Source organism: Candidatus Chloroploca sp. Khr17 (assembly GCF_004138165.1).
Classification (GTDB): Bacteria; Chloroflexota; Chloroflexia; order Chloroflexales; family Chloroflexaceae; genus Chloroploca.
Window position 1 is genome coordinate 1 of sequence record NZ_RYFF01000019.1, and the last position, 57,229, is coordinate 57,229.

General features: G+C 59.7%; 54 protein-coding genes and 2 riboswitches (1 of these 56 cut by a window edge). Of the genes, 29 read left to right on the plus strand and 25 right to left on the minus strand.

What is annotated here, in order from left to right:
• Positions 1–91 precede the first annotated feature (91 nt).
• On the minus strand, positions 92–718 hold the full coding sequence (locus tag EKD05_RS12665; RefSeq protein WP_240695767.1) for a DUF305 domain-containing protein: 627 nt from the start codon (positions 716–718) through the stop codon (positions 92–94).
• Positions 719–790: 72 nt separating this feature from the next.
• Between EKD05_RS12665 and EKD05_RS12670 the strand changes: the two genes are divergently transcribed.
• Together EKD05_RS12670 and EKD05_RS12675 are read left to right on the plus strand one after the other, a co-directional pair.
• The gene (locus EKD05_RS12670) at positions 791–2,410 is read left to right on the plus strand and encodes an alpha/beta fold hydrolase (protein WP_129673243.1); all 1,620 of its coding nucleotides are present in this window, start codon (positions 791–793) and stop codon (positions 2,408–2,410) included.
• A 236-nt stretch (positions 2,411–2,646) separates the two neighbouring features.
• Positions 2,647–2,961 (plus strand): hypothetical protein, encoded by a 315-nt coding sequence (locus EKD05_RS12675; protein WP_129673245.1) that lies wholly within the window; start codon positions 2,647–2,649, stop codon positions 2,959–2,961.
• Positions 2,962–3,158: 197 nt separating this feature from the next.
• On the opposite strand, the gene EKD05_RS12680 is transcribed toward EKD05_RS12675, so the two are convergent.
• From EKD05_RS12680 to EKD05_RS12690, 3 genes are all read right to left on the minus strand, one after another.
• Positions 3,159–3,386 carry a hypothetical protein gene (locus EKD05_RS12680; protein WP_129673247.1) on the minus strand — a complete coding sequence of 76 codons (228 nt, stop codon included), beginning with the start codon at positions 3,384–3,386 and terminating at the stop codon, positions 3,159–3,161.
• A 58-nt stretch (positions 3,387–3,444) separates the two neighbouring features.
• Positions 3,445–4,869 (minus strand): hypothetical protein, encoded by a 1,425-nt coding sequence (locus EKD05_RS12685; protein WP_129673249.1) that lies wholly within the window; start codon positions 4,867–4,869, stop codon positions 3,445–3,447.
• 102 nt (positions 4,870–4,971) lie between these two features.
• The gene (locus EKD05_RS12690; protein WP_129673251.1) at positions 4,972–5,538 is read right to left on the minus strand and encodes a 2Fe-2S iron-sulfur cluster-binding protein; all 567 of its coding nucleotides are present in this window, start codon (positions 5,536–5,538) and stop codon (positions 4,972–4,974) included.
• A 250-nt stretch (positions 5,539–5,788) separates the two neighbouring features.
• Positions 5,789–5,932, plus strand: a riboswitch (cobalamin riboswitch).
• A gap of 155 nt (positions 5,933–6,087) precedes the next feature.
• Here EKD05_RS12690 and EKD05_RS12695 point away from each other — a divergent pair.
• The 5 genes from EKD05_RS12695 to EKD05_RS12715 all read left to right on the plus strand — a co-directional run bounded on the left by EKD05_RS12695 (position 6,088) and on the right by EKD05_RS12715 (position 13,664).
• Positions 6,088–8,421, plus strand: coding sequence for a prenyltransferase/squalene oxidase repeat-containing protein (locus EKD05_RS12695; protein WP_129673253.1), 2,334 nt, complete (start codon positions 6,088–6,090; stop codon positions 8,419–8,421).
• 395 nt (positions 8,422–8,816) lie between these two features.
• Entirely contained in the window at positions 8,817–10,082 is a 1,266-nt protein-coding gene (locus EKD05_RS25750; RefSeq protein WP_165360720.1) for a hypothetical protein, read from the plus strand.
• 89 nt (positions 10,083–10,171) lie between these two features.
• Positions 10,172–10,996, plus strand: coding sequence for an ECF transporter S component (locus EKD05_RS12705; protein ID WP_129673255.1), 825 nt, complete (start codon positions 10,172–10,174; stop codon positions 10,994–10,996).
• Entirely contained in the window at positions 10,993–12,024 is a 1,032-nt protein-coding gene (locus EKD05_RS12710) for an energy-coupling factor transporter transmembrane component T (protein ID WP_165360721.1), read from the plus strand. Before EKD05_RS12705 ends, EKD05_RS12710 begins: the two co-directional genes overlap by 4 nt.
• Positions 12,021–13,664 carry an ABC transporter ATP-binding protein gene (locus tag EKD05_RS12715; RefSeq protein ID WP_129673259.1) on the plus strand — a complete coding sequence of 548 codons (1,644 nt, stop codon included), beginning with the start codon at positions 12,021–12,023 and terminating at the stop codon, positions 13,662–13,664. Before EKD05_RS12710 ends, EKD05_RS12715 begins: the two co-directional genes overlap by 4 nt.
• 34 nt (positions 13,665–13,698) lie before the next feature.
• On the opposite strand, the gene EKD05_RS12720 is transcribed toward EKD05_RS12715, so the two are convergent.
• The 4 genes from EKD05_RS12720 to EKD05_RS12735 form a co-directional block, all read right to left on the minus strand.
• A complete protein-coding gene (locus EKD05_RS12720; RefSeq protein ID WP_129673261.1) occupies positions 13,699–14,082 on the minus strand; it encodes a DUF6516 family protein in 384 nt (127 codons plus the stop codon).
• The gene (locus tag EKD05_RS12725; RefSeq protein ID WP_129673263.1) at positions 14,063–14,371 is read right to left on the minus strand and encodes a hypothetical protein; all 309 of its coding nucleotides are present in this window, start codon (positions 14,369–14,371) and stop codon (positions 14,063–14,065) included. Before EKD05_RS12725 ends, EKD05_RS12720 begins: the two co-directional genes overlap by 20 nt.
• A gap of 117 nt (positions 14,372–14,488) precedes the next feature.
• Positions 14,489–14,815, minus strand: a complete 327-nt coding sequence (locus EKD05_RS12730) for a hypothetical protein (RefSeq protein ID WP_129673265.1) — start codon at positions 14,813–14,815, stop codon at positions 14,489–14,491.
• A 132-nt stretch (positions 14,816–14,947) separates the two neighbouring features.
• On the minus strand, positions 14,948–15,304 hold the full coding sequence (locus EKD05_RS12735) for a hypothetical protein (RefSeq protein ID WP_129673267.1): 357 nt from the start codon (positions 15,302–15,304) through the stop codon (positions 14,948–14,950).
• A gap of 162 nt (positions 15,305–15,466) precedes the next feature.
• Here EKD05_RS12735 and EKD05_RS12740 point away from each other — a divergent pair, with 162 nt between their 5' ends.
• Complete coding sequence (locus tag EKD05_RS12740) at positions 15,467–16,228, plus strand: glycosyltransferase family 2 protein (RefSeq protein ID WP_129673269.1); 762 nt, start codon at positions 15,467–15,469, stop codon at positions 16,226–16,228.
• Positions 16,229–16,329: 101 nt separating this feature from the next.
• Positions 16,330–16,812 (plus strand): PspC domain-containing protein, encoded by a 483-nt coding sequence (locus EKD05_RS12745; protein WP_129673271.1) that lies wholly within the window; start codon positions 16,330–16,332, stop codon positions 16,810–16,812.
• Between the two features lie 71 nt (positions 16,813–16,883).
• Here EKD05_RS12745 and EKD05_RS12750 read toward each other — a convergent pair whose 3' ends face one another.
• The 4 genes from EKD05_RS12750 to EKD05_RS12765 form a co-directional block, all read right to left on the minus strand.
• Positions 16,884–17,546 carry a Crp/Fnr family transcriptional regulator gene (locus EKD05_RS12750; protein WP_129673273.1) on the minus strand — a complete coding sequence of 221 codons (663 nt, stop codon included), beginning with the start codon at positions 17,544–17,546 and terminating at the stop codon, positions 16,884–16,886.
• A 150-nt stretch (positions 17,547–17,696) separates the two neighbouring features.
• Positions 17,697–18,932 (minus strand): aminopeptidase, encoded by a 1,236-nt coding sequence (locus tag EKD05_RS12755; RefSeq protein ID WP_205703935.1) that lies wholly within the window; start codon positions 18,930–18,932, stop codon positions 17,697–17,699.
• Positions 18,933–18,942: 10 nt separating this feature from the next.
• Positions 18,943–19,659, minus strand: coding sequence for a response regulator transcription factor (locus EKD05_RS12760; RefSeq protein WP_129673278.1), 717 nt, complete (start codon positions 19,657–19,659; stop codon positions 18,943–18,945).
• Positions 19,660–19,661: 2 nt separating this feature from the next.
• A complete protein-coding gene (locus tag EKD05_RS12765; RefSeq protein ID WP_205703936.1) occupies positions 19,662–20,690 on the minus strand; it encodes a sensor histidine kinase in 1,029 nt (342 codons plus the stop codon).
• Positions 20,691–20,850: 160 nt separating this feature from the next.
• On the opposite strand from EKD05_RS12765, the gene bchY reads away from it, so the two are divergent.
• From bchY to EKD05_RS12780, 3 genes are all read left to right on the plus strand, one after another.
• On the plus strand, positions 20,851–22,164 hold the full coding sequence (bchY, locus tag EKD05_RS12770; RefSeq protein ID WP_129673282.1) for a chlorophyllide a reductase subunit Y: 1,314 nt from the start codon (positions 20,851–20,853) through the stop codon (positions 22,162–22,164).
• Between the two features lie 3 nt (positions 22,165–22,167).
• On the plus strand, positions 22,168–23,688 hold the full coding sequence (locus EKD05_RS12775; RefSeq protein ID WP_129673284.1) for a nitrogenase component 1: 1,521 nt from the start codon (positions 22,168–22,170) through the stop codon (positions 23,686–23,688).
• Positions 23,689–23,982: 294 nt separating this feature from the next.
• Positions 23,983–25,836, plus strand: coding sequence for an APC family permease (locus tag EKD05_RS12780; RefSeq protein ID WP_129673286.1), 1,854 nt, complete (start codon positions 23,983–23,985; stop codon positions 25,834–25,836).
• A 9-nt stretch (positions 25,837–25,845) separates the two neighbouring features.
• On the opposite strand, the gene EKD05_RS12785 is transcribed toward EKD05_RS12780, so the two are convergent.
• Positions 25,846–26,259, minus strand: a complete 414-nt coding sequence (locus EKD05_RS12785; protein ID WP_129673288.1) for an NUDIX hydrolase — start codon at positions 26,257–26,259, stop codon at positions 25,846–25,848.
• A gap of 204 nt (positions 26,260–26,463) precedes the next feature.
• On the opposite strand from EKD05_RS12785, the gene EKD05_RS12790 reads away from it, so the two are divergent.
• Together EKD05_RS12790 and EKD05_RS12795 are read left to right on the plus strand one after the other, a co-directional pair.
• Positions 26,464–27,375: a DUF4129 domain-containing protein gene (locus EKD05_RS12790; protein ID WP_165360722.1), complete on the plus strand. Its 912-nt coding sequence runs from the start codon at positions 26,464–26,466 to the stop codon at positions 27,373–27,375.
• A gap of 7 nt (positions 27,376–27,382) precedes the next feature.
• The gene (locus EKD05_RS12795; protein WP_129673292.1) at positions 27,383–28,528 is read left to right on the plus strand and encodes a DUF4350 domain-containing protein; all 1,146 of its coding nucleotides are present in this window, start codon (positions 27,383–27,385) and stop codon (positions 28,526–28,528) included.
• A 103-nt stretch (positions 28,529–28,631) separates the two neighbouring features.
• Here the strand turns inward: EKD05_RS12795 and EKD05_RS12800 are convergent, their stop codons facing one another.
• From EKD05_RS12800 to EKD05_RS12810, 3 genes are read right to left on the minus strand one after another with little or no spacing between them, the layout of a single operon-like run.
• Positions 28,632–29,630: an ABC transporter substrate-binding protein gene (locus tag EKD05_RS12800; protein WP_205703937.1), complete on the minus strand. Its 999-nt coding sequence runs from the start codon at positions 29,628–29,630 to the stop codon at positions 28,632–28,634.
• Positions 29,630–30,412, minus strand: coding sequence for an ABC transporter permease (locus EKD05_RS12805; RefSeq protein ID WP_129673296.1), 783 nt, complete (start codon positions 30,410–30,412; stop codon positions 29,630–29,632). The genes EKD05_RS12800 and EKD05_RS12805 overlap by 1 nt, the downstream gene beginning before the upstream one ends.
• The gene (locus tag EKD05_RS12810; protein WP_129673299.1) at positions 30,402–30,698 is read right to left on the minus strand and encodes a thiamine-binding protein; all 297 of its coding nucleotides are present in this window, start codon (positions 30,696–30,698) and stop codon (positions 30,402–30,404) included. The genes EKD05_RS12805 and EKD05_RS12810 overlap by 11 nt, the downstream gene beginning before the upstream one ends.
• A gap of 59 nt (positions 30,699–30,757) precedes the next feature.
• Positions 30,758–30,870: riboswitch (TPP riboswitch) on the minus strand.
• 182 nt (positions 30,871–31,052) lie between these two features.
• Here EKD05_RS12810 and EKD05_RS12815 point away from each other — a divergent pair.
• The 3 genes from EKD05_RS12815 to EKD05_RS12825 all read left to right on the plus strand — a co-directional run bounded on the left by EKD05_RS12815 (position 31,053) and on the right by EKD05_RS12825 (position 32,893).
• Positions 31,053–31,451, plus strand: a complete 399-nt coding sequence (locus EKD05_RS12815) for an STAS/SEC14 domain-containing protein (protein ID WP_129673301.1) — start codon at positions 31,053–31,055, stop codon at positions 31,449–31,451.
• A complete protein-coding gene (locus tag EKD05_RS12820; RefSeq protein WP_129673303.1) occupies positions 31,444–31,884 on the plus strand; it encodes an HNH endonuclease in 441 nt (146 codons plus the stop codon). The genes EKD05_RS12815 and EKD05_RS12820 overlap by 8 nt, the downstream gene beginning before the upstream one ends.
• Positions 31,885–32,092: 208 nt before the next feature.
• Positions 32,093–32,893, plus strand: coding sequence for a TylF/MycF family methyltransferase (locus tag EKD05_RS12825; protein WP_205703938.1), 801 nt, complete (start codon positions 32,093–32,095; stop codon positions 32,891–32,893).
• 25 nt (positions 32,894–32,918) lie between these two features.
• On the opposite strand, the gene EKD05_RS12830 is transcribed toward EKD05_RS12825, so the two are convergent.
• The 4 genes from EKD05_RS12830 to EKD05_RS12845 all read right to left on the minus strand — a co-directional run bounded on the left by EKD05_RS12830 (position 32,919) and on the right by EKD05_RS12845 (position 35,625).
• Positions 32,919–33,968 (minus strand): glycosyltransferase, encoded by a 1,050-nt coding sequence (locus tag EKD05_RS12830; protein ID WP_129673305.1) that lies wholly within the window; start codon positions 33,966–33,968, stop codon positions 32,919–32,921.
• A 78-nt stretch (positions 33,969–34,046) separates the two neighbouring features.
• The gene (locus EKD05_RS12835; protein ID WP_129673307.1) at positions 34,047–35,051 is read right to left on the minus strand and encodes a hypothetical protein; all 1,005 of its coding nucleotides are present in this window, start codon (positions 35,049–35,051) and stop codon (positions 34,047–34,049) included.
• A gap of 6 nt (positions 35,052–35,057) precedes the next feature.
• Positions 35,058–35,252: a hypothetical protein gene (locus EKD05_RS12840; protein WP_129673309.1), complete on the minus strand. Its 195-nt coding sequence runs from the start codon at positions 35,250–35,252 to the stop codon at positions 35,058–35,060.
• A 100-nt stretch (positions 35,253–35,352) separates the two neighbouring features.
• Positions 35,353–35,625, minus strand: coding sequence for a PqqD family protein (locus EKD05_RS12845; RefSeq protein ID WP_129673311.1), 273 nt, complete (start codon positions 35,623–35,625; stop codon positions 35,353–35,355).
• A 225-nt stretch (positions 35,626–35,850) separates the two neighbouring features.
• Between EKD05_RS12845 and EKD05_RS12850 the strand changes: the two genes are divergently transcribed.
• The 3 genes from EKD05_RS12850 (at position 35,851) to EKD05_RS12860 (ending at position 39,458) form a co-directional block, all read left to right on the plus strand.
• Positions 35,851–37,824, plus strand: a complete 1,974-nt coding sequence (locus EKD05_RS12850) for an asparagine synthetase B (protein WP_129673313.1) — start codon at positions 35,851–35,853, stop codon at positions 37,822–37,824.
• 282 nt (positions 37,825–38,106) lie between these two features.
• Positions 38,107–38,715 (plus strand): CDP-alcohol phosphatidyltransferase family protein, encoded by a 609-nt coding sequence (locus EKD05_RS12855; protein ID WP_129673315.1) that lies wholly within the window; start codon positions 38,107–38,109, stop codon positions 38,713–38,715.
• A gap of 8 nt (positions 38,716–38,723) precedes the next feature.
• On the plus strand, positions 38,724–39,458 hold the full coding sequence (locus EKD05_RS12860; RefSeq protein ID WP_129673317.1) for a TVP38/TMEM64 family protein: 735 nt from the start codon (positions 38,724–38,726) through the stop codon (positions 39,456–39,458).
• A gap of 72 nt (positions 39,459–39,530) precedes the next feature.
• Here EKD05_RS12860 and EKD05_RS12865 read toward each other — a convergent pair whose 3' ends face one another.
• From EKD05_RS12865 to EKD05_RS12880, 4 genes are all read right to left on the minus strand, one after another.
• Entirely contained in the window at positions 39,531–40,067 is a 537-nt protein-coding gene (locus tag EKD05_RS12865) for an HD domain-containing protein (RefSeq protein ID WP_129673319.1), read from the minus strand.
• A 271-nt stretch (positions 40,068–40,338) separates the two neighbouring features.
• A complete protein-coding gene (locus EKD05_RS12870) occupies positions 40,339–41,736 on the minus strand; it encodes an FtsW/RodA/SpoVE family cell cycle protein (protein WP_129673321.1) in 1,398 nt (465 codons plus the stop codon).
• A 67-nt stretch (positions 41,737–41,803) separates the two neighbouring features.
• The gene (gene ilvA / locus EKD05_RS12875; protein ID WP_129673323.1) at positions 41,804–43,042 is read right to left on the minus strand and encodes a threonine ammonia-lyase; all 1,239 of its coding nucleotides are present in this window, start codon (positions 43,040–43,042) and stop codon (positions 41,804–41,806) included.
• A gap of 6 nt (positions 43,043–43,048) precedes the next feature.
• Positions 43,049–43,264, minus strand: coding sequence for a hypothetical protein (locus EKD05_RS12880; protein ID WP_129673325.1), 216 nt, complete (start codon positions 43,262–43,264; stop codon positions 43,049–43,051).
• 157 nt (positions 43,265–43,421) lie between these two features.
• Here EKD05_RS12880 and EKD05_RS12885 point away from each other — a divergent pair, with 157 nt between their 5' ends.
• The 9 genes from EKD05_RS12885 (at position 43,422) to EKD05_RS12925 (ending at position 55,175) form a co-directional block, all read left to right on the plus strand.
• Positions 43,422–43,718 carry a nucleotide pyrophosphohydrolase gene (locus tag EKD05_RS12885; protein WP_129673327.1) on the plus strand — a complete coding sequence of 99 codons (297 nt, stop codon included), beginning with the start codon at positions 43,422–43,424 and terminating at the stop codon, positions 43,716–43,718.
• A gap of 162 nt (positions 43,719–43,880) precedes the next feature.
• Entirely contained in the window at positions 43,881–44,933 is a 1,053-nt protein-coding gene (locus EKD05_RS12890; protein ID WP_129673329.1) for a C39 family peptidase, read from the plus strand.
• A gap of 5 nt (positions 44,934–44,938) precedes the next feature.
• Positions 44,939–45,808, plus strand: coding sequence for a DUF2085 domain-containing protein (locus tag EKD05_RS12895; RefSeq protein ID WP_129673331.1), 870 nt, complete (start codon positions 44,939–44,941; stop codon positions 45,806–45,808).
• 170 nt (positions 45,809–45,978) lie between these two features.
• Positions 45,979–47,232 (plus strand): glucose-1-phosphate adenylyltransferase, encoded by a 1,254-nt coding sequence (locus EKD05_RS12900; RefSeq protein WP_129673333.1) that lies wholly within the window; start codon positions 45,979–45,981, stop codon positions 47,230–47,232.
• Positions 47,233–47,242: 10 nt separating this feature from the next.
• Positions 47,243–48,484, plus strand: a complete 1,242-nt coding sequence (locus EKD05_RS12905; RefSeq protein WP_129673335.1) for a glucose-1-phosphate adenylyltransferase family protein — start codon at positions 47,243–47,245, stop codon at positions 48,482–48,484.
• Position 48,485: 1 nt separating this feature from the next.
• Positions 48,486–49,694 carry a class I SAM-dependent rRNA methyltransferase gene (locus EKD05_RS12910; protein WP_129673337.1) on the plus strand — a complete coding sequence of 403 codons (1,209 nt, stop codon included), beginning with the start codon at positions 48,486–48,488 and terminating at the stop codon, positions 49,692–49,694.
• A 56-nt stretch (positions 49,695–49,750) separates the two neighbouring features.
• Positions 49,751–50,965 (plus strand): glycosyltransferase family 4 protein, encoded by a 1,215-nt coding sequence (locus tag EKD05_RS12915; RefSeq protein WP_129673339.1) that lies wholly within the window; start codon positions 49,751–49,753, stop codon positions 50,963–50,965.
• A 13-nt stretch (positions 50,966–50,978) separates the two neighbouring features.
• On the plus strand, positions 50,979–52,754 hold the full coding sequence (locus EKD05_RS12920; RefSeq protein ID WP_129673341.1) for a tetratricopeptide repeat protein: 1,776 nt from the start codon (positions 50,979–50,981) through the stop codon (positions 52,752–52,754).
• A gap of 168 nt (positions 52,755–52,922) precedes the next feature.
• Positions 52,923–55,175, plus strand: coding sequence for a tetratricopeptide repeat protein (locus EKD05_RS12925; RefSeq protein WP_129673343.1), 2,253 nt, complete (start codon positions 52,923–52,925; stop codon positions 55,173–55,175).
• Here the strand turns inward: EKD05_RS12925 and ligA are convergent.
• On the minus strand, positions 55,158–57,229 hold the 3' portion of the coding sequence (gene ligA / locus EKD05_RS12930) for an NAD-dependent DNA ligase LigA (protein ID WP_129673345.1). 22 nt of this gene lie beyond the right edge of the window; only the last 2,072 of its 2,094 coding nucleotides appear in the window; its start codon lies beyond the right edge, outside the window — the gene reads right to left on this strand; its stop codon occupies positions 55,158–55,160. The two genes, EKD05_RS12925 and ligA, sit on opposite strands and share 18 nt — an antisense overlap.

A 57,229-nucleotide genomic window follows, 5' to 3' on the forward strand; every position in this document is an offset into this window, starting at 1 on the left:
GATCGCCACCTTTGGTGATGAGGGCGGCGGCGAGTCGCGTGGCGGGGATGATTGAGCCGCCAGCGCGGTGGGCAAGCTTCCTGGTCTGAGCTTACGCCGCGCCTAGAGAAGATTGCCACAAAGATCGCGTGATCCCATGCCACTCCTGTCGCCATTGGCGCATCTGGGCGATCTCAGATTCTTGCGCCGTGATGATCGCCTGGGCGAGATCCTTCATCTCCTGGCGTTCCGCCTTCTGCAGGGCGTCGCGGGCCATCAAGATGGCACCTTCGTGGTGTGGGATCATCGCCTCGATAAACCGCTGCTCGAAAGGTGTATTCCCCTCAGCGATGCTCATTGGCCCCATGTCCATCTGCATTCCCTTGGTTGGGGCAAGATCCGGGTACCAGGCGGATCGCCACGCACGCATCTGCGCAATCTCCGTCTGCTGCGCACGAATGATGGCCTCGGCTAGTTGGCGAATCTCTGTGCGTTCGGCCGCGTCAAGCGCCTGTTGCGCCATCGCAAGCGCGCCCTCGTGATGAACGATCATGCTATCGATGAACAGCGCATCGTAGGGGGTAGCGCTAGTATCCGACATCGTCGAGTGCTCCATTCCAGCCATATCCGGCGCGGTGGTGGCAGAAGGTGCGTTGGTCGCTGGGATCACGCCGCACGCGATGAGCAACGCGGCAACGGCAACGAGCATCCCTGAGACCAGAAGTGATGTGAGGCGCATCGAAGAGTATCCTTTGCTTAAAATAAGGTAGTATTAGAGCAACATACACAAGCTCAAGATAAGGTACCATCTATGCGCCACGCAGTCACTCGTTTTCGTCCACTCTTGTTGGTGCTCATCCTGGCCCTGACCCTCGCCGCTTGCGCTGATGAGCCAGAGCTCGGCTCGGTCACACCCGCCACCGCTCCCGCTGTGTCCACAAATAGCCCCGCCGCACCTTCAGTGCCTGCCGCCCCTGAGCCACCCGCTGAAGACCTGGTTGACTATGCAGCCTACCTTGAAGAGACCGACTGTACGGAACTCCTGGGGCTACTTGACCTCGAGTTCGATCTCGACGAACTTGGTGTGTCCTGTGGCTACCTGATTGCCCCGGAAGAGCGCAGTGACCCAGAAAGTGCCGAGGTGTCCCTCGCGCTGGCGGTTATCCCCAGTCGCAGTGCAACGCCCCGGCCTGACCCCATCATCTATCTTGATGGTGGCCCCGGCGGCAGCGCCCTCTTCGGCATCGCCGACTGGATCGATAGCCCCTTGCGCGACGAGTACGAACTGATCCTTTTCGATCAACGCGGTACCGGCCTTTCGTGGCCGAGCCTCAACTGCCTTGAAATGGAAGAAGCTGAGGATGACGAGGCAAACTTTGTGGCCGCTCAAGCCTGCCGCGACCGCCTCATCGACGAGGGCGTGAACCTCAACGCCTACAATAGTAGGGCCAATGCCGCCGATGTGGCAGACTTGATCGCGCAACTTGGTTACGACGAAGTCAACCTGCTCGGCATCTCCTATGGGACACGCCTCGCCATGACTGTGCTGCGCGACAATGCCGCTGGCGTGCGTAGCGTCATTCTCGACTCGTCCTATCCGCCTAACGTCAATGCCTACAACGAGCAGGCGCTCAATGCCGGGCTCGCCATCCTGGCCATGCTACGTGGCTGTGCGGACGATCCTGATTGTGCCGATGCCTTCCCTGACCTGGAGCAGCGCTTCTATAGCTTGATCGATCTGCTTGACGAGGAGCCGATCCTGTTTGAGGTGGAGGACGAGGAGGGTGAACTGGTCGACGTGGAAGTCAGCGGTGCTGACCTGGTCAGCCACATCTCTGACTGGCTCTACATCACCGACCTGATCAGCTATATCCCGCTGATGATTGACGAACTTGACCGCAGCGAGACTGCCACGTTGCAATTTCTCTACGAGGAGAGCGGCGCAGGCTTTGGCCGTCAAGACGCTGCTGAGGGTGACCTGAGTGATAGCGAAGCCATGTTCTACGCAGTCGAGTGCCGTGAAGAGGCCCCCTTCAGCACGCTAAACCAGGCCCGTGCCCAGGCCGCCGATCTGCCGACCCAATTAGACGAAGCGCTGCTTGGGAGCGTCGAGAACTTCTTCGAGCTCTGCCCAATCTGGGACGTAGCATCGGCCACAGCCCGCGAACGTGCGCCAGTAGCGAGCGCGATACCCACCTTGATTCTGGCCGGTGAGTATGACCCGGTCACGCCACCGCATTGGGGCCTGCTTGCGGCTCAAGGCTTATCGAACAGCTACTTCTATGTGCTGCCCGGCGGAGGCCACGCCGTCATTGATGCCAGCGACTGCATGATGACGATCACCAAGGCCTTCCTGGACAACCCCACACGCGAACCTGATGCACGTTGCCTGAACGAACTGACACCTTTTTTTGCGTACGAATTGCCGTGAGGAGAGATGTGGCTAACGATCATTAATCGTTCCCGAAACAGGATACCGTGGTCTCACCCCCCAGACTTCGCAGGGCGAGAAGGGAATTGCGATAAACGATAGCTTGCCATAAATGCCGAACGTCCGCATTCACCGCCACCGCTGGCAGCATTGTAAACCAAGACGACCGTCGAGCGATACCGGCACGAGCAAACTGCGCGGGCTCGCCATGAATTGCTGGGTCTGGGTGCCGGCAAGTGTTCATCGTCTATGAGGCCATCGCGATGCTTGTTGCGCTCGCACTGTATGGGCGTCTGGCCCTGACCCGGCGCCTGCCCGGTGCCTGGCTGATGGTCGGTGGGATCGTGCTCACCATTGTCGCGGCGGTTGTCCAGGCCACGCAACTGGTCAGCTTTACCTTGATCTGGCCGTTCGACCACAACGGCGTGTTCCATCTGATCCAGATCGTGGCCCTGCCCGTGCTCGCCGTCGGACTGCGGGCCGGCCTGTTCCCGCGTGACACCGCAGCGCCACTGCGAAGCTCATCATCCCAGGCAGGGGGGCGCATGTAACCTGCCTTATACCAAGAGGTCTGGTTGAGCGGATTCTTTTCTTAAAAACCATCAGCCCAGCGGGCCGCGCCACGGTGCAAGAACATACGCCGCACCCCACGACGATCAGTATATTGCCCGTCGACATTTGCTATGGCATACTCACCACACGCAAGGGCGAAGCGAGAAGCGGAGAAAGCGTTAGCGTAGAGTCAAATTCACATGAACAGTTCGCGCAGCGATATCCTGATAGTCAGCAATACGACCGTGCCGTAGCGGCGCTCAATATGCTGCTTGATACTGTGGGAACGGATGAGGAGCATCCGCTTTATGATCTCCTCGATACGCTTGGTACGCTTATAGTGGAACAAATCAACTGAGGCCCGCATGACTCGTCGCCCAGCGGCCGCAAGCAGCGGGGCAAGCTCATCATTGTAGACGGCCACTGGGCTGCCTTCATCGCTGTCCGACCAAGGTGGATCTACTTTTCTAAATCCGCGCTGGCTACCACGAGCCGCCGTCGCTGCTCGAGCTGCTCGAGGTGCTCGAGCCGTAGTCGGTCTGGTAGTCGCTGGAGCTGGAGCTGCCTGCGCTAGAGGCGAGGTAGCCAGCGCTCGACGCATCGGACGTGTACCCGCTGTTCTGTCGCGCCTGGCTTGCGGCTGCGCGTTGCTTCTGTCTGAGGTAGCCGGCGTGGGCCTTCGGGAAGGCAGACGCCCAGAGTGCGAGCAGCGCGGTCTCGAGACTCGCGTATCCATCGATAAGTATGTTGAGCTGCGTCCCGAGCGCCGTATCGGTCAGCGCTTGCCCTAATGCGGCCCGCCGCTGGTCAAGCGCATCAAGCGTAGCGCTCAGATCAGTGAACTGGCGATACGCGACGGGGTCGCCCACCATCGCCCCAGGCTTCGGCGCGAAGCTCTTCCCGACCCGCCGCACCAACTCGGCGGCCTGCGCCGCCACCGCCGCGCTGCGACGGTGAGCAGAGGCCCTGTCAGCCGCCAGCCGCTGGGCGTCGCGCACCAGCAGTTCGTAGCTCTGCGGCAGCGCCCGCAGCGCCGTGAGCAGAGCGGGGTCGTCGGATGGCGCATGGGCCGCACTGGCGCGGCTGGTCAGGTCGGCCCGTTGTGCCTCCAATGCCGCCCGTCGACGTTCCAAAGCCTCGTCGGCGATGGCGACGTGGGCGTACCGCTCCAGTGCGCGTTCTGCGCTGGTGGCGAGAACCTCTCGCACCATCGTAAGCTCCTGGCGGTAGCGCCAGCGCATCTGCCGACGACCGATCGGCGTCGTCGCCCAGAGCCGACCGGGGGGCGAGGTGGGCCAGGCGCGCTGCATGCGCCTCCACAGCCGCTCGACTGGCCCTGCCAACAGCAGCACGACGGGCACCGCAAAGCCGATAGCCAGCACGGCCCAGCCGATCAGGCGCTGGCGGGGGAGCGTGCGAGCAATCTCGGCCTCAAGGGCGGCGAGGGTCGCCGCTACGCCGTCGTCGGGATCCTCGACGCGCAGGGCGGGGTTGAGCCGCCCTTCCCGGATCGTTCGCAGCGTCACCGACGGCAGCAGGCCATTCCACTTGGAGCCGGCGCGCAGTTCGCTATAGCGCGGGCTATAGCTGATGTACACCACCAGCAGGGGCGGCGGGATATCGCCGTCCACGATCAGCCCCTCCGCAGCAAGTCGGCGGCTCAGATCCTCACCCCTGTCGTCGCCTTGCTCGGGGACGAACACGGCCACGCTGGCACCACGGGCAAGCAGCGGTGCCGCAGCGTCGGCGACGCGCTGCGGGTCGAGCAGTTGCCGCTCGTCGCGCACAATCAACGCAGGCGCGACGGGCTGACCACACGCGGCGAGGAGCAGGGCGGCGAGCACGAGCGCCCAGAGCAGGGCGAGTCCGCCAGGCAAGGATTGCTTCAAGCGTGCCAGGAGCAACATACGCCTCGATCCTCAAAACGGTACGCGCAGCACGGCACAGATCTAGCAGACCTGTGCGGTCTCACCGGTGCCACGAAAGCGCCGGGCCGGGGGGCGGGTGCGCTACTCGTCCGCGGTAAGGCGGCGGCGCTCCAGGCGTTCGGTGCCGGTGCGCAGACGCTCGACGGTGCGCTGCAGATCGTCCAGGTAGCGGCCGCCGTCACGGATGAAGAGCAACGAGCGGCGCAGACCATTGCGCTCGATCACTGCTGGCAGGCCGGTGGGCAGGGCGACGACCTGCTCGGAGACACGGTTCAGCAGGCGGGTGCCGAGGCCGAGCAGGTTGCTGACCGGGTCGGTGCCGCGGGGCGGGCTGATCACTGCCAGAGCCATGCGGCGCATCGTCTCGGCGAAGCTCTCGACGCGAATCTCACCCGTGCCACGGATGACTGTCTGGCAGGCCAGGCGCGTGCCGTCATCGAGTTGGGCCGGGGTGAGCCAGGCCAGTTCGATCTCGCTGGGCGGGTTGAGTTGATCGGCACCGGCGAGCACTTGGCAGCGGCAGGTCTGGCAAAGGCCGTTGTTGTCGCAGACAAAGCCGATGTGCGCGGCATTGCGTCGGGCGACATTCAGCACCCGCTCACCGACCTTGGCCTCCATCGGGACATCGTTGATGATCACGGTGGTCATGGGGCGCCCCCTTTCACGTCTCTGCGATTTGCGATCATCTTACGCCCGCCGGCGGCGCATGTCAAGCGAGGGCCGGATCGTCGCATGGCGATGGCATCTTCTTGCCGTTTACGGCAACGAACGGAAGAAGATGCCATCGCCCTAGGCAACCACGCATGCCAAGTTGACGCAGAGGTTATCCGGTGCTATAGTAGCACGGCGTTGCATATGCTTCACAAACGAGGTGCGACGCGGGACATTTTCCAATTGTATATTCCAGTCAGATAGCGGTTCCTCTGGTTTTATGATCAGGGTGAAAGCCGAAGCCGGTGTGAGTCCGGCACTGTCGCGCAACTGTAATGCCTCCCTCAAGGGAGGCAGAGTCAGGTCGAGCGCCGCTATCTTTGCTGACCTTTCCTTCGCGTAATCTGAGGAAGGCGGACGAGTATGACTGACCCGTAGGAGAACCCACCGGTCCCGCGATCGTGGCCCTGCCGGTACATGCACAGCGACCGCCCGACACTTTTGTCGTGCGGTCGCTGTTTGTTTGCAGTGTGAGGAGTGTAGGCAATGCATCAGGTTCGTTTGTTCGTGCTGGCGTGTGGGTTGGCATGTTGTACGTTGCTTGGTTTTGTTGGTATTGCAGCAGCACGCGTTCCTTCTGTTGGGCCGGTGGCTGCACCGGCGGCTTTTGCGGTACCCCGGACGAGTTATCCCATTCTTGATACGACCCCGATTACCCGTGCGCTCGCCTATCTGGATGGTTCCCAGCGCAACGATGGCGGTTTTGTTGGCTTTACCCCCGGCCAGAGCGATGATTTTACGAGTGTCAGGGTGGCCTTTGCGCTTGGGGCAGCCCGCCTGCCTGGTGATTATCTGCTCAGTGACGAGGGCAAGAGCGTCCACGATTATTTGACCACTCGCGCCTATAGCTATACGCACGATCTCCAGGGGCGCCCGCTGCCCGGTCGCCTTGGCATGCTGATTGTCGCGGCGGTGGCGGGTGAAGCCAATCCGATGGCCTACGGGACTGATCCTGCCGCGCAGCCGCTTGATCTGGTAGCCGCGCTGACAGCAACCTACCAGCCGGCGACGGGCGCGTATAGCAGCACCGCATCACTCGGTTTTTCGAGTGGTGCCGCCGGTCCGCTCAATCAGGCGTATGCGCTGCTCGGTCTGGCGGCAACACAGCAAGCTTTGCCTTCTGAACAAGCGCTGACCTATCTCATTGATCTGCAAGACGCTGATGGTAGCTGGGGCTTTGGGTTTGGGGGCGATGTTGATACGACTGCTTTGATTGTCCAGGCGCTGCTTGCCAATGGCGTTGCCCCGACCGCGCCGGTGATCCAGGATGCGCTCGGCTTTCTCGTCGCGAGCCAGATCGATGACGGGAGCTGGGGCTTCGATGGGTCGCCGAATGCTGACTCGACGGCAGCCGTGATCCAGGCCGCCGCCGCTGCCGGTTTCTTCCCGGTGACCTTGAGTTGGCAAGCTGCCAATGGCACTCCACAGACGGCGCTGCTGGCCCTGCAACAAGTCGATGGTGGTTTTGGTAATGCCCTTGGCACGGCCAATGCGATCCCTGGGCTGGCCGAAGCGCCGTTGCCCATCTTTGGCAGCCGCCAGCGGGCCGAACGTGCGTTGGCCTGGTTGCAGACAACGCAGACGAGCAGTGGCGGTTGGGCGGCCTTTGGCACAACGCCCGACGTAGGGGCAACGCTCGATGTCATGCTAGCGTTTAGCGCGACAGGCTTTGCCCCCGACAGTGTGAGCCAGCCCGGTGGGGCGTCGGCGCTCGCCTTCTTGCGCAATCAGGTCTTGACCTATACCCGTGTGATCACCACCGCCGGCGATGTTAGCACCAATCTCTTCCCGGCTGCGACGGGCAAAGCGCTGCTTGGCATTGTTGCGGCGGGCGAAGATCCAACCGCCTTCGTCGCCAGCCCCGGCGTCACGCTCAATCTCGTCACCGATCTTCAGGCAACCCTCCAACCGACTGGTGCCTACAGTACGACAGCGGTACGCGGCTTTAGCAGCGGTGCGGCAACCCCGCTCAGTCAGGCTTTTGCGATCCTGGGCCTGCGTGCGGCTGACGAAGCTATTCCCGACGAGGCCGTTACATTCCTGCGCCAGCGCCAGAATGCCGAAGATGGCTCGTGGGGCAGTGTTGATACGACGGGCCTTGTGATCCAGGCGCTTGTTGCGGCCGGGGTCGCGCCCAATGATCCGGCGCTTGCAGCGGCGGTCGCCTTCCTACGCGCCCAGCAGGATGCGCTCGGTGGCTGGAGTAATCCCAACTCGACGGCCTACGCCATCCAGGGCCTGATCGCCGCTGGCGAAGATCTGCGCAGCGCCTGGCGCAAAGCTGGACGCAGCCCCTTCGACGCGCTCGGTCTCTATCAGAAGCCCGATGGCCCGCTGACCTACACCTGGGAAGAGGGTTCGTTCTTTACGCCCGGGACGGTGAACGCCTTTGCGACCTGGCAGGCAGTGCCCGCGCTGCTCGCCCGCAGCTATCCGTTGCCAGCGGGAACCGATCTGACGCAGTATGTGCCCGTTCTGCGTGGCCCCAATCCCGATCGCCTGGTCGTGCGGCCAACCACGGGGCGCTGGGGCAACAGCATTGCCGTCAGCCTCCCCTTTGGCGGCGACCTCAATGGTGATGCTACCGCTGAACTCGCATGGCGTGCCGCCGGGGCCACCGAATGGCTCACCGCGACCCTTACGCGGGCACCTGGCGTCTTTACCGCGACCCTGCCCGTAACGATGCCGCGGACCTACGAGCTACGCACGATCGTGAACGACAGCGATGGTGTGCAAGCAGGCACGACGCTAAGCGCGACCTTGACGGCAGTTACGACAGTAGAGCCATTCCGGGCGTATGTGCCGCTTGTGTTAAGGTAAGGAGTGTGTGAACGATCTTTTGCCGACCACGAATGGGGCCACGAAGAAACGAATACCGCACCGCAACGCCCATATTCGTTTCTTCGTGATCAGTATTCGTGGTCGGCGGCGCTACCGGGAAACTTTTGTTACAGACTACTTATGGACTTTGAGAAATTAATTCGCTCCAGCCCACGAAGGTGGGCTTCGCATCCCATAGCCGAGGGCTTCAGCCCCACGGCATCGGGTTCATAGCGGATCATTTCCTGCAAAACCATCAGTCGGCTTCTGGCTCAGCCGGCTAAAGCCGGCACTCCCTTCGGCAGCATAGTAGGAAATTTCGTTGACACACACGCAAGCAAGTGGAGCCAAGCCTCCTCCATGGGCGCTCACGTAGGAGGCCAGAAGAAAAAACAATGCGACACCTGTTAAAATCCGTCTTCTCTCTTCTTATGTTAAGCTGTCTTGTCTTCTTGAGCGGGCTTGTGCCTGCTGTTCCGGCGATTCTGGCGGCCCCGGTTGCGCAGAGCCCGGCGCAGGCGGGGCTGATCGTGCGTTTTGGCGATGGCAGCGTACGCACCGCATGCGTTGATCTTGGTGCGACGGGGCAGCTGACGGGGGAGCAGGCGTTGCGTGCGTCAGGCCTAACCACCATTGTTGCCTTTGAACCAGGGGCGGGGGCTGCCGTCTGCAAGATCGAACAGGAGGGCTGCAATTATCCCGCCGAGGGCTGTTTCTGCCAGTGTACGCTTGCCCCAGGCCAGCAGTGTCGCTATTGGGCCTATTATCAATGGAACAACAACAACTGGGTCTTTTCACAAGGGGGATCGAGCTCGCGCATTCTCCGCGATGGCGATGTTGACGGTTGGTCGTGGGGGCCAGGCGGCACTGGCTTCGGGGTAGAACCGCCTGCCGTGCCTTTCGAGCAGATCTGTGTGCCACCGGCAACGGCGACACCCACGGCGACCGCAACGCCAACCGCGACCGCGACACCAACCGCAACGTCCCTGCCAACCGCGACCGCCACCGCGACGGCAACACCTCAGCCAACCGATGCACCTGCTGCGCCACCGCCGCCCACCGATGCGCCGGTGATCATGCCCGTGGCAACCAGTACGCCGCAACCCTCGCCAACAACCGTGACCACCACGGCGCTACCTCCTGCCACGGCAACTACGCAATCCACGGCAACGCCGGTGCCTCCAACAGCGGCAGCAACGTCGGTGCCACCTTCGCCAACCGTCGCAAGCGAAGTAACGCCCGAACCTGGTCTCCCTGAAGTTCCCTCGATTGCTCCGCCAACGCCAGAGCGCGAGGCAGCAGCGATCTCGACCCAACCCGATCCTGCCTACGAGACCACGCCCGAAGAAGCCCCCGATCAGACGCTGGCGCTGGTGGCTATGCTCACTCCTTCGCCCGCACCGGTCTGGTTGCCCATGGTGCAACAGACAGGTTCAGAGCCAACGGTGCAGCTGCCAACGATGGCGATCCAGGTACCAACGATCATCCCGGTGGCAACGGCAACCCCTACCGCCACGCCTGAGCCGTCGCCAACGGCGGTGCCCACACCGACGCCCGCGCCAACCAGTCAGCGTCAGGGCCTGACCTGGTTTTTGGTGATGAGTGTCACCCTTGCCGGAGCCCTCGTGGTGGCACGTTCGCGCCGTGAGCAGGCAATGTGATATAGCACTCCACAGAGGCATTGCTGCCAGAGCGCATGGGAACGTCATGCACGCCAAAATCTGAAATCTGAAATCTGAAATGGTCTGACATGCGTGATCGGTTGATGAGCGGGATGATCATTGGGCTGACGACGGTGATCGGGATCATTGCTTTTCTCTACCCGTTCTGGTTGCCGACAGTGGCGACGGGCGGAAGCGGAGGGGCGCACGCTGGGACAGCCCCGGTGATCCTGACGACCCTCGTGGGCCTGAGCTTTCTGGCACTCCTGTTGGAGGCGCAGCGCGCTGCCGAGCATGCGTTGCTCGTGGCGCTGCTCGGGGTGCTCGTCGCGATGAATGCGATCCTGCGCTTCATTGATGTTGCGTTACCGTTGCCCGGCGGCTTTTCACCGATCTTCGTCCTGATCATCCTCACGGGCTATCTCTTTGGCGGCTCGTTTGGCTTTTTGATGGGCACGATGACGCTGCTCGTTTCGGCACTGATTACCGGTGGGGTTGGCCCGTGGCTGCCCTTTCAGATGCTGACGGCGGGCTGGGTCGGGCTGACGGCACCGCTTTGTCGGGGGCCAATTCAGCTACTCGGGGGCGTTGGGCGCTACCGCGAGGTGCTGGTGCTCGCTGTCTTTGGGGCGATCTGGGGGTTTGGGTATGGGGCGATCATGAACCTTTGGTTTTGGCCTTTTGCGAGCGGCCCGGTGGAGCAATACTGGCAGACGGGCATCGGCTTTATCGAGACGGTGCGCCGCTATCTGACCTTCTACCTTGCAACGTCGCTGCTCTGGGATGTTGCAGGCAGCCTCGGCAATGGCCTGCTCATTGCCGCCTTTGGCGGGCCCATTCTACGGGTCTTGCGCCGGTTCCAGCGCCGCTTTGCGTTTGTGTTGCGGCACGCACCGCTGAGCGAGGGCTTGTGACGCCGCGTTCGCTGCTGCTGGTGCATCCAGTCACCTGGACGATCTGGTTGGGCACGACGCTGCTGACGGTGTCGCTCACGCGGAATCCGCTCTATTTGCTGCTCTTGCTCTTTGGGTTAACCCTCGTAGCCGAAACCGAACGCCCGACCGGGCGGGCGACGCCCCTTGATCCGATCTTCTTTGCGGTGATCGCGGTTTCGTTTGGGGCGCTCTTTAATGCCGCGACGATCCGCTATGGCGATACGGTGCTGGTGGCGCTGCCTACGTCGTGGTGGCTGATCGGTGGGCCGATCACGCTCGAAGCCATCGTTTTTGGCATGATCAACGGCCTGGTGCTCAGTGCGCTGGTCGCCGGATTTGGCGCATTTGGCACCGCGATGCCGATCAGTGCGCTGATCAGCCTTGTGCCCCGCGCCTTTTACCCCCTGGCCGTCGTGATGAGCGTCGCCGTCACCTATGTCCCGCTGACCATCCGGCTCGCCGGGCAGGTCCGCGAAGCCCAGCAACTCCGCGGGCATCAGGTGCGCGTCTGGCGCGACGGGCTGCCGCTGCTCTTGCCGCTGCTCATCGGCGGGCTCGAACGAGCCTTGCAACTCGCCGAAGCGATGGCGGCGCGCGGTTTCGCCGCCGATCCGCCCTCCAATCAGGTCAGAATGATGCTCGTCGGCGGGCTGGCCGCGCTCTTTGCCGGGCTGCTCTTGCAGTTCGCCTGGGGGCAAGTCGTGGCGGCAAGCGTGACGTTGCTCATAGGCACCGCCCTGATCCTCTGGGCGCTGCGTGAGTCGGGCCAGCAAGCCCCGCGCACGCGCTACCGCGTCTATCGCCGGGGCATCCGTGATATGATGGTGTTGCTTGGGGCTGGCCTGACCCTAGTCGCCGTACTGGCACCCTGGCCGGGGCGGGCGAGTCTGGCGTATACGCCCTATCCGACGTTGCAATTGCCGATCTTCGAGCCACTGCTCGCCTTCGCCCTGATGGGCCTGCTGATGCCTGTGGCGGTACGCCTGGGCGACCGTTATCTACCATGATTGAGTTTGCGCAGCTATCCTATCGCTACCCCGACCAGCCACAGGTCTGTCTCGACCAGGTGAGTCTGGCGCTGCCTGCCGGAAGCTTTACGCTGGTGATTGGCCCGTCGGGCAGCGGCAAATCAACGCTGCTCCGCTGTTTGAACGGGCTCGTGCCTCACTTCAGTGGCGGCGAGGTTGCGGGCAGCGTGCGGGTCGCCGCCTATGATCCCATTGCCCTCGGGCCACGGGTGATGAGTCGCCATGTCGGCATGGTCTTTCAAAGCCCCGAGGCGCAATTTGTGCTCGAGCGGGTTGAAGACGAGATCGCCTTTGCCCTGGAACATGCCGCCGTGCCACGCGAGCAACTGCGCATCAGGGTCGAAGAGGTGCTTGACCTGCTCGATCTCGCACCATTACGTGACCGTTTATTGACGACGCTCTCGGGGGGCGAACGCCAGCGCGTGGCAATTGCCGCAACGCTCGCTTTGCAACCGATGGTGCTGGTGCTCGATGAACCAACGAGCCAGCTTGACCCGCAATCGGCGGACGACGTCTTGCAGGCGCTGGTGCGGCTCAATCACGACCTGGGGCTAACGATCGTGCTCGCCGAGCACCGCTCCGAGCGCGTTTTGCCGATCGTCGATCTGGTTGTGGCGCTTGATCGGGCCGGGCGCGTAGTCAGCGGCCCGCCGCGCGAAATCCTGGCGAATAGTCCGCTCTGCCCGCCGCTTGTCACCGTAGCGCGTGCTGCCGGGTGGCAGCCCCTGCCCCTGAGCATCAAAGAGGCGCGTCCCTTTGCCACGAGGCAAGGTTTGGCCCAACAGGATGCAATAGCTGTGGGGAAGACCGGGGAGGCGGGGCGGGCCAGTGAAACAGGCTCGCCCAGACCACCGCGACCCTACCTGGAAATACGGGGCCTCGAAGCAGGCTACGGCACCACACCGGTCTTGCGCAACCTGGATCTCACCATTGCGGCGGGCGAAATCACCCTGCTGATGGGGCGCAACGGCATCGGCAAAAGCACCCTACTCAAATGCATGATCGGCCTCGTGCGGCCACGGCGAGGCGAGATTCGCATTGCAGGGCGTTCGATTGCGGGGCGCGACATTGCCGCGATCAGCCGCGAGCTTGCCTGCCTCCCGCAGGAACCAGAAAGCATGCTCTTTGCCGACACCGTCGCCGACGAACTGCGCACCACCCTGCGCAACCACCGCCTGCCGGTGAACGAAGCGCTCATTGACGAACTGCTTGCGCAACTCGGGCTCAGCGAACGGCGCGAGCGCTACCCACGCGACCTGAGCATCGGCGAGCGCCAGCGGGTCGCCCTGGGGGCGATCAGCATCACGCGACCGGGAGGCTTGCTGCTTGACGAACCAACGCGGGGGCTCGACTACGAAGCCAAAGCCATGCTCGGCGGCCTCTTGCGCCAATGGAGTCGAGAAGGCACCGCGATCATCGTCGTCTCGCATGATGTCGAATTTGTCGCCGAGATCGCCGACCGCGTGCTGATTCTCGGCCAAGGCGGCCTGATTGCCGACGGCACCCCGTGGAACGTGCTCGGCAACTCACCGCTCTTCGCCCCCCAGATCGCCCGCATCTTCCCCGGGCGCGGCTGGCTCACGGCGAGCGATGCTTTGCAGGGGCTGCAAGACAAATAACGCTGCAAACCAGACTAACAATACGCTAACTTCATCAAGCTAGCCCTATAGCGGTCACAATCTCGTGCAACACATCTGCGAAGCTTGGTGACACTCCCTCAATAATGCCTTCAGGAGTATGTTTGTGATCGCGTGTTCCGAGATGAGGTCGGTGCAACGCATTGTCATACCGAAACCGCAATTGCTGGGCTTCGTCCTGATAATGATAGCTATACATCACGCGCTGTACATTCGACCCAGAAACACTTAAGTACTCGCGCAAAAACAACACTGAGCCATCCTGGAAGGTGATTGAGCCAGAGAGATAGCCCTGGCCACCGGGGCGGGTTTCCATATTGATCTGAGCATGCAACACGAGGCGAGTAGCGGCATATGGTTCAAGTATGGTTGTTATCTGATCATAATATGCCTGAATCACGGTACGTGACACCTCGCAATTGGTTGATTTTCATATGCAAATCTTGTACTAAAGCACATTCACCGGCCCACTGAATATACTCATCATCACCACCGGAAAGATCTTCGGCTGTCATAGAACTCATAAAACGTTCGGATGAAACCCCATGCTTCTGCTCAAATGGAATCAAGCGCTGTTTAGCCAGGGTAAGAGCTAGTTCCAGGTGAGCAATTTCGCGCTTGATAGCTGCATCAACCAGGGAACGCACCTGAGTCGCATCATCACTTGTCTCCAGATAAATTGTTGTCATAAAGATTACCTTATGTATCTACAAGTTCTCATATTGCCATATGTATTCCAGTTCTCATGTACACGGTGCTTCAATCAAGGGAGTGGTGGGAGAGCCGCGCCCTCCCACCGTATGGAGTTAGGCAACGACCTCAAGCGGGCCGTGATCGTCGCAATGGTCACCATGGACGTGGTGTAGGCGCCCGTCGACGAGATAGTCAAAATGGTCGCCGTGGGGCACCAGCGGATGCCCACAGTCGACATGACCACATGCGCAAGCAATGGGGGCGCAGCCAGCGGGATTGGTGGCGCTCACCGCAATCACATGCTCATCGTAATGGCTCTCGTGGGTATGATGCAAATGCCCATCGTGCAGATAATCAACATGCCCCTCGTGGCGTACCCGAACATGGCCGCAATGCTCGCTATGCACATGCGGATGGTTCTCGTGTTGCGTACAACTCATTGCGTTATCTCCTCATACAATGGGGTAAAACCGTGCTGGTTTCGGCGTCGGCTCGATACTCCTATGGTACCGTATCGTGATGGGCTGACAAGGCCTTGTAGATGAGATATCATCGCAGGAGCGAACGACGTTTTATTTGGTACGCACCCGCCGTTTCAGATCGAGCGACGGCTGGCGAAAGCCGAGCACATCAAGCGTGCCACGCGGATAGCTCTTGATAAACCGGGTCAGACCGTTTGGGTTGCGTCGCCAGAAGAGCGAGATCAGCATCGCGGTGACGAGCAACGCAATGAAGACAACCATATTGAGATCAAAGCCAACAACCGAGGCGACGGCCAGATACGCAAAGGCAAGCAGCATCAGCAAGGCCTGCAGCGCGGGCAACAACAACAGACGCTCGCCAATTTGGCGATACGCATACAAAAACGCGACCAGATACCAGACCTCAAACAGGATCACACCGATAATCAGATACGTCCAGACACCCACATTCGTTCCTCCTTGTCTATATCTATAGAGGCGTGTCGGCTTTAGCCGGCTAATTAGTGTGTAACAAACCCATCTTCTGAGGCTTCATCATAACATATCGTAGCGAGTACCTATGCTATAATCGCCGCGTGGCAAAAGCCCGCGAGTTTTAAGGATAGCAGCATGACCGAGCGGCCCAGCATTACGGCTTTCTTTCCGGCTTTCAACGATGCAGGCACCATTGGCAGCATGGTGATCAGTGCCATCGAGACCTTAGAAGACCTGACTGATGATTACGAAGTGATCGTTGTCGAGAATGGCAGCACGGATTATACCGTCCAGGTGCTCGAGTCGCTTGCCACCCACTACCCGCGCCTGCGAGTCTTTACCCATCGTCAACCTCTCGGCTATGGGGGGGCCTTGCGGGTCGGCTTTGCCAGTTCCACCAAGGATCTGATCTTCTACACCGACGGTGATGCCCAGTATGACCCCCGTGAACTGCGCCTGCTGGTTGCGGCTATGCATGACGAAATCGATATCGTCAATGGCTGGAAAATCGACCGTTCTGACCCCTTGCACCGCAAGATCATTGGGCGCGTCTACCATCATACGGTCAAGTTCCTCTTTGGCTTCAAGTTACGCGATGTTGACTGCGACTTCCGGCTGATCCGGCGTGACGTCTTTGATGTGGTCGAACTTGAGTCGGACAGTGGCACAATTTGTCTGGAACTGGTCAAGAAGTTACAGGACGCGGGCTACCGCTTTGCCGAAGTGCCTGTGCATCACTACCACCGTACCTATGGGCAAAGCCAGTTCTTCAACTTTCCGCGCATCTGGCGTACCGGCGTGCAATTGATCCAGCTCTGGGGCAAATTGGTTGTCCGACGCCAGCATATGAAACAGATCGCTGCCCGTCGGCGTGAACTTGGCCTGCCTCAGCCGTAAAGGTTGACGCAAAGGCGCAAAGCTCTGCTTGTTGCAACTATACATCACGCTTCACCGTCTCATTGACAAGTGAACGGAAGGTAGTGACGGAAGGAACAACAATGAATACAACAGCCCGCTTGATGCGCAGTCGCAATGATCGGATGATCGCTGGCGTAGCCGCCGGGATCGCCCGTTATCTCAGCATAGATCCGGCCATTGTCCGCTTGATTTTCGTCTTGCTGGCCCTCAGTGGCCCGGCGATCCTGCTCTACCCTTTGCTCTGGCTGATTATGCCGCAAGAACCAGCCGAGGGTGCCGGCGTAAGCCAGGTCTTTGTGGCAACAGGCAAGACGCAGCGTTTGCGTGTTGATGCTATGACTGGGGAGACGGGTGGGCCTGAACAAGAAGTGCCGATCAACAACGTCGGCGGCGGTAGATCCCGCCATGAGAGTCAGCCAGCCACCCAGGGCAACCGCATGCTTGGCTACGTGCTGCTGGGGCTAGGCATATTTATCATGCTGCAGATCATCTGGCCCGGCTTCACCTGGATTGTGTTTCCGGCGTCGCTGGTCGCGGTAGGGATCTATTTGCTCCGCAAGTAGAGGTAGTGCCTAAGATCGCGAAAGGCCAGCAAAAGCTGGCCTTTCGCGATCTTAGGCAGACTTGATCTGCATTAACTTTGCGAGAGTTCGCGGAGGCGTGAAAGATTCAGCAGCGTAATGCCCGAGCGATCAATATCGAGAAGGCGCGCATCACGAAACTGGTTGATCACTTTGGTGACGGTTTCGCGGTAGGCGTTGATCATCTCGGCGAGCTGCTGATGCGTGCGACGCGGCACACGTTGGCGCGGCTCGTTAGTTTCGGGCTGGTCGCCTGACATTTCAAGCAAGACCGACGCGAGCCGAGCGGGAACCGATTTGAAGGCAACTTCATCAATGCGACGGCTGACCGCCATCCGGTGTTGTCCAAGCATATCAATCAAGGCGCTCGCCAGGCCCGGGGTTGTTGCCACCGCTTCGCGGAGCGTGGCAGACTGTACCGCAATGACACGTACGGGCAAGAGCGCCTGCGCATACGTATCATACGAACCGCTACCTTCGAGCGCACTATGCCCAAAAAACTGACCTGGCTCAACCACTTTGAGCGTCAAGACCCGGCCTTCATTGGACAATAGTTGCAAGCTAACCTGCCCACTCTGCACAAAGTAGAGCGCGTGAGCTGGTTGGCCTGGTGTATACACATAACTGTGGCGCCTAAAGCCCTGGACCTTTCCCAGATGCTCAACCGTGGTCTGCAGCACGTGCTGCACAGGGGCGTTACCCATCAAGGCGTCCATAGGCTCTTCTCCACCATATCGTGAACGTATGCGTTGTTCTAAGTATTGTATCACAGACACCAGGATTTTGGGGTCTTTAGCCCCAAACCCCATCACTCCTCTGCGCCTCTGCGTCAAACAACCCAATCGCCAAGCACAAATCTGCCATCTTCAAGCGCACGAGACGGCAAACGCCCACTCACCCGAGCGCATCACTGGCTCGATGCTGCCATCGGCGTTGAGGCCATCAATATCGAGCTCGGCTGAGCCAAGCATGAAGTCGACGTGGACAATGCTCAGGTTGCCCCCGACAGCGGCAAAGGCTTCGTCGGTGAGGTCGGAACCGCCCTCGACGCAGAAGCGATAGCCATTGCCGAAAGCGAGGTGGCTGGCAGCATTTTCATCAAAGAGGGTGTTGGCAAAAAGCAGGCCCGTGCGGGCAACCGGCGAACTAACGGGCACCAGGGCGATTTCACCCAGGCGAGCGGCACCTTCATCAGTTGCCACCAGACGGCGCAGCGTCTCTTCACCGACAGCTGCACTGAGATCGGTCACACGCCCCTGCTCGAAACGCAGCGTGAAATCGTCAATCAGATTGCCGCCATAGTTGAGGGGGCGCGAGGAGCGCAACACACCTTCAACCCGCTGGGCGTGTGGCAACGAAAAGATCTCGTCGGTCGGCAAATTCGGGACAAAAGCTTGCCCACGCTCACTGACGGAACCACCGCCGGCCCAGAGATGCCCATCGGCCAACCCCACCGTCAGGTCAGTGCCAGGGCCACGGTAAACAAGCGCCTGGTAGCGACGCTCATTCATATAGGCGCTGCGCGCATCAAGTTCTTGCACATGGCGCTGCCAAGCGACAACCGGGTCGGGTGCATCAAGGCGACAGGCGGTGGCAATCGCCTGCCAAAGCTCCGCCATTTGCTGCTCAGGGGGAAGATCGGGGCAGACCTGGGCCGCCCAACCGGGGGTCGGAAACGCAACCACCGTCCATGCCGACGCATTGCGTTGGACAAGTTCACTGACTGGTTTCGAGGCGCGTGCATTGGCCCGCATCATCGTGCTAATCACTTCGGGATTCTGGCCCGCAAGCAAGGTTGGGGTCGCAGCATGGATGGAGAGCAAGGCATCCCCGGCTTCGAGATAGCCGACCATCGCCTGGGGCAGCCAGGTCGGTACTTCGTCAAAGGAATTGTGCGGGGCTTCCTGGGCGCGCACCAGCATCAACTGCTCATCGCCCCAAATCACATCAACGAGGCGCGCCCCGGCCTGATAAGCACGACGAGCGACGGCGCGTACCAGCGCCACCGTCTGGAGATCGCCACGAATAATCAGGCGCTGCCCAGCCTGAAGGTTGAGGCCAACACGAACAATCACATCAGCGTATTTGTCCAGATCTTGCATTATGGTCATCTTATTCAATCGGAGCGGGTTCATCTTCTGCATTATAGCCCATTTTGATCCAGCCCCGCTTGATCGCATAGATGACCGCCATCGTACGGTCATTCACCTGAAGCTTCGAAAGAATCGATGTAATATGATTCTTGACCGTCTGACTGCTGATATTCAATTCACTGGCAATCTCTTTATTAGAAAGACCGCGAGCGATGCAATCAAGAATCTCGATTTCACGACTCGTCAGAGGGGCAAAGAGCTCGCTTGTCTGTTCATCTTCGCTGCTCGCGAGTTCACGAAACTGATGCAGCACCCTACTTGCCACGACGGGCCGGGCGAGCACCACATCATTGATCAAATATTTGCCCAGGGCGACTTCACGGATATAAAGCCGCAGCTTTTCGGGATGCACATCTTTGGACGAATAGGCCGAAGCCCCCACCTTGATCGCCTGGAAGAGTTGGTCATCATCCTCATAGACACTCAGCACGATAATGCCCATGCGTGGCGCACGGCGTTTGATCACACGGGCGACTTCGAGGCCATTGAGCCCGGGCAAATTAATATCAACCAGCACCACATCAGGATGCAACAACTCCGTCAACTTCAAGGCTTCTTGCCCATTTTCAGCCTCACCAACGACCTCGATATCCTTGGCGTCCGAGAGACTCCAGCGGATGCCCTGGCGAAAGAGGGGATGGTCATCAATAATCAGCACACGGATCGGATTTAACATAGCTATTTCACCATTGGCAAACTGACCGTCACCTCAGTGCCATGCCCAGGGCGCGTTGTGACGACAAAATGGGCGCCGATCAATTCAGCGCGTTCACGCATGCTGGTCAGGCCCCAACTTTCACGACCGGCACGGCGGATCACTTCACGAGGGTCAAAGCCCGGACCTTCGTCACGAATGCTCAACAGCAGTTTGCCCTGATGCAGATGCAAATGCACCGCAAGCGGGGCACCCGGAGCGTGTTTCCTGGCATTCTGGAGGGCTTCTTGTACCAAGCGATAGAGCACAATTTCGATTTCAGCAGGGAGGCGTGGCAGAGGATCGATGTCAACCTTCACCGACGCATTGACGATCTCGTGGTAACGGCGAATATACTCGAGCAAGGCCCCACGCAAACCGTGTTCATCAAGTTTGGCCGGGCGTAACTCGGCAATAAAGCTGCGGACCTCACGCAACCCTTCGCGCGCATTCTCGCCCAGTTGATCAAGGACGACCCCGAGTTCCGCGAAGCGCTGGCTCGCCAAGAGCGTCTGGCAACGTTCGACCCCCATCAAGCCATTGGCAAGCACCTGCGCCGGGCCATCGTGGACTTCACGCGCCAGACGCTGACGTTCCTCTTCGCGCCCCATGATCACCTGCGCCCGCAGTGCCTGCGCCCATGGATCAGCCGGTTCACCCTCGCTACTCCCACTCAGCGTCGCGCTGCTCATCTCGATTTGGCGAATAAGCTGATCAAGTTGACGCAGGGTATGGCGCAAGGTAGCATGTTCACTACTGAGCGCTTCATAATCCTTGCGCACCTGCTGCTCGCGCTGGGTGAGGCCTGGCGTAACTGGTTGACCGCGTTCAACAAGAAAACGTCCCTGCATCACCAGTTCATCAAGCTGGCGTTCGGCCGCACGCAACTCAGACTCAAGACGGGTCAAACGCTGGTGGGCCGACTGATGTAAGGTTCGCAAATGGGCAATTTGATCAGTAATGAGCGCCTGCGCAGCTTCAAGAAGCGCTGACGGTGCTGAACTCACAACCATTTCTCCCTTGCAACAATGCTTGACGCTAGTATAGCACGGCGTTGCATGACCCGGCAAGCAGCGGTGATTCTCTGTGAAAAAAGCTGCACATAAAGCAAGCAAGTGACGTTATAATGGCGAGGAACAGACTGTTCGTGAACGAAACAAAGGTTACTGCTTCATGGCTGAACTGATACCGTTGACTCCTGCCGGTGATGCGACTCCGCAGGAGCCATTCAAAGAAGGGACGTGCAAGCTTCATCCGCAGACGATGTGCCCTGCGTTTGGCGCTTTGCGGGTGCTCTCGCGGATCGAGGGTGCACAACCAGCGATGATTACCGATACCGGATGCCTCTATGGGTTGACCTTTGTGACCCATTTTTATGCCTCGCGCAAGAGCATTATTGCGCCCGCCCTCGGTACTGCCGAGCTTTCAGGTGGCTTGGTGCAAGAGGCCGCGCTTGCCGCGATCACGGAGGCCGCGAAAGAGCAGCATGTCTCGGTTATTCCGGTGCTTTCGCTCTGTGTCGCCGAGACCGCCGGGCTCGCCGAGGAGTTGCTGCCAACCGAGATTGATGGCAAGCCCGTCGTGCTGGTGCGGGTGCCAGCCTATGCGATCCATTCCCACCCCGAGGCCAAGGATATTGCGCTGGCTGCGGTAATGCGCCGCTTTCTCGATCAGAGTGCCGAGACCGAGCCGGGCACGCTGGCCTTGCTTGGCGAGGTCTTTCCCGCTGATCCGCTGCTCATCGATGGCGTGCTGCGCAAGATGGGCGGGCGTTTGATGACAACTTTGCCTGGTCGCCACGTTGACGAGTTGAAACTGGCCGGTCGCGCTGCGGCCGTGGCTGCCGTTCATCCCTTCTACCGCGAAACCGTGAGCCTGATGCGTGAGCGAGGGGTCGGGGTCGTTGCGGGTGCGCCCGTTGGGGCCGAAGGAAGTGTGGCCTGGCTGCGGGCCGTTGGCGCGGCGCTCGATCTCGATGAAGATCTCGTCGAACGGGTGGCCGAGGAAGAGGTCGCGGTGATCAAGGGCTTCCTCGCCAGTCAGCCGCTCAAAGGCGCCACGATTATGCTCTCGGGGTACGAGGGCAACGAGATGCTCTATGCGCGTCTGCTGGTGGAGGGGGGGGCCCACGTGCCCTACATCAGTACCAGCATCGGCCCGAGCATGCTCACTGCCGCTGATGAAGCCTGGCTCAAAGCCCGTGGCACCGAGGCCATTGTCTATCGCAAGGCGATCGAGGACGATAAGGCGGCAATGGAGCACTGGACGTTTGACCTGGTCATTGGCACGACCACGCTCGCCGCGCACGCCAAAGAACTTGCGCTTCCGGCGGTCTACTATACCAATATCCTGAGTGTCCGCCCCCTCTTCCTTGCCGCCGGAGTGATGGGCTCGCTCACCTTTGTGCGTGATTTAATGAATCGCCAGCCGCTCTACCAGCGCATGGTCGATTTCTTTGCCCCGCATGCCTCTGAGGAGCAAGTTTAGCATATGACTATTCAGTTGATCAGAGATATTTCTGATTCGTCGTCCTACTGGGGCGCTTCCTGGGTCTTTGGCTGTTTTCCTGATATCCATATTGTCTGCGATGCCCCGATCGGATGTTATAACCTGCTGGGCATGGCTGTCACCGACTATACCGATGCCCTGCCTCATATGGAGAATCTGACGCCCACGTCGATCCGCGAAGAGGATGTGATCAATGGCACCGCCAAGGCCCTGATCCGAACGATTGATGACCTCCGGACGATCGGCAGTCTCGAAGGGAAACGCTTGGTAGTGGTCTCGACCGCCGAGAGCGAGATGATCAGCGCGGATCACGGGCGTCTGGTGGCGCAGATCGATCCCGAAGCCCGTTTTTTCTGGAGCCAGTCGCTCGAGCAGGATGAGTGGACCGGGCGGGATCGGGCGTTGCTCTTTGCCTGGGAGGAGTATGGGCGGCCTTTTGTCACCCCTGGTGCACCACCGCGTTCGCCCAAGCTTGTCAATATTGTTGGCCCATCGCTCGGATGCTTCAATGCACCTGCCGATTTGCACGAAGTGCGTCGGCTCATCACCGGCATTGGCGGCGAGATCAATCTGGTCTATCCGTATGAGGGGAGCATTGCGGCGACACCACACCTGGCTGACGCAGCGGTGAATGTCGTGCTCTACCGCGAGTTTGGCGAACCGCTGGCGCAGGCGCTTGAGCGACCCTATCTCTTTGCGCCCTTTGGCGTCTTTGGCACCACCGCGTTCCTACGCGAACTCGGTGCCCTGCTCGGCACGCCGACCGCCGAGGTAGAAGCCTTCATCGAACGCGAAAAACGCACGACGCTCCAGGCCGTCTGGGATCTCTGGCGTGGCCCGCAGAGCGACTGGTTTGCGACGGTAGACTGCGCCATTGTCGGCGGGCGGAGCTATGTCGAAGGATTGCGGCAACTGCTTGGCGAAGAACTCGGCATGAAGATCGCGTGGAGTTCGGGGCGTCCGCGGCGCGAAGACGAACCCGACAATATCGAGATCCGCAAACGGCTGCACACCAAAGCCCCCGCCTTTGTCTTTGGCAGCATCAACGAAAAGATCTACCTGGCCGAGGCAAATGCGCGGGCGACCCACTATATCCCCTCAACGTTCCCAGGGCCAGTCGTACGGCGCACCACCGGCACGCCCTTTATGGGCTATGCTGGTGCCGCCAATATTATGCAAGAACTGGTCAACCGTTTTTACGACATGGTCTTCAACTTCCTGCCGGTCGAGACGATCAAACCACCGAGCGGCCCGGGCGGGCCACCGCAAGGGCCACCGCCGGGGCCACCGCCAACCGACGCGGACAAAGAGTCGGCCAGCCGCACCATGCCGTGGAGCAAAGAGGCCACCGAGCGGCTCAACGCCGCCATTGAACAGGTGCCCTTCCTGGCTCGCATCAGCGCGAGCCGGTCATTGCGCCAGGCCGCCGAAAGCATCGCCCGCACCCGTGGGCTCGCCGAAGTGGCGCTGCCGATCATCGAAGAGGCGATCCGCCAGGGGTAACGACCACGCCTTGTGGGGCGGGGCGCGGTGCGGCGCAACGCCAACCCGCCCTACCAACACCTCATCTTGTAGGGCGCGGCGCAACCTCAACCCGCCCTACCAACACCTCATCTTGTAGGGCGCGGCGCAACCTCAACCCGCCCTACCAACACATCACCTTGTAGGGCGCGGCGGCTTCGCCGCCGCGCCCCACAAGAATTAAACCTCTACCTTAGATCATTGCATCACAACAGGTCTGGTGTTACGATCAAGGTTGCAGATTGTGCGACCTTGACGCACTGGAGCGCAGATCTTATGTCTTCGTCATTAAAACGGCTGTTACTGGGCAAACCGATTCCAACTGAGTCGGAAAACCGCGACCGATTGCGGAAACATACCGCTCTCGCAGTCTTTTCGTCAGATGCCCTCTCATCAGTCGCCTATGCGACCGAGGCGATCCTGGCCGTCTTGATCATCGGGAGCACGTTTGCCCTCGGGCTCTCCCTGCCGATCAGCCTGGCGATCACGGCGTTGCTGGTGATCGTTGGCTTTTCGTACCGCCAGACGATCCACGCCTATCCGGGTGGAGGTGGGGCCTATATTGTGGCCCGCGAAAACCTGGGGGTTGTGCCGGGGCTTGTGGCGGCGGGGGCGCTACTCGTTGACTATGTGCTGACAGTAGCGGTAAGCATCTCGGCCGGGGTGGCAGCGATCACCTCGCTTGCGGGGGCCCTTGGCTATCCAGGGTTACGCGAGTATGGGGTAGGGCTAGCGCTCATTTTCATTGCGACGATCACGTTGCTCAACCTGCGCGGCATTCGCGATAAAGGGTTCCTCTTCTCGCTGCCCACCTATATTTTTGTGCTCAGCATTTTAGGCATGATCGCATATGCCTTGATCCGGTATTTCATCGTTGGAGCACCCGATCTTGTCCCACCGGCCAGTATCGATCCGCCGGTCAACGCCGAATTGATCAGTGTCTGGCTGATTCTGCGGGCCTTTGCCGCAGGCTGCACAGCGCTTACCGGGATCGAAGCGATCAGTGATAATGTCCAGGATTTCAAACCACCGGCAGCACGCAATGCCGCCAATACGCTGACGGTGATGATCGTGCTGTTGGTGACCATGTTTCTTGGGATCACCTATCTGGCGAACCTCTACGGGGTGACGCCAAATAGTGTCACGAATGAGACGGTGCTTTCGCAACTGGCTCGGGGCGTCTTTGGGATCGGCCCGATCTACGTCCTGCTCCAGGTTGCGACGGCGTTGATCCTCGTGCTTGCGGCGAATACAGGCTATGCCGATTTTCCCCGGCTGGCCTTCTTCCTGGCGCGTGATCGTTTTTTGCCTCGCCAGCTTGCCAACCGTGGTGAGCGTCTGGTCTTTTCGAATGGCATTGTGGTGCTTGGCGTTGCGGCTGCGCTGCTGGTGATCATCTTTCAAGCCAATCCGATTGCGCTGCTGCCCCTGTATACGCTCGGCGTCTTTACCTCGTTTACCCTTTCCCAACTCGGGATGGTGCGCCGCAATCTGCGTACGCAGACCAACCGCAGCGAACGGGCGGCGTTGCTCAGTGGGATCGGGGCGTTGCTTAGCGGTGTGGTGCTGGTGATGCTTGTGCTCACCAAGTTTGTCCACGGGGCCTGGATCGTGATCCTGGTGATACCAATCCTGGTGCTGGGCTTTCAGGTGATCGCCCGTCATTATACCCGCGTGGCCGAACAACTCTCGTTGACCACGGCCGTCCGTCCGCAACCGATTCGCCGCCTGACGGCGGTCGTCCTGGTCAGCGGGGTTCACAAGGGGATGCTGCCGGCACTAGAACTGGGGCGGGCGCTTGCCCCAGACAATGTAACCGCTGTTTATGTCAACCTTGAGCCAGACCAGGGCATGCGGATCAGAGCACGCTGGGAGGAATGGGGCTGCGATGTGCCGCTGGTCGTGCTCGACTCACCCTATCGTTCGCTGGTAACCCCCGTGCTCAAATATGTCCAGGAGATCGAGGGGCGTTATCGTGATGACCAGGTGATGGTGATTTTGCCCGAGTTTATCCCATCACGCTGGTGGGAACATTTGCTGCATAATCAGACGGGATTTTTGTTGCGTGCCGCGCTGATGTTCCGTGCAGGCAAAACCGTGATCAGTGTGCCGTATAAACTCGAACGCTAAGGCTTGACCTTATGGATTGAGCAAAGTTAGCGCGGCTTGCAGCACAGCCCGTACCCGTGGACGGCCAATGCGCTTGAGGGCGCGTGAGACCTCGAACCAGCGAACCGCTTCGATTCCTTCTTGTTTGCCAGGGCGAAGTGTGCCGGTTGGCTGTACAATAAGATAATAGGCGACAACTTTGCGCCGCCGCCGACCAGCTTTCACCACGCGGTAAAAAGCCTGTGACACTGGTTCACCAACCTCGCCATGCAGCCCCGTCTCTTCGTACAGTTCACGGCGAAGCGCGTCATCGTCGCTTTCACCTGGCATGACCCGGCCTTTCGGAAGTGTCCACATACCACCACGCTTTTTGATGAGCAAGACTTCGATGTGCCCGGTGGACGTGCCACGCAAGGCCACGGCACCTACCGCACGAATAGACATAGGTCCGGCCTTTCCATGTATATCCTTTTAGTATACCAAGTTGGATCAAGTCTGTTTGCCAGGCTCAAGATGGCGCGGCTTTTGGCGGCTAGGCCGCCAAAAGCCGCGCCATGTTTCCGTAAATTAGGGTTTGGGGTGCAAGCCCAACGCCTTTGCCGCAGACCTGAGGGTTGGGGGCTGATCGTAAGCCTCTTGATGGTGTTGATGCTGTTGATGCTGCCCACGCTGGCGCATGCCCAGGCGCAACCGCTCGATCTCGCAAGCTACGAGCGGCTTTTGCGTGAGGGGCGGGCGGCGGCACTGCGCGGGGATCGCCTGGATGTGGAACAGATCGCCCAACTCCTCGCGGGAAACTCAGAAGTGGTGATGCCCGACGGGACGCTGGCACCCGTTGAGACAACCTGGTTGACGGAGGAACTGGCCCGTGCGAACCCGGATCTGCCGTTGATTGCCGGGCGTATGGGGGCGCTGCTTGATGCGCTCGCGGCACCGCTTGAGGTGGAACCGGCTGATGCGCTCGAGCGCCTGGAACCGATTCTGGCCGCGCCGCCCTTTGCCGACCGTGAACAAGCCCCGCGTGAACCCGGCTGGTTTGATCAGTTTCTCACATGGCTCTTTGAACAACTTGGGCGTTTTGCCCAACCTGTGGCCGACACAGCCTCGGGGCCGGCCGGCACGTTGACCTCCTGGCTCTTGACGGCGGCAGGGGCGGCGCTCCTTATTGTGGTACTTGTCCTCTGGTTACGGGGTCTGCGACGAACCCTGCAGGTCGAGGCTGAACTGGCGAGTCCCGCCGAACGGGCGGCCCGCGATACGGCTGATGCCCGTGCCCAGGCCGCGACCCTGGCCAAAGCCGGCGACTATCGCGGCGCGGCCCGGATGCTCGCGCTTGCCTCGCTGCTCTGGCTTGATGAGCGTGGCCGCCTGCGCTATGATCCGCACCAGACTAACCGCGAACACCTGCAACGCCTGCGCGAAGAACCGGTTGCGCAGGAGCATCTCGCCCCGGTGGTCGAGCTTACTGATCGCGTCTGGTACGGCCAGATGCCCCTTGATGCGCACGGGTATGCCGAGGTCGAACAGCAGGTCGAGGCGTTGCGCAAGGCAGTGGAGTAACTAGGTTATGGTACGACGCGATCTCATTCTGCTGGTCGTGCTCTTTGCTGGCCTCGTGGCCCTGATTGGCTTTGGGCCTGGCCGCAGCGCAGGCTTGCCAGGCGGCAATGGCAGCAGTCGTTCCTCTGAGTCTGGTGGGACGCTCGCGCTCTATTGGTGGTTCGAGAGCCTGGGGTATCGGGTGGAGCGGCTCGAATATCGGGCCTTTGAAGTCGATCCACGCGCCGATCTCGTGGTGGTCTTCAATCCACGTGAGCGCTACAACCGCGAGGATGCCGCGGCTGTTGCGGCCTGGGTTGAGGCTGGTGGCACCTTGCTGATTGCCGAGCCACGTGCTGGGCTCAATGCCCCTGCGGCTCCGTTGCTGGCAGCCTTTGAGCTGCAAGTTGCGCCGCTGCCCGACGCAAGCACCTTGGAGTACGTACCAATCCTGCAACCGGCGCTCGGCGCACCTGCCGCCACGCAACTCAATGTGCAGACCCGCAGCATGATCACGAGTGAACGAGCGGATCTCGCGCTTCTCGCCGGCAGCAATGCGACCCCGGTGATGGTTGGCGTGCAACACGGTGAGGGTTATGTCTTTGCCCTCACGAGCGCGCAACCCTTCGCAAACCGAGGGCTGCGTGAGCGCGATCATGCTGCGGTCGTTGTCAATATCTTGCGCCGTATCCCGCCGGGCGGAACGATCGTCTTTGATGAGATCCACCACGGCTTTGTTGTGCAACCAAGCATGCGCACGCTGCTGCTTGGTACTCCGTGGGGGTGGGCGACCCTCTACCTCGGCGGCATTGTCGCCGGCTACCTTGTGCTGACCGGACGCCGTTTTGGGCAGCCGATCCCGTTACGGGCCGAGGCCGATCGGCGCAGCAGTGCCGAATACCTCGCAAGCATGGCGGGCCTGTTGCGGCGGGCCGGCAAACGCGATTACTTGCGCGACCACTACCGCGCTACGCTACGACGCCACCTGACCCATACCTATGGCCTGAGTCCCGATTGCGATGATGCGACCTTGCTGGCGACGATCAAAGCGGTGCATCCAGCGCGTGCCGAAAGCGTGCGCGACCTGTTGAACAAGCTCAACGACCCCGCCACCGATGAAGCGACGTTGCTACGGATCGTCGCCGCGATCGATGGGGTGCGTAACACGGGTTGACGCAAAGGCGCAAAGGCGCGAAGGTTTGATGCATCTCTTTGCATGACTTCGCGCCTTTGCGCCTTTGCGTCAAATTTCCTTGCTTCCTTGGTATAGCAATGTATTACGGCAAGAAGGCGTTGGTGAAGGCCTCTTCGGGGTCGATCATGGTGCTCAGCAGGTCGCGCTCGACCATCCATTGGGCATAGTCGCGCCAGACTTCGACGCGCTGTTCGCCCCAGCGCGGTGCGTTGCCCTGATATTCGTTGGCGAGATAGACCTGGCTCTGCGTAACGAGTTCGGCATCGAGTTCAGGTACGGCTTCCAGGAGGAGCGCCGCCGCTGCGTCCGGCTCTTCAATCGCATACTGATACCCCGCACTGGTGGCGGCCATAAAACGCCTGAGCAGATCCGGTTGCGTGGCAATCAGCTCTTCGCTGGTGATGAGCACGGGTGTATAGTAATCGGGAATGCAGTTCAGATCGCGAATCATGACAATATTCAGATCAATGCCACGCTGCGCAGCCTCGACGCCGGTCCAACCGGCAAAGATCCAGGCAAAGTCAATCGCATCACGTTCGGTGGCAACAAAAAAGTCACTTGAGCCAATATCAACAAATTGTACCTGGCTGGCATCGGCACCGACACACTCCATCAAGCCGGCGATCACCGCCTGTTCAACCGGCGAACCCCAAGCGCCATAACGATGCCCAGCAAAGTCAGCCGGCGTGGTGATACCCTTCGCGGCACGACTGGCAAAACCACTCGTATTGCTCTGGATAATCGCCGCCACCGCGACAATCGGCAGGCCAACAACCCGCGCCTCGGTCACCGCCTCTTGATATGAAATGCCAAGATCGAGCCGCCCGGTCGCCACCAACTGCTCGACCGTGCCGCCCTCCTGGGCCTGCAAAATCTCCACCTCAAGCCCCTGCTCACGATAGAACCCACGGTCACGGGCGACATAGAGCCCGGTATGATTGGTATTGGGTGTCCAGTCGAGACCAACGCGCAACCGGACAGGTTCAGGATCGGTTGGGGTGGGTGAAAGTCCGCCCGCACCATTCCCACCACAGGCGCTCAGCCCGAGCACCAACAGGATCACAAGCATCAACCAGCGCATCACTCAGTTCCTTTCCAAGCAAGCAAACGACGTTCGAGCACAACGATCAGCGCAAAGAGGATCAGGGTCAAGAGCGACGTGACGAGGGCCGCAACAAAGACCTGATCGGTGCGGAAGGCGCGCAGCGAACGGGCAATATAGACCCCGAGGCCCGCCTCGGCCCCGATCCATTCGGCAATCACAGCGGCAATGACGCTATAGGTCACCGCGATGCGCAAGCCACGAAAAAACGAAGGCAACGCGGCGGGCCAACGCAGCAGGCGCAGGGTCTGCCAATAACTGGCATCCATCGCCTGAAAGAGCCGCACCATCTCACGGTCAGCATCGCGCAGCCCACCGGCGAGACTAACCGTAATTGGAAAAAACGTAACCAGCGCCACGACCAGCACCTTGGGGAGCAGGCCGAAACCGAGGCCGATCACGAGCAACGGGGCAATCGCAACAATCGGCACCGTCTGCGAAACGACGAGCAACGGATAGACCGCCCGCCGGATCAGGGGCACCGCATCAAGCGCCAGGGCAAGCCCGATCCCCGTGACGAGCGCCAGACCCGCCCCGAGCGCTGTCACCCGCAGCGTCGCGACCACGTGCCCCCCAAGGATCGGCAGGCTCTCGACAAACGTCTGGCCCACCCGCGAAGGCGCGGGCAAGAGCCAGACCGGCACAGCCAAGAGGCGCACCAACACCTCCCACGCCACCAGCAGACTGGTCAGGAGGATCGCCGGAGGCAGCCACTGGTAAAGCACCTGGCGCATCAGGGCCAAACGGCGACTAGCCGCCATACTTGGCCAGCTTCTCCTCGATCGACGAGCCAAGTGGATCATAATCAACCTTGATCAACGTAAAGACCCGCGCAGCCCCGGCCTGCAACACCGCCTCTTGCGCCGCCTTGATCACCGCCATCACCGCATCGTACTCACCCTCAAGCGTCGTCTCCATCGACGACACGCGATAGGACAAACCACTGGCGGCCACCACCGCAATCGCCGCATCAACGGCGGCATAGGTTGCCGCCTTATCCGCGAGACCACCGGGCAACACCTGAAAACTCACGGCAATCGGTGCCATACCTGCTCCTCTCGACAAAACAAAACGGCCATTGCCCCAACGAAGGAGCAACGGCCGTCAACACGCCGTAGATGCTTCCCTCCGCTGGCACTACCCAGGTCAGGTTCGAAGGGTTAGCGGCATTATGGGCCACACTCTCAGCCAGGCTCACCTGGCCCCCCCAGCATGTGCGCTTGCTGGCGCACATCATTGATTGTTGTGGGTATTATACGCTATTTTGGTGGGCTTGGGGGCCATATTTTTGACGCAAAGGCGCAGAGGCGCAGAGAGCTGAGGTGTGGCACCTGGGATACTATTATGGGCCAGACATGGTAGAATCAGCGAAGTACCATGGCATAAGGTGAGGACAGGCCCATGAGCACAATCCCGATTGAGATCTCAACAGAGCAGCTGCTACGAGCAGTCGAGCGGCTTCCAGCCAATGAGCTCGAGACCTTTGTGGCCCAAGTCATCGCGCTTCGTACCCGCCGTGAGGGAGGACAGTTGGACGCTAATGAGACGGCGCTCCTGCTCACCATCAATGCAGCCTACCTCGATCCAGCCCAACAGGCTCGTTTCGATGCGCTCGTGGCAAAGCGCCAGGCAGAAACGATCACGCCGACGGAACTGCAGGAGCTCATCGCGATGACCGACGTGATCGAACAGCGCGACACCGAGCGGCTGGAGGCATTGCAGGAGCTTGCCCGGGTGCGGCAGACGACGGTTGGTATACTCATGGACGCGCTTGGCATCAGGACTCCAGCATATGGTTGAAACGCCCCGCATCAACGCGGAACTGTGGGCGCTGGTGGTCGAGCGCGCACGTGACCGCTGCGAATACTGCCTGAGTCCTGCGCGCTACGCGACCCAACGCCTTTCAGTCGAGCATGTGCTCCCGCGTGCAAAGGGTGGCCAGACGGCGTTTGAGAACCTCGCGCTGGCCTGCCAGGGCTGCAACAACCACAAGTACAACCACACTGAGGCATTTGACCCGGTGAGCAGGTTGATCGCCCCACTGTATAACCCGCGCCGTGATCGCTGGAGCGACCACTTTGCCTGGAGCGCTGATCTGCTGATCATGGTCGGCCTCACCCCGACTGGCCGTGCGACGGTTGTTAACCTGCTGCTGAATCGGGCTGGCGTCGTGAATCTGCGCCGTCTGCTGCTTGGCGTCGGCGAACATCCCCCCACCGTCCCAGAGTTGTAGCAGCCGAGCGTGACACGATCACGCTCGAACCCACAGGTCGTCAAGCGCAAGATTTGGCGGCAATCGTCTTTGACGCAAAGGCGCAAAGGCAGCGATCCATTGGCATGGTACAATCAGAGGCGCACTCACGAACCTCGGCACCTCGGCGTTACGCAACAAGGCCTATCACTGGTACGATAGCCAGGGTTACAAGAAGGAGCTAGTCCACGTGATCTCGCCAACAGATTCATTGCCAACACCGTCATCTGACCTACGCCAGATGTATTTGGAACTGCTCAAGCGCTGTCTGCTAGGCATGATCTACGAAGACGCACCGACCTCCGCCCCGGCCATTGGCGGCTACAAGACCGAACTGTATATCGCCCAGTTTCGTGAGATGGGGCGCGATATTCCCAGCCAGGCGCATTCGATGATCGGTCTGCGCCGCATGAACAACCTGCAAGCCTGTATCGAGCAGGTGCTGGCCGACGGTGTGCCCGGTGATCTGATCGAGACCGGGGTGTGGCGCGGTGGGGCGACGATCTTGATGCGTGGCGTGCTCAAGGCGTATGGCGTGACCGACCGGACAGTCTGGGTGGCCGATTCGTTTGAGGGATTGCCGACACCGGATGTTGAGCAGCATCCAGCAGATACATTTTGGGTGTCGTTAGCGTTAGCCGGATGGCTCACTGTTGATCTTGAGACCGTGCGTCGCAACTTTGCGAGCTACGGGTTGCTCGATGATCATGTGCGTTTCCTCAAAGGCTGGTTCAAAGACACGCTTCCAGATGCCCCGATCACCAGGCTGGCGGTGCTGCGTCTTGACGGCGACCTCTATGAGTCCACCTGGGATGCGCTCACGCATCTCTATCCAAAGTTAAGCCAAGGAGGTTTTCTCATCGTCGACGATTACTTCTATGAATCCTGCCGTCAGGCTGTTCATGACTACCGCGCAAGGCACGGCATCCATGAGCCGATCCAAGACATTGATGGTTTGAGCGTGTACTGGCGCAAACAGAACGGTGGGTGAAGCGCAGGCAGTGGCGATGCAGCGATTAGGTATACGCATCACGACGATGTTGCGCACGCAAGGTACTCCAGGTCTGCGGTCGTTTCCAGAGGTGGGGATCGAGTTCGAGGGCACGCTCGAGCAGGGCGCGACTTGTGAGCCGCTGCTGACGCCGATGTGTCCAGGCGAGCATCAAGAGGCGGCGAGCACACTCAGCCGTGATCGCCTCAGCAGTCGCCGGATCGGGCTCTTCGACAGCGAGATAACGCTCTCGGATTGTCATCAGCAGATCGGCAACACGCAGGAGGGTGGCAGCATCATCCAATTGCATCCCGCGCACGCCGTGGTAGAGCAGGCCGATGTCGTTGAGCGGTGGCCGCAGGCCCAGACGCTCAGCCAGCATGCGGTAGATGAGCAGCCAGACTTCGCCCTGCTGCGGTGTTGCGGTCGTGCTTGATGTTTGTTGCGCGTGACGGCGATACGAGACCAGCGTCTCGGCAAGGTTTCTGATCCGCGTTCGATTGATCAAGGTTGCCCATAGCGAATAATCATTCGCGTATTTCCATTGAACTGAATAGCCGCCAATCTCATCCAGCAGGGCGCGACGCATCATCGCCGCAGAATGCAACACCGGCGTGCCAAAGAGAATAGCCCAACGCGCCAGCCCCCACGACGTTGGGAACGTCATTGCCTTGCAGATGCGACCATCGTCATCGATCTGGTTCACCTGCGCACCGACCACCCCTACATCCGGATGGCTCGTCAGGAACGTGACCTGCCGGGCCAGGCGCTCGGGGTGGGCCAGATCATCGGCGTCGAGGATGGCAACAAATTCGCCGCGTGCGTGGGGCAACGCCGCGTTGAGAGCGTGGCTGTGGTTGATACTGAATGGCTTGTGAAGCGGGAAGATGCGTGTGTCGACAGCGGCGTAACGTGCGATGATCTCTGCGGAACCATCGGTGGAGGCATCATCCAGCAACAAGTATTCGAAGTTCGTAAAATGTTGCGCCAGGATGCTCTCGATAGCCGCAGCCAGAAAGCGTTCGCCATTATGCACAGAGGTAATCACGGAGACACGTGGGGCGTCAACAGGCATGCGCGTACCATTTCAGATTGTAGATTTTCGATTGCAGATTGCCGCGCATGGCGTTCCTATCAGCGCTGGCCGCAATGCCTATACGGATGACTCAATGCCAATTGGCATAAGATCCCGGCAGATTGCATCAACAACACCTGGCAGTGTCGCTAGCCCGTGAGGACGGTGCAACAGGTACACAGGCGTCTGCTGGGCAAGCGCCGCCAATGCCATCATGGTCTCAGCCGGATGGGAGGGCCAGAGGGGGCGCATACAAAAGCGTTGGTTCATCAGCGCATTCAGGGCCGCAGCAGGCGATAACTTTTCGATGGTGACACTCGTGCGTGCCAGGTCACGCGGTGCCAGCACATAGATCGCCGCCAGTGGCAGAGGGGCGACACAATGGGCAGGCGTAGCTTCGACGGAGTGCTTGCCGTCTGCATCCGTCCAGAGCTCGGGGATTGGTTGACCGGCTTCAAACACAGGCAGGCTGGTTGGCCACAGGCGTAGCCGGGGCGGGCCGGGCAGTGCAGCGTAACCATGCACATCCTGCTTCACCACCAGATGATCGTCAGCGAGCATAGCGTGACCGGCGGCAACAAACGCAGCGGCCAGGGTCGACTTGCCCGCCCCCGAAACGCCAAGCAGCCCCACCGCACGACCAGTGACGGCAACGACGCTGCCGTGCAGCGTCGGCACCCCCCGAACACACATCGCGTAGCCCAACACGCTGCCCAGAAGCCATCCGGAAAGCTCTTGCCAGAACTGCTCGGTCTCTGCCCGTGGCGAACGCCAGGCGACCACAATCCGCTCGGCACCACGCCCAAAAATTACGCTGGCCTCATCATCGTGTCGCCGCGTATCGAGGCGTAGCACCGCCTCGCTTCCGGCAGGCGCGGTAGACAATGCAAGAGACCAGCCCAGGCCTGTTTGCTCGTGGATGCTCGTCCAAGAGGCGTTTGTCCAGACCGGCAGTAATGCGCCGGTCTGGGCAAACGAAAGCACGATGTCAGGTAGATCGCCGCTGTCGGGCACAACCGGCGCAACATGCCCCAGAGAACGTGGTGACTCGAGCAGCAGCGAATAGAGGCGATAGAAAGGCATCAGTGATTAAGGGGCTGTTGAGGTGTAACCGAGCGCTAAATCAGACTCAAAACTACCTGTATAAGAGGCACTACGCGTGAGTTCATTCACAGCACCGTAGTCTTCCATGCGTGGCGTGTGGTAGGGCTTGCGCGGTTTGGCTGCGTGCTGGGCATCGGGCGAACTGGATGATGATGGTTTGTTTGACGCTACGTTGTTCATGCTTGCCTCCTGGTGTAAACAATATCGTGAATGCGAATGATCCGCGACGAAAACCGCTCCATCAATGGTGGCACATGGAGCCGCGTGGTACACCACGCTCCTACGGTGCAATACGCGTGATCAACCCCCGCTGCTCCATCTCTGCAACCAGTGCGGCAAAGTCTTGGCGCAGCGTGGCCTCCTCAACGTCATACTCAGCCAGCATCGCCCGGATCACCGCCTCGCCGTCACCATGCTCCATCAGCAATTGCCACATACGCGTCGCTACATCGTCTAACCCGTAGTAGTGGTTGTCGGCGATGTTGAGCAACACCGCCTCGTCGGCGACGGTCTGAAAGAGCACCTCATCGGCAATTTGCAAGCGGGTGGACATACCGGGTTTCCTTCATGCAAGATGCTTTGTTTGCGTGGATTGTGGGCTGAGATGATGCGAATTGTAGCCTACTTACGTCATATGTGCAAATAGCAAAAGCGTTGGTGTGCTTGCTCGTGGCTACGCCACGAGCAAGCACACCAACGCTTTTACATATCCGTTAGGGTTGCTCTATGCTACAATCCTGAGCATCGAAAGCTCTGCTCTACTCCAAAGAAGGCGATCATGAGTGCTCTGTTTGGGCTTGTTCATTTCGATGACACGCTGGCTGACGATGCCGATCTGGCGCGCATGGATGCTGCACTGGTGCATCACGGGGCCGACGGCGGCGGAATCTGGCGCGAGGGCGGTGCCGGTCTTGGCCAGCGGTTGAAGTGCTTCACGCCGCAGGATGCGTGGGAACGCCAGCCACTCTGTAGCGAAGACGGTACCTGCCTCCTGGTGAGCGACGCCCGGCTTGATCATCGAGCCGAGTTGATCCAGCATTGGCACGGATCACCTGGTGAGGCACAGGCGTCGAGCACCACGAGCCACCTGCCTGACAGTGCGCTGATCCTACACGCCTACCGCACCTGGGGCGTGGAATGTGTGCGCCACCTACGCGGCGTCTTTGCGTTTGCTGTGTGGGACACGCGCACGCAGACCCTCTTTGCGGCGCGTTCGCCGATTGCGGCGCCCACGCTGTTCTACACCGCCACCGAACGCTACATTGCGTTTGCCACCATGCCCAGTGGCCTGTATGCCCTGCCTTTCGTCCCGCGTGCGCTCGATGAGACCGGGCTGGTACGCCTGCTAACAGGACTGGGGGGCGATGCCACTACCACGCTCTACCGCAGCATCCGCCGCCTGCCTAGTGGGCACCGGCTGATCGCCGATCGCAGCGGCGTGCGCACCGACAACTACTGGCAACCCGACCTGACGCATACGTTGCATCTGGGCAGCGACGAGGCGTATCTGGACGCCTTTCACGATCTCTTCACCCGCATCGTTGCTGATCATCTCGTCAGCACAACGCCGGTTGCGCTCCAATTGAGCGGCGGGCTAGACTCGTCGGCAATTGCTGCGGTGAGTGCGCCGCTGCTGGCGGCCCGTGGCGAGCGCCTCACGGCTTTCACTGAAGTGCCTCAGAAAGGCTTTACTGGCGCGCAACCGCGAGGCTTCTACGCCGACGAAACACCCCTGGTGCAAGCCATCGCCACGATGACGCCCAATCTAGATTTGCAGCTGATCCATACCGACGGGCAGACCTTTCTCGAAGATCTAGACGCCCTCTTTGCAACGCTCGAGATGCCCTTCCAGAATACGTCGAACCGGGTCTGGATCGAAGCGATTCTGGCCGAAGCAAGCCGACGCGGGAGGCGCGTTGTGCTCGACGGCATGCAAGGCAACATCACCCTGAGTTGGCCCGGCGGTGGTTGGCTGAGGGAGTTGATCGGTGCTGGGCAGTGGGGGATAGCGGTGCAACAGGTGCAGGCGCTGTTGCAGGTACGGGGCAGCCGGGCGGCCCTGCGGTCGATTATCAGCCAGGGGCTCGTGCCGCTGCTGCCTGCCCCAGCGTGGCTGGCGCTGCAACGGCTCCGCGACGTGCGTCAGGCCACGCCCGACGCCTGGCAGACAAACACCGTGATCAACCCAGAGTTTGCCGCGCAGCACGGCGTGCCGGAACTGGCGCATCACCACGACGACCGCCTCTGGCAACGCTTCAGTCGTGATCCGCGCCGCGTGCGCTACGAGGCCCTGGTCGCCCAAGACTTCGGGTCGTACATCAGCGCCTACCGGGCCCGCTTTGGCGTTGATATGCGGTCGCCCACCGCCGATGTGCGGCTCGCCGAATTCTGTCTGGCGCTGCCAGAGACCCAGTTCTGGCGCAACGGCGAGTCACGCAGCCTGGTGCGCCGCGCCTTTGCAGGGCAACTGCCCTCCTCGGTGCTACGCAATCGTCTGCGCGGGATGCAGGCCGCCGACTGGTTTGAACGGCTGATCGGCGCACGTGAAGAGTTCCATGTCGAACTGGCACGGCTCGAACGAAGCGACCTGGCACGCCAAGTGCTTGACCTGACCAGGATGCGGCAATTGCTCGAACGTCTACCAGCAAGCGCCGGGGCAACTCGGGCAGATTACATCACCTATCAAAACGTTCTCCAGCGCGGGTTCATGATCGGCGCATTTCTTTGCTGGTTCGAGGCTGGTGTGTTGTAACGCAGCGACGGAGAGGCGGGGCAGGGCGATTACATCTTCCGTGTATGCACCCCACCAGGGCACCCGCAAGGGGTGCCCCTACACCATGCCCGGCCCGGTAGGGGCACCCCTTGCGGGCACCCGCGGGTGCCCGCGGGTGCCCCGTTGTTGCCGGGTGCCGCCGTGTGCGCCGCTGGTTGCATGCACATGCACCCCAACGTAAGCTTGATTACAGTCGCCCCCCAACTGCTCTGGTATACTCAGCGTGCCAGAATGGGCAAGCGTAACACAAGAGGGTACTACATGATTGATAAAGCGCTACGCGAACCAAAAGAGAGCCTACTGAGCCCGCTGGTGCGAGGGCCGTTGCGTCGGATTCACCCGACGGGTGTCACGGTGGTTGCCGCAATTGTTGGCATTGCCGCAGCGGTTGCGGCGTGGCAAGGACTCTATGTCGCCGCGTTGATCCTCTGGGTGGTCAATCGGCTTCTGGATGGGTTGGATGGCACGCTGGCACGCCTGACTGATCAGCAGAGCGATCTGGGGGCGTATCTGGATATTCTGCTTGATCATCTTGTCTATGCGGCTATTCCGATGGGCCTGGCGCTGGCAGTCAATACACCGGCGGGGTATCTTGCCTTAGCCGCCTTGCTCGCCAGTTTTTATCTCAACGGGGCCAGTTGGATGTACCTGGCCGCCCTGCTCGAAAAACGGCAGGCCGGCGCACGCAAACAAGGTGAGTTAACGACCGTCACGATGCCGGGTGGCCTGATCGAAGGGGCCGAGACCGTTGTCTTCTACACCCTCTTTTTGTTGCTGCCGGGGGCAATCGTACCGCTCTTTAGCTTGATGGCCGTGCTCGTCGTGATCACTGCCGGTCAGCGCCTGATCTGGGCCTTACGCAATCTCTGAGGAAACGCATGGTAGATACATCACGTAGCGTGCCTGAGCACACGCCGTTCTGGGCGCGGCACTGGCAAAAAGGCCTCGCCGCCCTCATCTGGCTCACTCTGGTTGGAACATTTCTCGGCTATAGTCTGATCACCGGGCGATCGCCAACCGACACGCTCTACGACCTGATCGACCTGTTGCGGACCCCGCTTGGTCCATTGCTCTATATCCTGATCTACACCTTACGGCCACTCGCCTTCTTTTCGGCGATTGTTGTTACGTTGATCGGTGGTGCCATCTGGGGGCCGTTCTGGGGAACAATCTTTGTCATCATCGGCTCGAATATGTCGGCAACCCTGGCCTACGGGTTTGGGCGTGTCTTTGGGCAAGGGGTCTTGCCCGAGGGCAACGAGGGCGCCACGGGCAACCTTATGAACCGATACGCCGAGCGACTGCGGCGGAACGCCTTTAGCACGATCCTGGTGATGCGGTTGATCTACCTGCCGTACGACCTGGTCAACTATATGGCAGGGTTCTTGCGGGTACCGTACCGGCCCTACATTCTCGCCAGCATCCTCGGCTCGTTACCAGGCACGCTCACCTTTGTCCTTGCTGGCGCTTCACTGAACATTGACGACATCTTTGCCGGCAACTTCAGCATCTCAGCGATCAACCCGTGGACGCTCGTTCTCTCGGTGGTACTCTTTTTCAGCGGTCTACTCATCTCGCGGTTCTTGCGGCAGAAAGAGAACCAGGGGGCATAAAAGAGTGCTGATGCAGAACGATCCGAGCTTTGCTCGGATCGTTCTGCATCAGCGTCGGCTTTGAGGGCGAACCTATTGCGAAAGCGCCTGACGGCCCTCGCGGCGCCAGAGTAGGGTGATCAACTGGCGGCGACGGCGGCGCGACTGGCGAACCGCATAAAACGGATCAGATGCGCACAACTGCCGCCGTAACTGAATGCTCTGCCCAGTAAAAAGACCGCTGACAAAGGTGGTCAGATCGGTTAGCGACGCAATCTTATCGGCCACGGCAAGCACCCAGCCTTCGCGGGTCGTTGGGCGAGGCCCCAGAGGGTACATATGGCTCACAATCGCCTCCGACACCTCTTCGCCCTCACCAAGTTCAGCGGCCACACGCGCTGCGATCGCCCCGTGGGTTGTCAGCGTCCCAAGGCGCGAATCGAGATCATGGAGAATTGCCGCCCGCGTTGCCGTCCGTTGATCGGCACCCATCAACGGCGCCAGTGCATACGAATAGCGCGCAACGCGCAGCATATGGTCATGCTTCGAGACACTGTGGTGCAAATGGTGACGAGTTTCCACAACCCGCGGATGCGCAAGCAAATCGGCAATCAGGGCAGCATGATTCATGGGATCTTATTCCCTCCTCAGGGAACTGGAAGTCGCTCCAGTACATTGCAACGGGTAACTACCCACCAACACACACGTCTACCCGCTTCCTCAACTGGAGGAACTTATCAGCGGGAGCACAATACTCTTCTCGGACTGAGTACTGCGATCCTCATTGATCGCCCACGACTCGGTACCACTATAAGTACGTTATACACGATCAAATAGTTGCATGGCAATTCTACCATAAGTCCTGTTTTCATGTACCCATCCATCCGGGGGGTAGGGCTTGCTACTGTTGGGCAGCAGCCGAGATGCGCATCAATAAGCCAACGATGATGAAGTTGATCAGCACCGATGAGCCGCCATACGAAATGAAGGGCAGGGTAATCCCGGTGAGCGGAATGAGGCGGAGATTGCCCCCGATAATAATGAGGGTCTGCACCGCAATAATCGTGGTGAGGCCAATCGCAAGCAATTGCTCGAAACCGCGAAAACGACCGGGGATGCGCAGCGCAATATGGTAGCCACGAAAAATCAGCAGGATATAGGCAATCAGCACCGCTAGCGTCCCGATCAAGCCCATCTCTTCACCAATCGCCGTAAAGATGAAATCGGTGTGGATTGCCGGAACAACGGCCGGCACGCCCATGCCGAGACCCTGGCCGAAGACGCCGCCAGAGGCCATCGCATAGATCGCCTGAACAATCTGATAGCCCCGCGTCTGCGCCTGGGCCCATGGATCAAGCCAGATCTGGACGCGCAGCGAAACAATTGGCAGCAACTGGTAGAGCACATAGGCTCCGATACCAAAGGCAAGCATTCCAGCCAGGACATACCAGGCTCGTCCGGTCGCAATATAGAGCATCGCCAGAAAGACGCCATAGAGCAAGAGGGCCGCCCCAAGATCGCGCTGAAAGACAATCGTGCCCATCGCAATGCCCCACATCCCAAGGAGCGGCACCAGATAGGGCAACGGCGGCAACGTCAGCGGCCCGAGGCGATAGCCAGCGGCAACCACCTCGCGATGCTGGTTGAGGTAAGACGCCAGAAAGATCACCAGAATAATCTTGAGCAACTCGGACGGTTGAAAGAAAAACAAGCCAAAATTGAACCAGACCTTGACGCCACTATCATTCGGGTCAACCCCAAACAGAAATGTGGCAAAGACCAGAACAAGCCCGATTGTTAACCAGAGATAGCGGTAGTTATCGAGCACATCGAGTAACGAGAGCTTGAGCCAGCGGATCAGGATGCGATCCCAAGGCACAAAGAGCATCGCCGCGAGACCGACGACCCCCAGCGTCACCCAGAGTGACTGTTTGCTTGCGATGCCTTCATAACAGGGAAAGACTTCACCCCCGGCCGCAGTACACAAGTAGCGCAGATTGAGACTCGGCTCGAGGCGGGCGGTCAGCATCAGGCTCAACCCGGCGAGCAACGCAACCAGGGGCAACAGCACCTGATCGGCGGGCGGACTCTTGAAGCCCAGGCCAATCGACACGGCAATAAAGAGAAGCAACGGCACCGCCGAGGGCCAGAGGATCGCCAGCAGACCGGGCAGCGTGGCGACAAACTCCCGCTGACGGGTCGCCAGCATCACCAGCGTATAACCTGCCGCAAAAAAGAGCAGCACCGTGAAGAGCAATTGAAACTCTACTCCACGAAATTGCCGCAGACGTGTGAACATGGTGAACAGTTACCTTTTGCGCTGGAACAACAGCCAGCTACGCTGACTGTTGTTCCAGCGCAAGAAATTAAACCGGCCACGATCCGAGCCCCCCGCGTTCGCAACTGTACCCGTGGTGCGTCAGATGATCAAGCACAGCCTGAGCGTGCTCTTCATCACGCACTTCAAGCACAAGTTCGACGCCAGCACGATCAATCGGGACACGCCACATGGCGCGGCGATGAAAGAGGTCAAGCACACTGGCGCCGACTTCGGCAACACGATTCACGAGCCCTGCCAGACCACCGGGACGATCATCAACACTCGTGCGCACCAGCAGGTAGCGCCCCTGGCGCACCAACGCCGTCTCGAGCGCCCTGGTGAGCAGGTTGCTATCAATATTACCCCCACACAAAATCGTCGCCACAACCTCGCCTGGTTGCAGTGCCACCTTGCCCGCAAGTAGCGCGGCGACCCCAGCGGCCCCGGCCCCCTCAACGACCAGACGGCTGTTTTGCACCACATGGGCAATGCCAAAGACAATCTCGTCTTCGTCAACCGTAACCACATCGTCAACGAGTTCGGCAATGATCGGCAAGGTCAATTCACCCGGAGATTTAACGGCGATGCCGTCGGCAATTGTACGTGCGGTGGCAAGCCTGATCGGGCAACCGGCGGCGAGCGAGTCGGGCACAGGGGCACAGCCAGCGGCCTGCACCCCAACAATGCGTACCATGGGCAAAAGCGCCTTGAGCGCAATGGCGATCCCGCTGATCAGCCCGCCGCCGCCAATCGGCACGACGAGGGTTTGCAAATCGGGCAATGCCTCGGCGAGTTCAAAGCCAATCGTACCCTGACCAGCAATAACCCGTGGATGATCAAAGGCATGTACATAGGTATAGCCGTGCTGCTCTTGCAGCATCTGTGCGTGGGCGACCGCCTCATCAAAGCCCGCACCAGCCAGCACCACCTCGGCCCCGAGGCGTCGCGTCGCGACAACCTTGGTCAGCGGGGCACGTTCAGGCATCACGATCACGGCCTGCACCCCGCAGAGTTGGGCCGCCATCGCAACCCCCTGGGCATGATTGCCGGCTGAGGGAGCAATGACCCCACGCGCCTTCTCTTCGCGGCTCAAGTGACTGATCGTATTGTAGGCCCCACGGATCTTGAATGAGCCGCTATGCTGCGTATTTTCCGCCTTATAATAGACTGAGGCCCCCAACTCGGACGAAAGACGGGCAGCCGGAATAACAGGCGTCGCCAGAATCACATCGCGCAGCGTTCGCCGCGCCGACTGAATATCAGCCAGGCTCACCGTGGTGCCCATACCACCTCAATCCTCACCCTGGAGGCCTTCACGCCGATTGGCAGCATGGGAAGCCAGGACGCGCAAGCGCATCCCTGTCTCTTGATCACCAGCCTCCTGGGCCGCTTCGATCAACACACCGAGGGCCAGTTGCAAACGACGCAACCCTTCCTGATCATTCGCCAGAAAACGTGCCGCAAGCGTCCGTTCACAGTAGGCAATAATTTGTTCAACCGTTACCATAGCAATACCTCCTTAATGTAGGGATATTGTACCATGATTGGGGCTTGGCCCCAATCATGGTTCTGGTGTGGAGCGGCTTCGCCGCTCGATGAGAGTTTTTGGTTCGTTGTGGCGGCGAAGCCACCACAACGAACCAAAAACTGAGGAAGGAAGATCAATGACTATTGACGAACTTACCAGGGTCATCAATCAATTTGTGACCGCGAAGGGATGGTACGCTGACGATACAAAGTTTCCGCAAACCCCGCGCAATATTGCGACGTCAGTGGTAATTGAGGCGTCCGAGTTACTGGAGCATTTTCAGTTTGGTGATGAGCCTGCCGATAAGGCGGCCCTGGCGGGCGAGTTGGCTGATGTGGCGAATTATCTTTTTCAACTCGCCTATCTGCTCGACATTGATCTGACCCAGGCTATCCTTGACAAACTGAAGGTGAATTATGACCGTACCTGGTGATCGGTTTCACATAAATCCTTACTCTTCGCGCAAAAGCAGACGCTCTGTGGTCAGGGTATAATAAGACAAGCATGGTCGGTTCAGACCCCCTTTGCGTCTTTGCGTCAAATCATCAGAAACCTTACGTTACAGACTGCCTAACAAAGAGTACGAGCATTCCGTATGTCACGTCATCAAAGTAAATCCTGGTCGTCCCATGAGCTTGCGGGTTGGCAACGTGCCGCCCCCACGGTTGACGACGATCCCGCCGCACGCATTGTGCTCGTTGGGCCTGAGCTCGCTTTTGCCGATGCGAGTGAACTGATTCCGTCGTGGGCCGCTGATACGCCTGAGCAAAGTTGGGTTGAGGTGCAACTCGAGGTGACAGCAGCGCATGAGCCGCCCTCACAGTATCGCATAGGCCGCTGGGATCACGCACGCGAAGCCTCGCAACGCACCAGTTTTGCGGCCCAACGTACCCCCGTTGCTTCCGTTGCGACCGACACCTTGGTCATCACCGCCCCCTCAGTGACCGTGCGCCCGCGGATCGTGCTCGGTGGCAAGCCCGGGGCCGATATGCCCGACCTCGAGGCTCTGACGCTCTGTGTGACCGCGACCGCACCGCCGCCTTCGTCGCTTCCCGAGGCGCTGCCCGAGACTGCGCTGTCGATGCCGTTGCGTTTGCCGCAGTACGCCTACATCGGCGGCGAAGGCTGGTGTAGCCCGGTTGCCCTCGCGATGGCCCTAGCGTATTGGCGCGAACAAACCGGCAACCCGCGCCTTGCACCCTTCCGCGACCCGGCCTGTGTCCCCGAGTTGGTGGTGCCAATGGTCGACGATCCCGCCTGGCAGGGTACCGGCAATTGGGCGTTCAATACCGCTTTTGCCGCCTCACGCGGCTTGACGGCCTACATCACTCGCCTCGACAGCCTATCACAACTTGCGCGCTGGATCACAGCAGGTGTCCCGGTAATCGTCAGTCTCGGCTGGCACGAGGGCGAGCTCGAAGGCGCTCTCGTGCCGAGTAGCGGGCATCTCACGCTCGTACGCGGTTTTGCCCATGGGCGTGTCTTGACCGCTGAACCAGCGAGTTATGAAGAAGGGCAAGTCTTGCGTTCCTACCGCGCCGACCAGTTCTTTACCTGCTGGCAACGGGCTTCAGCGGGAACCGTCTATCTTATCTATCCGCCAGGGTGGCCGCGCCCCGAGCCTGCGGCGAGCGATGCCTGGGTATAAGATCTGTGAAGCAAGAGTCACCTGATAAAATTATCGAACTGGCTCGTCAGCGCATTGCCGAACGCGAACGCATCGAGCAACAGCAGGCCCGGCATGCTCGTATCGAACGCATCCAGGCGGGGGAGCGTTTCTGGCAGGCACTTTTTCTGGTCATGATTGCCATGCTCCTGCTCGTACTCTTCTTTTGGCCGGGCGCAACGCTCGAGCGGAAACTCTATGCGACAGTGCATGGCCTGGTTGCCCAGAAGCATACGATCGTCATTGACGGGCGTGAACTGCCCGTCTGTGCCCGCAATCTTGGCATCTACAGTGCCTACCTCATCTCGCTCGCGTACCTCTTTGGCCGTGGTCTCGGGCGCGCCGCCGCCCTGCCCTCACGCCCGATCTTGCTCATCCTGGGCTTCTTTATGTTGACCATGGTCGGCGATGGCCTCAACTCGCTGCTCGAAGATACCGGACGCGTCTATTTCTACCCCCCACGCAATGACTTGCGCACGATCACGGGGGCAGTGTTTGGGTTGGCCCTGACGCCGATCATTCTCTTTGTCTTCAACCGGGTCTTGCGTGCCAATGCTGAACCAACGCGTCCTGTCCTCAGTTGGGTTGATCTCATCGCTCTGCTTGGCCTCAACGGGATCTTTGTTGTCGCGGCCCACAGCGGGCTCAGTTGGCTCTTCTGGCCGCTCGCGTTCCTTGGCGTCATCGGCATCCTCAGCGAACTCTTTACGATGCACTTGCTGGTGGCTGCCAGTGTGATGGGCTATCGCAATGCGATCACGCGGCTCACGCAGCTTGCCCGCCCGGCCTGCGTCGCCCTGATCACCACGGGGTTGTTTACTGGCGGTCTGGCCTGGCTTCGTTTTGCCGGGGGCTAGGCACAATTGCACCATCAGACAATTGCGGGTACAATCAGCATAGCCCTGAAGAACCATCGGCGGAATGAGCCACTTCACAGCGGCAGTGGTCGCAGGTCACTCCCGGTTGGCCTGGCATCCGTCGGCAGCATGGTGGCAGATCACTGGTGTGTCACAATGGAAGGGAAGTTATGCGCGTCGTTGCGATGATCATGGCTGGCGGGGAAGGCACCCGGCTCAGTGTGCTTTCTGAGAAACGTGCCAAACCATCAGTCCCCTTTGCTGGCAAGTATCGGATCATTGATTTCACCCTCTCGAACTGTGTCAATTCGGGCATTTTTGATGTTGGCGTCTTGACCCAGTATCGCCCGCACTCGCTCAACGACCATATCGGGATCGGCAAACCCTGGGATCTCGACCGCGCCCGCGGGGGTGTCCGTCTGCTTCAACCCTACCAGGGACGCAATGAGCAGAGTTGGTACCGCGGAACGTCGGACGCGATCTATCAGAATCTGAACTTCATTACCGAGTGCCGCGCTGATCTGGTGCTTATCCTGTCGGGCGACCATATCTACAAGATGGACTACAATGCGATTCTTGAAACGCACCGGCGTCATCGCGCCGATCTGACCGTTGGGGTCATGGATGTGCCCCTCGAAGAGACGGATCGTTTTGGCATTATGACCGTGGATGAAGAGGGTTGCATTGTTGAGTTTAGTGAAAAACCCAAAGACCGCGATAAGGGCACCCTCGCCTCGATGGGCATCTATGTCTTCAATGCCGATGTCTTGATCAGTCGCCTCTCCGAAGGCCAAGAGAATCAGCCTCGCATTGATTTTGGCAAAAATGTCATCCCTGCGATGCTGGCCGAGGATCGCGTCTATGCCCATCGCTTCGATGGCTATTGGGTTGATGTCGGTACCATTCAGTCGTATTGGGAGACGAGTCTGCAATTGCTTGATCCCGCCCTCGATTTCGATCTCTACGATCTCGACTGGTTGATCCGTACCCGCAGCGAAGAACGCCCTCCCGCCAAAATTGGGCCACAGGCCCAGGTCAATCAAGCCATTATCTGCAATGGGTGTACCATCCGCGGGACGGTGGAACGCTCGGTGCTCTCGCCAGGGGTCTATGTGTCGCCAGGCGCAATTGTGCGCGATAGCGTCGTGATGAATGACACCTGGATTGGCCCCGGTGCCGTGCTTGACCGCGTGATTGTTGATAAGCAGGTCGTCGTGGGGGCCGGGGTGCATCTCGGCAGCGGGGACGATCTGACGGTGCCAAACCGCGCCCAACCCGATAAGATCAATACGGGCATTACCGTGGTTGGCAAGTCGTCCCATATTCCCCCAGGGACGATCGTCGGGCGCAATGTGGTGATCAATGCCGATCGCGACGAGGCCCACTTCCCCGGGCGCGAGGTGGCATCCGGCGAAACGATTTAGGAGGAACTCTATGCTGCGCACACTCGCGCTGATCCTCGCTGGCGGTGACTCGCCCGCGCTTTCGATCTTGACCGCTGAGCGCACCGAGGCTGCGGTGCCGTTCGCGGGCAAGTATCGCATTATTGATTTTACGCTCTCGAATTGTATCAATTCGAATATCTATAATGTCGGGGTGCTCACTCAGTATCGCCCCCGTTCACTCCACGCTCACCTCGGCGTTGGACGCCCGTGGGATCTCGACCGCGCCCACGGCGGGCTCCGTGTGCTCCATCCTTCCCCTACCCCCGATGGCGGTGGTTGGCAACGTGGCACAGCTGATGCCGTTCGTTATAATCTCGATCTGATTGAAGATCAACAGGTTGATGCGGTGCTCTTGCTCGCCGGCGATCATATCTACAAGATGGATTACCGTCCGTTGCTCGATCTCCACAAAGAGCGTGAGGCCGATGTGACGATGGCTGTCCGTGGTGTCAGTCCGCACGAGGCCCGTCGTTATGGCATTGTCGCCGTCGGGGGCGATGGTCGCGTCGATCGCTTTGAGGAAAAGCCCCGCCGCGCGCAGTCAAACCTCGCTTCGATGGGCATCTATGTCTTCCGTAAGCAGTTTCTGCTCGATCTACTCAAGAATAGCCGTGATAATGATTTTGGGCGCCATATTTTGCCCAACATTGTCACTCGCTGCAATGCCTATGCCTACCATTTCCAGGGTTACTGGGCTGATGTCGGCACGCTCCAGGCTTTCTATGAGGCGAATATGGCCCTGCTCGCCGAGTCGCCCGCGCTCGATCTCTATGATCCCGAGTGGGTCATCCATACCGCCAGTACCTATCGCCCCGGCGTCGAATTGGGCGCAACCGCGCAGGTCGAAAATGCCCTTTTGAGTGACGGCGCCCGTGTCTATGGCACTGTCGTGCGTTCGGTGCTGTCGCCTGGCGTCTATGTCGCCCCCGGTGCGGTGGTGCGCGACTCGGTCATTATGGGCGATGCCTGGATCGGCGAAGGAGCGGTGGTCGATCGCTGCATTATTGATGAGGAGGTTCGGATCGGCAAGGGCACGGTTGTTGGTGAAGGCAATGCGACGACGCCGAATCAACATGCCCCCGAACGGTTGAATACGGGCCTGACGTTGATTGGTAACCATACGCACGTCCCCGCAGGTCTGACGATTGGACGCAATGTCGCGATCAGCCCGCGCTTGGCTGCGCAGGCGTTTCCCAAAAACGGCACGGTGCCCAGTGGCGCGACCCTCTGAGATGAATCTACCTGAGGTTACGGTTGAGGCAAGCCTGCGGGGCCGCCTCGCCCAGGGGCATCCCTGGGTCTATCGCAATCATGTGCGCGGCGGCGACCGCTTGCCTTCGGGTACCTGGGTGCAGGTACGCTGTGGCAATCTGTTGGCCTATGGCCTCTGGGATGCGCAGAGCGCGATTGCTCTGCGCATCTTTAGCCTCGCGGCTTGCCCCGATGCCGCATGGATCGCCGATCGCGTCTGGGACGCCTGGGCGTTGCGTGCGCCGCTCCGCGAACAGAGCGCAACCACCGCCTATCGCTGGATCTATGGCGAAGGCGATGGCTTGCCCGGCCTCGTCGCCGATCGCTATGGCGATTATGTCGTGCTCCAAACCTATGCCGAAAGTGTCCAGACGGTTGTTCCGTTCGTCGTGGCGGCCCTGCTCACGTGTGATCGTGACCTGCGTGGCATTGTGTTACGTGAACGCGTGCCAGAGGATGGCACTGATGAGCCATCCTCGGTTCCCGATCAACCCCATCGAGTACGCCTGCTCTGGGGCGAGATGCCACCAGAGGAACTGGTGGTGCAAGAACACGGCCTCTTTCTCTACGCCAATCTCTTGCGTGGGCAGAAGACCGGGCTCTTTCTCGATCATCGCGAAAATCGCCGTCTGGTCGAGACCCTCGCGAGTGGGCGCGAGGTCTTGAACTGTTTTGCCTATACCGGGGCCTTCTCACTCTATGCGCTGCGTGGTGGGGCCGCCAGGGTCGTCAGTGCCGATAGTGGACACGGCCTCGCCGAGGCCGCCGAGGCCAATCTCGCCCTCAATGGGATGGCATCCTCAAACCATCATTTTGTTACCGAAGATTGTTTTGCCCTCCTCGATCGCTATGCCAAAACGCGCCAGTTGTTCCAGGTGCTTATTCTTGACCCTCCGAGTTTCGCCCGCCAGAAGAGTAGTGTACACGCAGCCTCACGAGCCTATACGCGCCTCAATAGTCTGGCCCTCCGCTGCCTTGAACCCGGAGGCTTGCTGGTCTCAGCCAGTTGTACCAGCCAGATGAGCCCTGAACATTTCCGGAACATGCTCGCCGAAGCGGCGATGCAAACCCGAACACGCCTGCAAATCCTCTACGAGACCGGCCAACCACTCGACCATCCCGTCCCGGCTGGGTTCCCAGAAGGGCGTTACCTGAAGTTTGTCGTGGCTCGCGCCTTGCCTATATCCTGAAAAGGTTCGCTCACGCCTTGTGATACCGACACAAGGGTGCTATAATTCCCTATGCTATGCACGTGCTCCAGATTGCGTGGGAGTATCCTCCCTATATCATTGGCGGCCTCGGGCGCCACGTCGCTGAACTCGTACCTGCCCTTGCCGCTCATGGGGTTCAGGTCACGGTGCTTGCCCCACGGTTGAGTGGGGGGTCACTCAACGAGACAGATCAGGGGATTATCATTCATCGGGTTGAGGTTCCCGAGATGCCGCGGGCTGATTTCCCTGGCTTTGTCGCCCATACCAATCAGTTGCTGATCAAGGCGGCGCTCGCGTTGCAGCCCTCCGCCGGACGCTTTGATCTCATCCATGCTCACGATTGGTTGGCCGCCGACGTCGGGACAGTCCTCAAACATCACTGGAAGATCCCCCTTGTCGCCACGATTCACGCGACGGAACGAGGTCGTGGGCGTGGCGGCCTCCATAGCCTCGCGGCCCATCGGATCAATGACCTGGAATGGCACCTCTCGTACGAGGCATGGCGGCTCATTGTCTGTTCCCATTTTATGGCCCGTCAGGTGCAAGACTATTTTCAGACCCCTGCCGATAAAATTGATATTGTGCCCAATGGGGTAAATATCGGTCGTTCTCCGTTTAATGATGCGGAACACTGGCTTGAGTTTCGTCGTCGCTATGTTGCCGATAATGAACGAATGGTGTTTCATGTCGGGCGCATTGTCTTTGAAAAGGGGCTCCATACGCTGCTTGATGCCTGGCCCACTATTAGCCGTCGCCTTTTGGCGCGACTGGTCATTGCAGGTACGGGTGATTATCTTGAAGCGTTGAAGGCCCGTGCCGCCGCCCTCGGCATCGGATCGACCGTGCGCTTTGCTGGGTTTATTACGAATGAAGATCGCGACCGGCTCTATCATGCAGCCGATCTGGCGATCTTTCCGTCACTCTATGAACCGTTTGGGATTGTGGCGCTTGAGGCCCTCGCCAATGCCTGTCCGCTGATTGTCAGTGATGCAGGTGGCCTCGCCGAAGTGGTACAACACGGCATTACCGGCCTGATTGTGCCCGCTGACAACCCCGGTGCGCTGGCTGATGCGGTGATTGCGACCCTCGATCGACCTGAGATCGCACGTGCGCGTGCGGGGGCTGCACTCAATGAGATCCGCGACTTTTATACCTGGTCACGCATTGCATGGCTGACCTTTGCGGTCTATCGGCAGGTTTTGAACGAATGGGATACAACGTCATGGGGAAAGGAGTTGCCTATGACGTAAAGGATATTGTGCAATGAAGCATACTGAACTCCTCGCGCAGGCCATCCTGGCTGCCCACGACGGCCAGATCGATGAAGCGAAAACACGCTTCCTCACCCTGCTTGAGACCGATGAACAGAACGAACAGGCATGGCTCTGGCTCGCGAAACTGGTTGATGAACCTGAAGAACGCCGGATTTGCCTCGAAAATGTCTTGATGATCAATCCAGCCAATGCCTATGCCCAGCGCAATCTGGCCGCTCTCCAGGGCAAGACGGCCCTTCCCCCTTGGATTGAAGCTGAACCAGATACCGCCTCGGCTCAATGGCTTGATCTCATGCTCTCTGATGTCAATCAGCGCTTGCCTGATTGGCTTGTTGACCAGAAGCTTGCGCCTCAGTCAGTTCAGGTTGATCAGGGGCCACGCCTTCCCAGCGCTCGGGTCGAGGAGCCGTCACACCCCAGAGAGGCCCGCCCTCTATCTCACCCCGACCACGATGAGACGCAGCCTTTTCAGCCTGACCGTGAGTTGCTCGAGGTGTTCCCCGCTTGGTTGACGAGCGAGCAACTTACGACAACACCAATGGGTCAACGAACGACCCGTGATCATTCAGCACCCTTGGCCAGCCAGCAAGAACAACTCGCCGCATGGCTAGAGACCCTTGTCCCTGAGCCGCAAGGCCCCGTTGCAACTGATCCAGAACCCGAGCCTACGCCGCAGGCCCAGGCACTTCGCGCACCAAAGACGCCCGCTGGAGCAGATCCATTTGCCCCACGTCTAAGGAACGGTCACGTCGACGATATCTTTGTCTCTACTCCGGTCTCGTCCGAACATCCGCCAGCCGCTGCCTCTCCGGTGACGAATGATAATCGCCCGATTGTGCTGCTACCAGCACCATCTTCGTTCTTGAGCATCCCCTCTAGACAGACTGCGATGGAAGAAAAAGATGCTGAAGAACCATGTCCTTTTTGTGGGGCTACTACCCGACTTACCGATCGCGCCTGTCCATCATGCAACACAAACCTCATGATTCGGGAACGGCCCGAGACACGACGCTCAGTGGCGCTCAATTTTTTGATTGCAATGTATAGTGTTAATACCTTGCTTGTGATTGGTCAGGCCGTTTTGACGATGCTCTCAATTCTGATCATTGTGCTGCAGGCAGGCTTGGCTGAACAGGAACTTCCGGTTATCAATACGATCCCAATGGTTGCCAGGTTTCTCTTTACTGCGCTTACCCTTGGGATCATGATCGGGTTGTGGCGCAAACGCGCCTGGGCCTATCTGTTGCATGTGGTTGGTACCGGCCTGGTTATTGCGAGCATCCTCGGCATGCTCGTCAGCACCAAGATGAGCTTTATGAGCGATGTTCTGCCACTCCTTGGGCTGGCACATGCTGAGGTAGCCGGATCGTTCGGCGGGCTTGGCTTCATTGTGACGCTCGTGGCGCTGACGCTCATCAGTTATGGCAATTTTTTTGGACGGCGTGTACGCATGACCACCACAGGTTTGATGACGAGTAGCGATGCCTATAACCTCGGTCTGCTCTATCGTGATAATGGCATGTGGTTTATGGCGGCCCACGCCTGGGAACGTGCTGTGATGCAGAACCCCCGCGATCCAGAGGTGCGCCGTGCACTCGGCCTTGCCTATGCCCAAATTAAGCTTTATGATGCAGCTATTGATATCCTCAAAACAGCCATTGCGCTTGATCCAGAGAATAAACAGGTACGTGGCGATCTTGATCTGGTGACGCGTCTGGCGAACAAGGCGAAGCATGAACCTTTCAGCATGACCAGACCGCAATGAGTAGTCTGTAACCTAAGTTTTCTGGTCTTCTGGAGTGCCGACTTTAGCCGACTGAAGCCGGCACTCCCTTCGGCAGCAAAACAGAAAACTTAAGTTACAGACCAATGAGGGCGGAAAACTTCGTTCACCCCCTCTGAAGTAGGTATCAATAGATGAGGAAGTGCCTCAATGAACATGCCCGATCTGTTGAATCAAGCGATTGAGGCAGCCCGCCATGGGCAGGCTCGTGAAGCTGAAGCAATGCTTCTAGAGATTGTTGAAGCGGATGAAACCAATGAGCTTGCATGGCTCTGGCTGGCCGAGGTAGTTGCAAACCCGGAAGAGCGCCGTACCTGTCTCGAAAATGTGCTGGCCCTTAATCCGGCGAATGCGGCAGCGCGCCATGATCTCCAGCGCCTCAATGCGACCTATCCCCCCGATGAAGCGCTTCCTGCTTCGCCCATCAAGCCGGCAAGCAAGACGCTGCGCCCCTCCCAACGACCGGGTCTGCCCGAATGGCTTGCCAATGTCCCCCTGCCAACCGATCCTGCCATTTTCCGTGAAGCCCATACCCCCGCAGGTTCGGAACGGCTGGCACGCTGGCTTAATACGCCGCTCTCGACAAACAAGGGCTTGACGCCCCGGTCACCCGACGAAGAAGTGATGCCTGTCTCCTCGCAGGATGAACTAGCCCTTCCGGATTGGCTTGCCATTGATACCCCCCTGGGTCTTGATGAACAGTCCCGCGTACCGGTGGATGTCCCGGTGCCCGACTGGCTCAATCTTGACCCGCCAGCCACGCCCGCCGCGCCAGAGCCGCCCCGCGTACCGGTGGATGTCCCGGTGCCCGACTGGCTCAATCTTGACCCGCCAGCCACGCCCGCCACGCCGGAGCCGCCCCGCGTACCGGTGGATGTCCCGGTGCCCGACTCGCTCAATCTTGACTCACCAGCTACGCCCGCCGCGCCGGAGCCGCCCCATGAGCGCACGGACGACTCGCTTCCCGACTGGCTCAATCTTGACTCACCGGCCACGCCCGCCGCGCCGGAGCCGCCCCATGAGCGCACGGACGACTCGCTTCCCGACTGGCTCAGCCTAGACCCGCCAGCCACACCCGCCGCGCCGGAGCCGCCCCATGAGCGCACGGACGACTCGCTTCCCGACTGGCTCAATCTTGACTCACCAGCCACGCCCGCCACGCCGGAGCCGCCCCATGAGCATCTTGAGGCCCAACCAATCCGTGATGAGCCTCGTGCATCTGAGATAGCGAACCGAGCCGAGCCCATTCGGGATGAAGCACCATCAAATTCTTCTGAGTGGCTCAGCCTTGATGCGATGACAGCGCAAGGTGCCGCAGCTTCTGACTGGCTCAGTCTTGCTCCCTCTTCATTGGATCAAGGCGCAGACTCAGAGCAAGACACCCCAGAGGATAGTGCGTGGCCCAGGATCGATGAGCGCATTGCAAGAGTGCAGCAACTGCGAGACGTCGCCCCGACCCCCGAAACAATCAGCGACGCTGATGCTCCTGTACCTGAGCCAACAACGCCAGAATCCGTAGCTAAAACACCGCCAAAAAAACGAGCGTTTGGGTTACCCTTAGCGCCAAAGATTATTGATGATCCGTGCCCATTTTGTGGTACACAAACATATGTTTCTGACCGAACCTGTCGCCAATGCCAGAAGGATCTTGTGCTTCGCAAACGACCACGTACAAAACGTTCGCTGGCGTTGAATATCCTGCTCGGACTCTATGGCATCAATGGGCTATTTGCGCTTGGCATCAGCCTCTTTGGTGGGCTCGCCCTGCTTGGCATTCCAGGCAATGGTGGTGAAGCAAGCGGTGCAATGCTGTCACCAGCGAGCCTGCTCGGGCTGATCCTGGTAACAGGCATGTCACTAGTCATCATGGCTGGCCTCTGGCAACGACGCCCGTGGGCCTATATCGCGCATAGCATCGGGTTGCTCTTGAGCATCATCGCCGTCATGGTAGCGATCTTTGCCCCCACCCTCAGTGGCATCGCGATCCTCGTCCCGCTGCTGGGCATGATGCTCACGACCCTCGCAGGGGGGATCGGGGCGCTCGTGCTGCTCGTGCTCAGTGTCATCCTGAGCGTGCTCAGCATGGACGATTTTTTCACGCGGATGGTGCGGATCACAAGCACGGGTCTGACCAAGCCGGGAGGGGGCTATCAACGTGGCCTTGAGTACCGTAAGCGAGGGATGTGGCACCTGGCGGCCCAAACCTGGGAAGAAGCTATCGCCGAAGAGCCGCGTGATGTAACGATGCGCCGTGCGCTCGGGTTCGTCTATGCCAAGATGCAACGCTATGACGACGCACGCGAATGCCTGCGCGTTGCGCTTGCCATTGAACCCGACGATGTCCAGTTACGTGAAGATCTCGCCGTCATCGAACGTCTGCGCGTCTTAGAGCAGCAGCGCTAACAACTGCTCTTCACTAAGAATCGGGATGCCGAGTTGTTGCGCACGGCTTAGTTTGCTGCCGGCACTCGCCCCAGCAACCACATAACTGGTCTTTTTGCTGACACTTTCACTGACCTTGCCACCATGGTTTTTGATCAACTCAGCCGCCGCTTCACGCGTCAACGTCGGCAGTGTGCCGGTCAAAACGAAGGTCTTGCCAACAAGGCTATCGCTGGCACGTTCACGGGGGGCCTCACCAGTCAGTTGCAACCCGGCTTTCTGCAGCCGGTCAACAAGTTCACGGTTTTCAGGGCGCTGAAAGAACTCGCTCAGGCTGGCGGCAACCACCGGCCCCATCCCTTCAATGGCCTCAATCTCAGCCGGTTGCGCCGCCATCAAAGCCGCGAGACTCCCAAAATGGGTGGCAAGCGTCGTCGCGGCAACCATGCCCACAAAACGAATGCCGAGGCCAACAATGACCCGTTCGAGGGGGCGCTGCTTTGAGGCTTCAATCGCCTGCAAGAGATTCGCGACCCGCTTCGCTCCATATCCCTCCACACCCACAAAATGTTCGGGCGTCAGGCTATAGAGGTCAGCGACATCACGAATCCAGCCGAGGCTCACAAACTGCTCGGCCTGGCGCTCGCCAATGCCCACGATATCCATCGCGCTCCGGCTGACAAAATGCTCGATCCGTCGCACCAGTTGCGCCGGACAAATGCCAAAATTCGGGCACCGCCACGCGGCTTCACCCTCCAGACGCTCAAGCGGGGTACCGCAGGCCGGACAAACCTCAGGGAAGGCCCAGACCTGCTCATTGCCGGTACGACTCGCCGTGACCGGGCCAACCACATACGGAATCACATCGCCAGCCCGTTTGACCATCACCTGATCGCCAAGCCGGATATCACGCTCACGAAGATACGCTTCGTTGTGCAGGCTCGCATTGCGCACCGTGACCCCGCCAAGCTCAATTGGTTCAAGCTCGGCATTCGGCGTCACAACCCCGGTACGACCGACATTGACCACAATGTTGAGCAAGCGCGTCACCGCCTCGCGGGCCGGAAATTTGAAGGCAATCGCCCACCGCGGATCGCGTTGCACCACCCCGAGTTCGCGCTGCTGGGCAAAAATATCTACCTTGACCACCACGCCATCGGCCTCGTACGCCAGCTGATCGCGACGCTCCATCCAGGCGTTGCAATAGGTCACCACATCGGCAAAGTGTTCAAAGTAGCGCACATCCTGATTCACCGGAAAGCCAAGCCGACGCAAATACGACAAGGTCTGCCACTGGCTCGTGAGTTCGACCCCCGCAAAGGGGCCAACGGCATAGGCAAAGAAACGCAACGGGCGGTCAGCCGTGATCGACGGATCTTTCTGGCGCAACGAACCAGCGGCGGCATTGCGTGCATTCGCAAACAGCTTCTCGCGACGACTCGCCAACCGCTCATTCAACGCCTCAAAATCAGCCGTGCGCATATAGATCTCACCGCGCACCTCGATCCGCGTGGGGATGGCGGAAGGGAGCCCCAGGGCATCACGATCAGGCCAGCTTTGGCCAGGCTCATCCAGCAACGAGAGTTGGGTCGTCCCGCTCGCCGGGGCGCGCAGATGCAACGGGATGCCCCTGACTGTCCGCAGATTCACAGTGACATCCTCACCAATCTCGCCATCGCCGCGGGTTGCCCCCTGCACAAACTGGCCGTGCTCATAGGTTAGCGCAAGCGCCAAGCCATCAATCTTTGGCTCCACCACAAACGAAACCGGTGTCTCAGGGCCAAGCAACTTCTGTACCCGATTGACATGCCACTCGTGCAACTCTTGCTCATTCATTGCATTCTCGAGCGAGAGCATCAACTGCGGATGGCGCACCTTGGCAAACTGGCTCGACGCCGGCGCACCGACACGCTGGGCCGGTGACGTTGGCGTCAAAAGCTCAGGATATCTCGCTTCGAGCCCACGTAACTCACGCATCAGCGCATCATACGCCGCATCACTGAGCGTCGGATCGTCAAGCACATAGTAACGATAATTTGCCTCATCAAGCACCGAGCGTAACTCTTCAACACGGT

Coding starts and splice junctions, on each gene's coding strand:
- EKD05_RS12695 (WP_129673253.1), top strand. CDS start 6,088: ATGCATCAGGTTCGTTTGTTCGTGCTGGCGTGTGGGTTGGCATGTTGT.
- EKD05_RS12730 (WP_129673265.1), bottom strand. CDS start 14,815: ATGAGTTGTACGCAACACGAGAACCATCCGCATGTGCATAGCGAGCAT.
- EKD05_RS12855 (WP_129673315.1), top strand. CDS start 38,107: ATGATTGATAAAGCGCTACGCGAACCAAAAGAGAGCCTACTGAGCCCG.
- EKD05_RS12865 (WP_129673319.1), bottom strand. CDS start 40,067: ATGAATCATGCTGCCCTGATTGCCGATTTGCTTGCGCATCCGCGGGTT.
- EKD05_RS12850 (WP_129673313.1), top strand. CDS start 35,851: ATGAGTGCTCTGTTTGGGCTTGTTCATTTCGATGACACGCTGGCTGAC.
- EKD05_RS12790 (WP_165360722.1), top strand. CDS start 26,464: ATGCTGTTGATGCTGCCCACGCTGGCGCATGCCCAGGCGCAACCGCTC.
- EKD05_RS12845 (WP_129673311.1), bottom strand. CDS start 35,625: ATGTCCACCCGCTTGCAAATTGCCGATGAGGTGCTCTTTCAGACCGTC.
- EKD05_RS12820 (WP_129673303.1), top strand. CDS start 31,444: ATGGTTGAAACGCCCCGCATCAACGCGGAACTGTGGGCGCTGGTGGTC.
- EKD05_RS12860 (WP_129673317.1), top strand. CDS start 38,724: ATGGTAGATACATCACGTAGCGTGCCTGAGCACACGCCGTTCTGGGCG.
- EKD05_RS12905 (WP_129673335.1), top strand. CDS start 47,243: ATGCTGCGCACACTCGCGCTGATCCTCGCTGGCGGTGACTCGCCCGCG.
- EKD05_RS12740 (WP_129673269.1), top strand. CDS start 15,467: ATGACCGAGCGGCCCAGCATTACGGCTTTCTTTCCGGCTTTCAACGAT.
- EKD05_RS12925 (WP_129673343.1), top strand. CDS start 52,923: ATGAACATGCCCGATCTGTTGAATCAAGCGATTGAGGCAGCCCGCCAT.
- bchY (WP_129673282.1), top strand. CDS start 20,851: ATGGCTGAACTGATACCGTTGACTCCTGCCGGTGATGCGACTCCGCAG.
- EKD05_RS25750 (WP_165360720.1), top strand. CDS start 8,817: ATGCGACACCTGTTAAAATCCGTCTTCTCTCTTCTTATGTTAAGCTGT.
- EKD05_RS12715 (WP_129673259.1), top strand. CDS start 12,021: ATGATTGAGTTTGCGCAGCTATCCTATCGCTACCCCGACCAGCCACAG.
- EKD05_RS12910 (WP_129673337.1), top strand. CDS start 48,486: ATGAATCTACCTGAGGTTACGGTTGAGGCAAGCCTGCGGGGCCGCCTC.
- EKD05_RS12750 (WP_129673273.1), bottom strand. CDS start 17,546: ATGGACGCCTTGATGGGTAACGCCCCTGTGCAGCACGTGCTGCAGACC.
- EKD05_RS12800 (WP_205703937.1), bottom strand. CDS start 29,630: ATGCGCTGGTTGATGCTTGTGATCCTGTTGGTGCTCGGGCTGAGCGCC.
- EKD05_RS12780 (WP_129673286.1), top strand. CDS start 23,983: ATGTCTTCGTCATTAAAACGGCTGTTACTGGGCAAACCGATTCCAACT.
- EKD05_RS12760 (WP_129673278.1), bottom strand. CDS start 19,659: ATGTTAAATCCGATCCGTGTGCTGATTATTGATGACCATCCCCTCTTT.
- EKD05_RS12880 (WP_129673325.1), bottom strand. CDS start 43,264: ATGGTAACGGTTGAACAAATTATTGCCTACTGTGAACGGACGCTTGCG.
- EKD05_RS12785 (WP_129673288.1), bottom strand. CDS start 26,259: ATGTCTATTCGTGCGGTAGGTGCCGTGGCCTTGCGTGGCACGTCCACC.
- EKD05_RS12835 (WP_129673307.1), bottom strand. CDS start 35,051: ATGCCTTTCTATCGCCTCTATTCGCTGCTGCTCGAGTCACCACGTTCT.
- EKD05_RS12815 (WP_129673301.1), top strand. CDS start 31,053: ATGAGCACAATCCCGATTGAGATCTCAACAGAGCAGCTGCTACGAGCA.
- EKD05_RS12755 (WP_205703935.1), bottom strand. CDS start 18,932: ATGCAAGATCTGGACAAATACGCTGATGTGATTGTTCGTGTTGGCCTC.
- EKD05_RS12795 (WP_129673292.1), top strand. CDS start 27,383: ATGGTACGACGCGATCTCATTCTGCTGGTCGTGCTCTTTGCTGGCCTC.
- EKD05_RS12870 (WP_129673321.1), bottom strand. CDS start 41,736: ATGTTCACACGTCTGCGGCAATTTCGTGGAGTAGAGTTTCAATTGCTC.
- EKD05_RS12900 (WP_129673333.1), top strand. CDS start 45,979: ATGCGCGTCGTTGCGATGATCATGGCTGGCGGGGAAGGCACCCGGCTC.
- EKD05_RS12705 (WP_129673255.1), top strand. CDS start 10,172: ATGCGTGATCGGTTGATGAGCGGGATGATCATTGGGCTGACGACGGTG.
- EKD05_RS12670 (WP_129673243.1), top strand. CDS start 791: ATGCGCCACGCAGTCACTCGTTTTCGTCCACTCTTGTTGGTGCTCATC.
- EKD05_RS12830 (WP_129673305.1), bottom strand. CDS start 33,968: ATGCCTGTTGACGCCCCACGTGTCTCCGTGATTACCTCTGTGCATAAT.
- EKD05_RS12885 (WP_129673327.1), top strand. CDS start 43,422: ATGACTATTGACGAACTTACCAGGGTCATCAATCAATTTGTGACCGCG.
- EKD05_RS12745 (WP_129673271.1), top strand. CDS start 16,330: ATGAATACAACAGCCCGCTTGATGCGCAGTCGCAATGATCGGATGATC.
- ilvA (WP_129673323.1), bottom strand. CDS start 43,042: ATGGGCACCACGGTGAGCCTGGCTGATATTCAGTCGGCGCGGCGAACG.
- EKD05_RS12775 (WP_129673284.1), top strand. CDS start 22,168: ATGACTATTCAGTTGATCAGAGATATTTCTGATTCGTCGTCCTACTGG.
- EKD05_RS12915 (WP_129673339.1), top strand. CDS start 49,751: ATGCACGTGCTCCAGATTGCGTGGGAGTATCCTCCCTATATCATTGGC.
- EKD05_RS12890 (WP_129673329.1), top strand. CDS start 43,881: ATGTCACGTCATCAAAGTAAATCCTGGTCGTCCCATGAGCTTGCGGGT.
- EKD05_RS12810 (WP_129673299.1), bottom strand. CDS start 30,698: ATGGCACCGATTGCCGTGAGTTTTCAGGTGTTGCCCGGTGGTCTCGCG.
- EKD05_RS12685 (WP_129673249.1), bottom strand. CDS start 4,869: ATGTTGCTCCTGGCACGCTTGAAGCAATCCTTGCCTGGCGGACTCGCC.
- EKD05_RS12805 (WP_129673296.1), bottom strand. CDS start 30,412: ATGGCGGCTAGTCGCCGTTTGGCCCTGATGCGCCAGGTGCTTTACCAG.
- EKD05_RS12725 (WP_129673263.1), bottom strand. CDS start 14,371: ATGACAACAATTTATCTGGAGACAAGTGATGATGCGACTCAGGTGCGT.
- EKD05_RS12765 (WP_205703936.1), bottom strand. CDS start 20,690: ATGGTTGTGAGTTCAGCACCGTCAGCGCTTCTTGAAGCTGCGCAGGCG.
- EKD05_RS12665 (WP_240695767.1), bottom strand. CDS start 718: ATGCGCCTCACATCACTTCTGGTCTCAGGGATGCTCGTTGCCGTTGCC.
- EKD05_RS12840 (WP_129673309.1), bottom strand. CDS start 35,252: ATGAACAACGTAGCGTCAAACAAACCATCATCATCCAGTTCGCCCGAT.
- EKD05_RS12690 (WP_129673251.1), bottom strand. CDS start 5,538: ATGACCACCGTGATCATCAACGATGTCCCGATGGAGGCCAAGGTCGGT.
- EKD05_RS12920 (WP_129673341.1), top strand. CDS start 50,979: ATGAAGCATACTGAACTCCTCGCGCAGGCCATCCTGGCTGCCCACGAC.